General features: G+C 67.4%; 56 protein-coding genes. 30 read left to right on the top strand and 26 right to left on the bottom strand.

Annotated features, from left to right (window positions below):
* Positions 1-209: 209 nt before the first annotated feature.
* Positions 210-1052, bottom strand: coding sequence for a delta-class carbonic anhydrase (locus I8J34_RS04545; protein WP_214360198.1), 843 nt, complete (start codon positions 1050-1052; stop codon positions 210-212).
* Positions 1053-1342: 290 nt separating this feature from the next.
* On the opposite strand from I8J34_RS04545, the gene I8J34_RS04540 reads away from it, so the two are divergent.
* The 6 genes from I8J34_RS04540 to I8J34_RS04515 all read left to right on the top strand — a co-directional run bounded on the left by I8J34_RS04540 (position 1343) and on the right by I8J34_RS04515 (position 7546).
* On the top strand, positions 1343-2785 hold the full coding sequence (locus I8J34_RS04540; protein ID WP_214360197.1) for an efflux transporter outer membrane subunit: 1443 nt from the start codon (positions 1343-1345) through the stop codon (positions 2783-2785).
* Complete coding sequence (locus tag I8J34_RS04535) at positions 2782-4071, top strand: efflux RND transporter periplasmic adaptor subunit (RefSeq protein WP_214360196.1); 1290 nt, start codon at positions 2782-2784, stop codon at positions 4069-4071. Before I8J34_RS04540 ends, I8J34_RS04535 begins: the two co-directional genes overlap by 4 nt.
* Positions 4068-4796, top strand: a complete 729-nt coding sequence (locus I8J34_RS04530; protein WP_214360195.1) for an ABC transporter ATP-binding protein — start codon at positions 4068-4070, stop codon at positions 4794-4796. Before I8J34_RS04535 ends, I8J34_RS04530 begins: the two co-directional genes overlap by 4 nt.
* The gene (locus I8J34_RS04525; RefSeq protein ID WP_214360194.1) at positions 4793-5998 is read left to right on the top strand and encodes an ABC transporter permease; all 1206 of its coding nucleotides are present in this window, start codon (positions 4793-4795) and stop codon (positions 5996-5998) included. The genes I8J34_RS04530 and I8J34_RS04525 overlap by 4 nt, the downstream gene beginning before the upstream one ends.
* A 64-nt stretch (positions 5999-6062) precedes the next feature.
* Complete coding sequence (locus tag I8J34_RS04520; RefSeq protein WP_214360193.1) at positions 6063-6812, top strand: sulfite exporter TauE/SafE family protein; 750 nt, start codon at positions 6063-6065, stop codon at positions 6810-6812.
* Positions 6813-6889: 77 nt separating this feature from the next.
* On the top strand, positions 6890-7546 hold the full coding sequence (locus I8J34_RS04515; protein ID WP_214360192.1) for a CDGSH iron-sulfur domain-containing protein: 657 nt from the start codon (positions 6890-6892) through the stop codon (positions 7544-7546).
* Between the two features lie 57 nt (positions 7547-7603).
* On the opposite strand, the gene I8J34_RS04510 is transcribed toward I8J34_RS04515, so the two are convergent.
* From I8J34_RS04510 to I8J34_RS04500, 3 genes are all read right to left on the bottom strand, one after another.
* Positions 7604-8278 carry an EF-hand domain-containing protein gene (locus tag I8J34_RS04510; RefSeq protein ID WP_214360191.1) on the bottom strand — a complete coding sequence of 225 codons (675 nt, stop codon included), beginning with the start codon at positions 8276-8278 and terminating at the stop codon, positions 7604-7606.
* A 186-nt stretch (positions 8279-8464) separates the two neighbouring features.
* Positions 8465-9802 carry a hypothetical protein gene (locus I8J34_RS04505; RefSeq protein ID WP_214360190.1) on the bottom strand — a complete coding sequence of 446 codons (1338 nt, stop codon included), beginning with the start codon at positions 9800-9802 and terminating at the stop codon, positions 8465-8467.
* A 102-nt stretch (positions 9803-9904) separates the two neighbouring features.
* Positions 9905-10537: a MarC family protein gene (locus tag I8J34_RS04500; RefSeq protein ID WP_214360189.1), complete on the bottom strand. Its 633-nt coding sequence runs from the start codon at positions 10535-10537 to the stop codon at positions 9905-9907.
* 129 nt (positions 10538-10666) lie between these two features.
* Here I8J34_RS04500 and I8J34_RS04495 point away from each other — a divergent pair, with 129 nt between their 5' ends.
* Positions 10667-11578, top strand: a complete 912-nt coding sequence (locus I8J34_RS04495) for a bestrophin family protein (protein ID WP_214360188.1) — start codon at positions 10667-10669, stop codon at positions 11576-11578.
* 44 nt (positions 11579-11622) lie between these two features.
* Positions 11623-12075, top strand: a complete 453-nt coding sequence (locus tag I8J34_RS04490; RefSeq protein ID WP_214360187.1) for a MaoC family dehydratase — start codon at positions 11623-11625, stop codon at positions 12073-12075.
* A 6-nt stretch (positions 12076-12081) separates the two neighbouring features.
* On the opposite strand, the gene I8J34_RS04485 is transcribed toward I8J34_RS04490, so the two are convergent.
* From I8J34_RS04485 to I8J34_RS04465, 5 genes are all read right to left on the bottom strand, one after another.
* Positions 12082-12441 (bottom strand): hypothetical protein, encoded by a 360-nt coding sequence (locus tag I8J34_RS04485; RefSeq protein WP_214360186.1) that lies wholly within the window; start codon positions 12439-12441, stop codon positions 12082-12084.
* Positions 12442-12793: 352 nt separating this feature from the next.
* Complete coding sequence (locus tag I8J34_RS04480) at positions 12794-15745, bottom strand: valine--tRNA ligase (RefSeq protein ID WP_214360185.1); 2952 nt, start codon at positions 15743-15745, stop codon at positions 12794-12796.
* An 87-nt stretch (positions 15746-15832) separates the two neighbouring features.
* Positions 15833-16267, bottom strand: a complete 435-nt coding sequence (locus I8J34_RS04475; protein WP_214360184.1) for a CDK5RAP3 family protein — start codon at positions 16265-16267, stop codon at positions 15833-15835.
* Position 16268: 1 nt separating this feature from the next.
* Entirely contained in the window at positions 16269-16697 is a 429-nt protein-coding gene (locus I8J34_RS04470) for a DNA polymerase III subunit chi (RefSeq protein WP_214360183.1), read from the bottom strand.
* Positions 16698-16704: 7 nt separating this feature from the next.
* Complete coding sequence (locus I8J34_RS04465; RefSeq protein ID WP_214360182.1) at positions 16705-18198, bottom strand: leucyl aminopeptidase; 1494 nt, start codon at positions 18196-18198, stop codon at positions 16705-16707.
* A 103-nt stretch (positions 18199-18301) separates the two neighbouring features.
* On the opposite strand from I8J34_RS04465, the gene lptF reads away from it, so the two are divergent.
* Together lptF and lptG are read left to right on the top strand one after the other, a co-directional pair.
* A complete protein-coding gene (gene lptF / locus I8J34_RS04460; protein WP_214360181.1) occupies positions 18302-19381 on the top strand; it encodes an LPS export ABC transporter permease LptF in 1080 nt (359 codons plus the stop codon).
* Entirely contained in the window at positions 19378-20454 is a 1077-nt protein-coding gene (lptG, locus tag I8J34_RS04455; RefSeq protein ID WP_214360393.1) for an LPS export ABC transporter permease LptG, read from the top strand. The genes lptF and lptG overlap by 4 nt, the downstream gene beginning before the upstream one ends.
* Before the next feature lie 76 nt (positions 20455-20530).
* Here the strand turns inward: lptG and rplS are convergent, their stop codons facing one another.
* The 5 genes from rplS to pyrF all read right to left on the bottom strand — a co-directional run bounded on the left by rplS (position 20531) and on the right by pyrF (position 23366).
* Positions 20531-20902, bottom strand: coding sequence for a 50S ribosomal protein L19 (gene rplS, locus I8J34_RS04450; protein ID WP_214360180.1), 372 nt, complete (start codon positions 20900-20902; stop codon positions 20531-20533).
* A gap of 79 nt (positions 20903-20981) precedes the next feature.
* Positions 20982-21827, bottom strand: a complete 846-nt coding sequence (gene trmD, locus I8J34_RS04445) for a tRNA (guanosine(37)-N1)-methyltransferase TrmD (protein WP_214360179.1) — start codon at positions 21825-21827, stop codon at positions 20982-20984.
* A complete protein-coding gene (rimM, locus tag I8J34_RS04440; RefSeq protein ID WP_214360178.1) occupies positions 21775-22281 on the bottom strand; it encodes a ribosome maturation factor RimM in 507 nt (168 codons plus the stop codon). Before rimM ends, trmD begins: the two co-directional genes overlap by 53 nt.
* A gap of 23 nt (positions 22282-22304) precedes the next feature.
* Complete coding sequence (gene rpsP / locus I8J34_RS04435; RefSeq protein ID WP_214360177.1) at positions 22305-22547, bottom strand: 30S ribosomal protein S16; 243 nt, start codon at positions 22545-22547, stop codon at positions 22305-22307.
* An 81-nt stretch (positions 22548-22628) separates the two neighbouring features.
* A complete protein-coding gene (gene pyrF, locus I8J34_RS04430) occupies positions 22629-23366 on the bottom strand; it encodes an orotidine-5'-phosphate decarboxylase (protein WP_214360176.1) in 738 nt (245 codons plus the stop codon).
* A 145-nt stretch (positions 23367-23511) separates the two neighbouring features.
* Here pyrF and I8J34_RS04425 point away from each other — a divergent pair, with 145 nt between their 5' ends.
* Positions 23512-25023, top strand: a complete 1512-nt coding sequence (locus tag I8J34_RS04425; RefSeq protein WP_214360175.1) for a cyclic-di-GMP receptor FimW-related protein — start codon at positions 23512-23514, stop codon at positions 25021-25023.
* Here the strand turns inward: I8J34_RS04425 and I8J34_RS04420 are convergent.
* Positions 25011-26234 carry a YihY family inner membrane protein gene (locus I8J34_RS04420; RefSeq protein ID WP_230411704.1) on the bottom strand — a complete coding sequence of 408 codons (1224 nt, stop codon included), beginning with the start codon at positions 26232-26234 and terminating at the stop codon, positions 25011-25013. The two genes, I8J34_RS04425 and I8J34_RS04420, sit on opposite strands and share 13 nt — an antisense overlap.
* 61 nt (positions 26235-26295) lie before the next feature.
* On the opposite strand from I8J34_RS04420, the gene wrbA reads away from it, so the two are divergent.
* Positions 26296-26895 (top strand): NAD(P)H:quinone oxidoreductase, encoded by a 600-nt coding sequence (wrbA, locus tag I8J34_RS04415; protein WP_214360174.1) that lies wholly within the window; start codon positions 26296-26298, stop codon positions 26893-26895.
* Complete coding sequence (locus I8J34_RS04410; protein WP_214360173.1) at positions 26892-27248, top strand: DUF2069 domain-containing protein; 357 nt, start codon at positions 26892-26894, stop codon at positions 27246-27248. The genes wrbA and I8J34_RS04410 overlap by 4 nt, the downstream gene beginning before the upstream one ends.
* 36 nt (positions 27249-27284) lie before the next feature.
* Here the strand turns inward: I8J34_RS04410 and I8J34_RS04405 are convergent, their stop codons facing one another.
* From I8J34_RS04405 to I8J34_RS04380, 6 genes are all read right to left on the bottom strand, one after another.
* On the bottom strand, positions 27285-28820 hold the full coding sequence (locus I8J34_RS04405; RefSeq protein ID WP_214360172.1) for a 2-isopropylmalate synthase: 1536 nt from the start codon (positions 28818-28820) through the stop codon (positions 27285-27287).
* A 221-nt stretch (positions 28821-29041) separates the two neighbouring features.
* Entirely contained in the window at positions 29042-29815 is a 774-nt protein-coding gene (gene pssA, locus I8J34_RS04400) for a CDP-diacylglycerol--serine O-phosphatidyltransferase (protein WP_214360171.1), read from the bottom strand.
* 90 nt (positions 29816-29905) lie between these two features.
* Entirely contained in the window at positions 29906-30571 is a 666-nt protein-coding gene (locus tag I8J34_RS04395) for a phosphatidylserine decarboxylase (RefSeq protein ID WP_214360170.1), read from the bottom strand.
* Between the two features lie 74 nt (positions 30572-30645).
* Positions 30646-31662 (bottom strand): ketol-acid reductoisomerase, encoded by a 1017-nt coding sequence (gene ilvC, locus I8J34_RS04390; protein WP_214360169.1) that lies wholly within the window; start codon positions 31660-31662, stop codon positions 30646-30648.
* A gap of 81 nt (positions 31663-31743) precedes the next feature.
* The gene (gene ilvN, locus I8J34_RS04385; RefSeq protein WP_214360168.1) at positions 31744-32235 is read right to left on the bottom strand and encodes an acetolactate synthase small subunit; all 492 of its coding nucleotides are present in this window, start codon (positions 32233-32235) and stop codon (positions 31744-31746) included.
* Positions 32236-32382: 147 nt separating this feature from the next.
* On the bottom strand, positions 32383-34092 hold the full coding sequence (locus I8J34_RS04380) for an acetolactate synthase 3 catalytic subunit (RefSeq protein ID WP_214360167.1): 1710 nt from the start codon (positions 34090-34092) through the stop codon (positions 32383-32385).
* A 77-nt stretch (positions 34093-34169) separates the two neighbouring features.
* Here I8J34_RS04380 and I8J34_RS04375 point away from each other — a divergent pair, with 77 nt between their 5' ends.
* From I8J34_RS04375 to I8J34_RS04330, 10 genes are all read left to right on the top strand, one after another.
* Positions 34170-34787, top strand: coding sequence for an RNA polymerase sigma factor (locus I8J34_RS04375; protein ID WP_230411703.1), 618 nt, complete (start codon positions 34170-34172; stop codon positions 34785-34787).
* Positions 34784-35158: a DUF3619 family protein gene (locus I8J34_RS04370; protein WP_214360166.1), complete on the top strand. Its 375-nt coding sequence runs from the start codon at positions 34784-34786 to the stop codon at positions 35156-35158. Before I8J34_RS04375 ends, I8J34_RS04370 begins: the two co-directional genes overlap by 4 nt.
* Positions 35122-35553, top strand: coding sequence for a DUF3106 domain-containing protein (locus tag I8J34_RS04365; protein WP_214360165.1), 432 nt, complete (start codon positions 35122-35124; stop codon positions 35551-35553). Before I8J34_RS04370 ends, I8J34_RS04365 begins: the two co-directional genes overlap by 37 nt.
* Complete coding sequence (locus tag I8J34_RS04360) at positions 35550-36002, top strand: RDD family protein (RefSeq protein ID WP_230411702.1); 453 nt, start codon at positions 35550-35552, stop codon at positions 36000-36002. Before I8J34_RS04365 ends, I8J34_RS04360 begins: the two co-directional genes overlap by 4 nt.
* Positions 36003-36150: 148 nt before the next feature.
* On the top strand, positions 36151-37026 hold the full coding sequence (locus I8J34_RS04355; RefSeq protein ID WP_214360164.1) for a putative selenate ABC transporter substrate-binding protein: 876 nt from the start codon (positions 36151-36153) through the stop codon (positions 37024-37026).
* Between the two features lie 4 nt (positions 37027-37030).
* Positions 37031-37831: a phosphonate ABC transporter ATP-binding protein gene (locus I8J34_RS04350; protein ID WP_214360163.1), complete on the top strand. Its 801-nt coding sequence runs from the start codon at positions 37031-37033 to the stop codon at positions 37829-37831.
* Positions 37828-38646, top strand: a complete 819-nt coding sequence (locus tag I8J34_RS04345) for a PhnE/PtxC family ABC transporter permease (protein ID WP_214360162.1) — start codon at positions 37828-37830, stop codon at positions 38644-38646. Before I8J34_RS04350 ends, I8J34_RS04345 begins: the two co-directional genes overlap by 4 nt.
* Positions 38646-39425 carry a phosphonate ABC transporter, permease protein PhnE gene (gene phnE / locus I8J34_RS04340; RefSeq protein WP_214360161.1) on the top strand — a complete coding sequence of 260 codons (780 nt, stop codon included), beginning with the start codon at positions 38646-38648 and terminating at the stop codon, positions 39423-39425. Before I8J34_RS04345 ends, phnE begins: the two co-directional genes overlap by 1 nt.
* A gap of 69 nt (positions 39426-39494) precedes the next feature.
* Positions 39495-39917, top strand: coding sequence for a VOC family protein (locus I8J34_RS04335; protein ID WP_214360160.1), 423 nt, complete (start codon positions 39495-39497; stop codon positions 39915-39917).
* A 169-nt stretch (positions 39918-40086) separates the two neighbouring features.
* The gene (locus I8J34_RS04330; protein WP_214360159.1) at positions 40087-40575 is read left to right on the top strand and encodes a YbaK/EbsC family protein; all 489 of its coding nucleotides are present in this window, start codon (positions 40087-40089) and stop codon (positions 40573-40575) included.
* A gap of 12 nt (positions 40576-40587) precedes the next feature.
* Here I8J34_RS04330 and I8J34_RS04325 read toward each other — a convergent pair whose 3' ends face one another.
* From I8J34_RS04325 to I8J34_RS04305, 5 genes are all read right to left on the bottom strand, one after another.
* On the bottom strand, positions 40588-41058 hold the full coding sequence (locus tag I8J34_RS04325; RefSeq protein WP_214360158.1) for a DUF2269 family protein: 471 nt from the start codon (positions 41056-41058) through the stop codon (positions 40588-40590).
* Positions 41055-42317, bottom strand: a complete 1263-nt coding sequence (locus I8J34_RS04320) for an SDR family oxidoreductase (RefSeq protein WP_214360157.1) — start codon at positions 42315-42317, stop codon at positions 41055-41057. The genes I8J34_RS04325 and I8J34_RS04320 overlap by 4 nt, the downstream gene beginning before the upstream one ends.
* A 12-nt stretch (positions 42318-42329) precedes the next feature.
* A complete protein-coding gene (locus I8J34_RS04315; RefSeq protein ID WP_214360156.1) occupies positions 42330-42761 on the bottom strand; it encodes a thiol-disulfide oxidoreductase DCC family protein in 432 nt (143 codons plus the stop codon).
* A 105-nt stretch (positions 42762-42866) separates the two neighbouring features.
* The gene (locus I8J34_RS04310) at positions 42867-43280 is read right to left on the bottom strand and encodes a hypothetical protein (RefSeq protein ID WP_214360155.1); all 414 of its coding nucleotides are present in this window, start codon (positions 43278-43280) and stop codon (positions 42867-42869) included.
* A gap of 1 nt (position 43281) precedes the next feature.
* Positions 43282-43806, bottom strand: coding sequence for a GbsR/MarR family transcriptional regulator (locus I8J34_RS04305; RefSeq protein WP_214360154.1), 525 nt, complete (start codon positions 43804-43806; stop codon positions 43282-43284).
* Positions 43807-43988: 182 nt separating this feature from the next.
* On the opposite strand from I8J34_RS04305, the gene I8J34_RS04300 reads away from it, so the two are divergent.
* From I8J34_RS04300 to I8J34_RS04270, 7 genes are all read left to right on the top strand, one after another.
* Entirely contained in the window at positions 43989-44864 is an 876-nt protein-coding gene (locus I8J34_RS04300) for an alpha/beta hydrolase (protein WP_214360153.1), read from the top strand.
* Between the two features lie 33 nt (positions 44865-44897).
* Positions 44898-45575, top strand: coding sequence for a GNAT family N-acetyltransferase (locus I8J34_RS04295; protein WP_230411701.1), 678 nt, complete (start codon positions 44898-44900; stop codon positions 45573-45575).
* A gap of 175 nt (positions 45576-45750) precedes the next feature.
* A complete protein-coding gene (locus I8J34_RS04290) occupies positions 45751-47184 on the top strand; it encodes an efflux RND transporter periplasmic adaptor subunit (protein ID WP_214360152.1) in 1434 nt (477 codons plus the stop codon).
* Positions 47185-47188: 4 nt separating this feature from the next.
* Entirely contained in the window at positions 47189-49336 is a 2148-nt protein-coding gene (locus I8J34_RS04285; protein WP_214360151.1) for an HlyD family secretion protein, read from the top strand.
* A complete protein-coding gene (locus tag I8J34_RS04280; RefSeq protein ID WP_214360150.1) occupies positions 49336-51231 on the top strand; it encodes a preprotein translocase subunit SecA in 1896 nt (631 codons plus the stop codon). The genes I8J34_RS04285 and I8J34_RS04280 overlap by 1 nt, the downstream gene beginning before the upstream one ends.
* The gene (locus tag I8J34_RS04275) at positions 51231-52166 is read left to right on the top strand and encodes an efflux RND transporter periplasmic adaptor subunit (RefSeq protein ID WP_214360149.1); all 936 of its coding nucleotides are present in this window, start codon (positions 51231-51233) and stop codon (positions 52164-52166) included. Before I8J34_RS04280 ends, I8J34_RS04275 begins: the two co-directional genes overlap by 1 nt.
* Before the next feature lie 4 nt (positions 52167-52170).
* The coding region (locus I8J34_RS04270) for a DUF4347 domain-containing protein (protein ID WP_214360148.1) at positions 52171-55576 on the top strand (3406 nt) is incomplete at its 3' end.

Raw genomic sequence — 55576 nt, 5'->3', positions numbered from 1 at the left:
AGGGAGCGGCCAATGCCGTGGCCCTTCGCGTGGCCCGGATCTGAGTCTGGCCGCCCAGACGGCGCATCTGGTGACTTGCCGGATGCGAGGGCAAATGCACGCATCACCCGACGCACGCCCGCGACCCTCGAGGGGATGTTGCGCCTCCGGGCGGGTTTCAGCGGTCCGCCGTCCGGCGTGTTGCAGGCCGGACGGCCGGAGTGCGGTGCTTACTTCGTGATCGGTGCCAACAGTTTGGGGTTGGTCACCAGCTTGCGCACGCCATGGGCGTGGTCTTCCTTGAAGGCGTTGTTCTTGCACCATTCGCCGACGCTGTTGATGTCGAGCTTGGCGCATTGCGGACGCACGCTCCAGGTGACCTGCAGCGGCGAGCAAGTCTGGTCGGTGTACTTCGGGCCTGTGGTCGAGCCGAGAAACTCGACCGGCTTGCCGGTGTCGGTCGGCAGCCTCTTGGCCTGATGCAGGCCGTTCACCATGTTGCCGTCGTAGTCCATGTCGTTGATGTTGAGGGCTTGCGGGTCGTTGACCAGGGTGAAGACCTGCGATTCGACCCGCAGGTCGGGATTGGCGCACTTCTCGGACAGGCAGGCGCCCAGGCCGGCGCCTGGCTGGACGTCGCATGATGAGTGCACCCAGTGCACCTCGATGGTGTCGCCGGGCTTCAGGTTGCCATGTTCGCTGTCGCAGATGCTCTCCTTGGTCGGCGCCAGCTCGGCGGGTGTCAGCGTCTTGCTGATGGTGCACTGGTAGCCGCTCTGGTAGCCATGGCCATCGCCTTCGCCGGCGTAGATGGAAAAGGCGGCGGCCTTGTGCTCGGCGTTCTTGTGGAAGTGGATGTTGCAGAGGTTCATTTGGCTGGCTGGCGGCGCGAGCGCGATCCTGCGCTTGTTCTCGCCGGCCAGGCTGTTGATGTCACGAGGGGTTTGCGGGCCGAAGCCGACACAGGCCGCGCCGCCGTCGGCGTGGCCGTGGGATTGTTCGGCGGCCAGGGCGGGCGAAGAAAGTAGGCCGACGGTGATGACGAGGCCAAGGGTGCGATAGGCAGGGTGCATATAGTCGCTCCGGTGAGTAGGTTGTGAGGTTGGGCTCCGTGGCGCTCTGGTGGGCCAGGGTGCCCCAACATCATAGCCTCGCTGCGTCGTGAGGGGCATACGACATAAAATTTTTCAAGCCGCATCGCAGCGGTTCCCGCAGGCCGGCAGCAAGCGGTCGGGTGGGGCTTTACCCGTTTTTACATCGCACTAACGGTGGTTAACCCGGCGCGGTAGCACCATCCGACCATCTGCTTGCCCAAGGGGCGATGCGCCTCGTCGGCCGATCCTTCCATGTCTTTGTGAATGCGATGAAAACCTCACTCCGTAGCTGCTCAACCCGCCTCGGCGTCGGGGCGCTGGCCGTGTTCATGGCCGGCTGTGCCACGCTGGGCCCCGACTACCAGGCACCGGTCGCGGCCGTGCCCGAGGCCTGGCATGCCGCACCGGCTTCGGGCAGTGCCACCGGTAGCGCCTCGATCGAGCGCTGGTGGCAGCAATTGGGCGATGCGTCCTTGAGCGAGTTGATCGACCAGGCGCTGCGCGCCAATCCGGATCTGCAGGCCGCCCGTGCGGCGGTGCAGGCCTCGCGTGCGCAGGAGCGCGTGGCGCGGGCCGGGCAGATGCCGAGCGTCGGCGCTTCGGGCAACGCCAGCGCCAGTGGCCGCGGCGATGCCGCGGTGAGCGAGCGCTGGACGGCCGGTTTCGATGCCGGCTGGGAGATCGACATTTTCGGCGGCGTGCGCCGCGGCGTCGAGGCGGCGCGCGCCGACCGCGAGGCGGCCAGTGCGAACCTGGCCAACACGCATGCCTCGCTGGCCGCCGAGGTGGCGCTCAACTATGTGACGCTGCGCACCGGCCAGGCGCGCCTCGCCATTGCCCGGCGCAACCTCGCCGCGCAGCAGGAGACCCTGCAGCTGACCGACTGGCGCGCCCAGGCCGGGCTGGCCAGTTCGGTGGAGGTCGAGCAGGCACGCACCAACACCGAGCAGACGCGCGCCCAGATCCCCAGCCTGCAGACCGGCATCGCCAGCGCCGCCAACCGGCTCGCCGTGCTGACCGGACAGGCACCCGGCGCGCTGCAGACGACGCTCGCCGACGGCGGCCTGCCGGCGGTGCCGACCGCCATCGCCGTCGGCATTCCGGCCGAGGTGCTGCGCCAGCGCCCCGACGTGCAGGCCGCCGAGCGCGCCCTGGCGGCGGAAACGGCGCGCATCGGCGTGGCCGAGGCGGCGCGCTGGCCGGGCTTTACGCTGAGCGGGTCGATCGGGCTGGAGGCGGTCACTTTCGGTGCGCTGGGCAACGGCGCCTCGGTGCTGCGCACGCTGGCCGCGGGCATCGGCGGCGTGCTGTTCGATGGTGGCGCGCTGGCCGCGCGGGTCGAGCAGCAGGGCGCGGTGCGCGAGCAACGCCTGCACAGCTATCGCAGCACGGTGCTGGCCGCGCTGGAAGATGTCGAGAACGCCCTGACGGCACTCGACAACACCGCCCGCCGGCGCGATGCGCTGGCCGCCGCCAGCGCCGCCGCGCGCAACGCCAAGCTGCTGGCCGCCGACCGCTATCGCAGCGGCCTGATCGACTTCCAGACGATGCTCGACACCGAGCGCAGCCTGCTCAGCACCGAAGACAGCCTGGCCAGCGCCGAAGGCGAGCGCCTGAGCGCGCTGATCCAGCTCTACAAGGCGCTGGGCGGCGGCTGGTCGCGCGCCGATCTCACCGAACCCGCAGACAACCCGCAGGACAAGCACTCATGAACTCACCCGAAAAAATCGGCGCGCCGGCCGCCATCGCGCCCGCGGCCATCCTCGATGTGACCACGCGCAAGCCCCGCCGCGGGCGCGGGTGGCTGGCGGCCGGCGTGGTGCTGCTGCTCGGTGCCGGCGCCTATGCGATGTGGGGCGGCAAGGACACGGCGGCCGCCGTGCGCTACCAGACCAGCCCGGCCGAGCGCGGGGCGCTGGTGGTGACCGTGTCGGCCACCGGCACCTTGCAACCGACCAACCAGGTGAATGTCGGCAGTGAATTGTCCGGCACCGTCCAGCAGGTGTTCGTCGATGACAACAGCCGTGTCAGCAAGGGGCTGGTGCTGGCCCGGCTGGATGTGTCCAAGCTCGAGGACCAGGTGGCCAATGCGCGCGCTGCGGTGAAGGTGGCCGAGGCCTCGGTGCAGCAGGCCGAGGCCACGGTGGAGGAGTCGCGCAGCAGCCTCGCGCGGCTCAACGAGGTGTTCAAGCTCTCCGGCGGCAAGGTGCCCTCGAAGACCGAGATCGAAGCGGCCGAAGCCAGCGTGGCCCGGGCGCAGGCCAACCTCGCCAGCGCCCGGGCCGGCGTGCTGCAGGCGCGCGCCACGCTGCGCACCAACGAAACCAATCTGGCCAAGGCCTCGATCCGCTCGCCGATCGACGGCGTGGTGCTGTCGCGCGCGGTCGAGCCGGGGCAGACGGTGGCGGCCTCGCTGCAGGTGGCCACGCTGTTCGTGCTGGCCGAGGATCTGGCCAAGATGGAGTTGCAGGTGAAGGTCGACGAGGCCGATGTCGGCCAGGTGAAGGAGGGGCAACAGGCGAACTTCACCGTCGATGCCTACCCCGACCGGCGCTACCCGGCGCACATCACCCGTGTGAGCTACGGCGCCACCACCACCGACAACGTGGTCACTTACCTGACCACGCTGGAAGTGGCCAACGAAGACCTCAGCCTGCGCCCAGGCATGACGGCCACGGCCGAAATCACCACCCTGGAGAAGGCGGACGTGCTGCTGGTGCCAAACGCCGCGCTGCGCTACACGCCCGCGGCGGCCCGCGGCGAGCGCAAGCAGAGCCTGGTCGCCAGCCTGATGCCGCGCCCGCCGCGCCAGGCCAAGACCGTCAAGCTCCAGGACCCGGCCGCCGGCGAGCGCCAGCTGTGGGTGCTGCGCGACGGCCAGCCGGTGGCGGTGACGGTGAAAACCGGCGCCACCAATGGCCGCATGACCGAGATCGTGGCGGGCGATCTGGCCGCCGGTACGGCGGTGATCACCGATGCCGTGAGCGGCGCACGATGAGCGCCATGCATGACGCCCCCGAGGCGCTGATTCGCCTGGCCGGCATCACCAAAGTGTATGGCAGCGGGCAGGCGGCCTTCCAGGCGCTGCGCGGCGTGGATCTCTCCATTTCGGCCGGCGAGTTCGTGGCGGTGATGGGGCCGAGCGGCTCGGGCAAGTCGACGGTGATGAACATCCTCGGCTGCCTCGATACGCCCACCAGCGGCAGCTATGAATTTCAGGGCGTGCATGTCGAGACCATGGACCGCAACCAGCGCGCCTTGCTGCGGCGGCATTTTCTCGGCTTCGTGTTCCAGGGCTTCAACCTGCTGGGGCGCACCTCGGCGCTGGAGAACGTCGAGCTGCCGCTGCTCTACCGCGGTGAGCCGGCGGCCAAGCGCCATGCCGCGGCGCGCGCCGCGCTGGCTCAGGTCGGCCTCGACGGCTGGGAAGACCACACCCCGGCCGAGCTCTCCGGCGGACAGCAGCAGCGCGTGGCCATCGCCCGCGCCATCGTCACCAACCCGGCGGTGCTGCTGGCCGACGAGCCCACCGGCAACCTCGACAGCCAGCGCAGCGTCGAGATCATGGAGTTGCTCACCGAGCTCAACCGCCAGCGCGGCATCACCATCCTGATGGTGACGCATGAGCCGGACATGGCGGCCTATGCGCACCGGCAGGTGCATTTCGTCGATGGCCGGGTGGATAGCGATGCGCGCACGCCGGCGCTGGAGGCGGGCACATGATCTGGAATACCTTGCTGCTCGCGCTGCGCGAGATCCGCCGCAACCTGCTGCGCTCCTTCCTGACGATTCTCGGCATCGTCATCGGCGTGGCGGCGGTCATCACCATGGTGACGCTCGGCAACGGCGCGACCCAGTCGATCTCCGACCAGGTGTCCAGCCTGGGCAGCAACCTGCTGATGGTGCGCCCGGGCCAGCGCATGGGCCCGGGCGGTAGCGCCGGGGCGCCGATGTTCAAGCTGGCTGACGTGCAGGCCATCGCCACCCAGGTGTCGGGCATCAAGGCCGTGGCGCCGGAGACGCGCAAGGCGGTGTCGGTGGTGGTGGGCGCGCGCAACTGGTCGAGCGTGGCCACCGGCAGCACGCGCGACTATTTCACCGCCGCCGGCTGGACGCTTTCCGCCGGGCGCATCTTCACCGAGGCCGAGGCACGCGGCGGCCAGGCGGTGTGCGTGATCGGCGCCACCTTGCAGCGCGAGCTGTTTGGCGGTGGCGACCCGCTCGGCGAGTCGATGCGGGTGGCGGACTTCTCCTGCCAGGTGATCGGCGTGCTCGCCGCCAAAGGGCAGTCGGCCTTCGGCTCGGATCAGGACGACACGATCGTGATGCCGATCCGCACCGTGCAACGCCGCCTGACCGGCGACCCGGATGTGCGCACGATTCTCGTCTCGGCCAACGACAGCAACGCGACCGAGGCGGTCAAGGTGCGGGTCGAGACGCTGCTGCGCGAGCGGCGCAAGATCGGCGCCAACGAGGACGACAATTTCAACGTGCTCGACACCAAGCAGATCGCCCAGACGCTGTCGACCACCACCCGCATCATGACCACCCTGCTCGGCGCGGTGGCGGCGGTCAGCCTGCTGGTGGGCGGCATCGGCATCATGAACATCATGCTGGTGTCGGTCACCGAGCGCACCCGCGAGATCGGCATCCGCCTGGCCATCGGCGCGCTCGAACACGAGGTGTTGCTGCAGTTCCTGATCGAGGCGGTGGTGCTCTCCAGCCTGGGTGGGCTGATCGGCGTGGCGCTGGCCACCGGCGCGTCGATCGGGCTGTCGTCGTTGATGAGCATCCCCTACCTGTTCGACCCGGGCATCAACCTGCTGTCCTTCGGCATCTCGGCGCTGATCGGTGTGGTGTTCGGCTTCTTCCCGGCGCGCCGGGCCGCGCGGCTCGATCCGATCGACGCCTTGCGCCACGAGTGAGCGCCGCTGGCCGCGGGGGAGGGCGGGCCCGTAGAATGGCCGCTTTCTCCCCCGGGCGATACGCATGACCCTGTCCCTGTTCGGCGATCTGTCGGCCGGCGTGCTGGCCTTGCTGCTGGCCAGCGCCTGCCTGGCCTCGCTGCTCACCGCCAGCCTCGGCGCTGGCGGCGGGGTGATGCTGCTGGCGATCATGGCGCAGGTGCTGCCGCCGCAGATCATCATCCCGGTGCACGGGGTGGTGCAGATGGGCTCCAACGTCGGCCGGGCGGCGATGAGCTGGCGGCATATCGACTGGCGCGCGGTCGGCACCTTCGCGCCTGGCGCGGTGCTCGGCGCGCTGATCGGTAGTGCGGTGCTGGTGAGCCTGCCGCCCAACGTCATCTACCTGACCATCGCCGCCTTCACCCTCTACCTGTGCTGGGGGCCGGCCTTGCCGCGCCTGGCGCTGCGCCCGGCGGGGATCTTCGTCGCCGGCGGGGTGACGACCTTCATTACCCTGTTCGTCGGCGCCACCGGCCCGTTGGTGGCGGCGTTCATCAAGCAGATCCACACCGAGCGCTTCAAGACGATTGCCACCTTCGCCGCCGCCATGTCGGTGCAGCACAGCCTCAAGGCGGTGGTTTTTCAGGGGGCCGGTTTTGATCTCCTGCACTGGCTGCCGCTGATCGGCGCGATGATCCTGGCTGGCGTGGCCGGCACCTGGATCGGCCTGCATCTGCTCAAGCGTATGCAGGACACGCACTTCTCCTTGCTCTTCAATATCGTCCTGACCCTGCTCGCGGCCCGGCTGATCTGGCAGGCCTTGACGACCTGAGGCGGACCCGCCGCGCTGTCGAAGGCGTATCCGCTGGTCTATAGAGGAAGAACAGCGGACCGGACAGGAGGCCTCCCATGAGCGGGAAAAAAGTGCGCTTCACCTACCCGGGCAAGACCGTCGACGTGACCTGGGACAGTCGCCTGTGCATTCACGCCGCCGAGTGCGGACGCGCGACCGGCGAGCTGTTTGTCGATGGGCGCGATCCGTGGTGCCAACCGGATGCGGCGGAAGTGGCGCGGGTGCGCGAGGTGGTCGAGCGCTGCCCGAGCGGCGCGCTCAGCTATGCCGACAAGACCGGGGGGCCGGTGGAGATGGCCGCGGTCGACAACACGATGGTCGTGGCCTGTAATGGGCCGCTGTTCTTTCGCGGCAATCTGCATGTCGAAGGTCTGGCCGAGATGCCGCCGGGGCTGCGCTTTCGCGCCGCGCTGTGCCGTTGCGGGGCGTCGAAGAACAAGCCCTTCTGCGACAACAGCCACGAGGCCATCGGCTTCAAGGACTATGGCGCGGTGGGCGAGTCCGGCAGCTTGCAGGTTGCCGGCGACGGTGAGCTGCGCATCACCCCGACCCTTAACGGCCCGCTGGTGTGCAAGGGCCATCTGCGCATCTACAGCGCCGCCGGGCGGGCGGCCTGGTTCGGCACGACGGTGGCACTGTGCCGCTGCGGCGGCTCGAAGAACAAGCCGTTTTGCGACGGCAGCCATGTGGCGCAAGGCTTCCGGTCGGACTGAGCCGATCGCCCCGGGTGCCCGGCCACCCGCGGGCGGCCGGGCCCGGCGCGCTGCGGCTCATTGCGCCGGGACGGGGCCGCGGCGGCTTTGCTGGTGCGCAGCGAATTCCTCAGGGCTGACGGTGCCGTCGCCATTGGCGTCGAGCTCGCCGAAGGCGGGGGCATTGGCCAGGCCGCGCATCTGGTAGCCCTGCTGAGCCCGCTCGCCGATGCGCGCGTTGCGCGCACGGGTGAATTCGTCGGCATCGATCCGACCGTCGCCGTTCAGGTCGTAGTCCGCGAAGGCCGGCTGATTGCGGCCCATGCCCGTGCCGGCACCGGGGCCCATTCCTGCGCCCGGACCCATTCCAGCACCCGGGCCCATCCCAGCACCCCCGCGTCCGGCACCGGGTCCCATCCCGGCCCCCGGGCGATTCTGGAACTGGATGGCCTGGCCGGCGGCCAGCTCCTCGGGGCTCAGCCGGCCGTCGCCATTGGTGTCGAAGCTGGCGAAGGGCGGCGCATTGACGGCGCCGCGCATCGGCCGTCCGGCGGCCGCGGCCTCTGCCTGGCGCTCGGTGCGGAAGGCGTTGAATTCCGCCTCGGTCACGGCGCCATCGCCGTCCCGGTCATAGGCCGAGAACGGTGCCGGCCCGCGCGGCGGCGCGCTCTGGGCCTGGGCGGGGAGCGCCGCGGCCAGCGTCAGCGCTGCAGCCATCGCGCTCATCGAAAGTATCCGGTTCAGTCGTTTCATGATGCACCTCCATTCAACGCGTTCGGGTCCGCGATAGCGTGCCCGGGTAGACGCCTTCTCCGTCGGCCACCGTGTTGCGCCGCGGCGATCTCTCGGTCATATCTTCGCGCCATGGCGTTGGCGTACGTTGCGCTGGATCAACCGGACGGGTAAAACCGACCGATGGCGGTGGCTGGTGCGGTGCGGTCAGGGTTTGAAGATCCGCCGGCTCGGCCCGATCGAGCGGATGATCAGGGTGTCGCCTTCGGCTTCGAACAACAGGTTGGCCATGTGGAATTGCTGGCGGGGATTGCGCGCCACTGCCTGGGCGAGTTTTTCGCGCTTGTCGGCGATCTGCGCGAGGGCCGGCGCGCGGTAGCGGAAGACCACCTTCCGGTCGGCCAGATAGGCGGCCGCGTCGCCTTCGAGGAACTCGATCTCGCCGCGCAGGCGGATGCGGCGAACGCCCTTGTCGGTGTGGACGGATAGCTCCGCCACCGCGTCGACCGGACCGTCCTTGACCAACTGCTGCAGGGCGACAGCCTCCCAGTGATCGCTCGCGTCGGTGGCGAAGAACTGCCCGCCGACCACCTCGCCGTTGCGGCGCAACTGGTGCTCCACCAGCGCGCTGGCGGCGCTGCGGCGGTAGGCGCCGAGCGGGTCGCGGTGGTAGGTGGTGCGCGCATCGAGCTGGATCAGCTGCACCTCGACCGTGTCGTCGGCGCCGAGCGCCAGTGCGTCGAGGTTTTTCTTCCATGAGGCCAGTTTGTTGCCGTAGTTCATGGCCTCGAGCACGAAGCGCTCGCCGCCATGCGGTGCGGCCAATCCGTCCACAACCTTGACCACGTCCGGCACAGCACCGGCACCATGGGGAGCCAGTTTGCCGGCAGCCGGCCACAGCTCGTCGCCGACCTTGCCGAAGGCGATGGCGGCGACGATCAGCATGGCGATCAGCGGTTTGGCCAGTTTGACGAGGCAGCCGCTGGCAGCCCTGCGGGCGCCTGTCGGGGTGCGACGCGGCCATAGCCACAGGCCGACGCCGATGATCGGCAGGAGTATGACTGCGGCGCCGAGCAGCAGGGTGCCCAGCGGCGCGGGGTGGCGATCGTGCACGATGCAGGGCAGCTTGGCCGTTGCCGCCGGGAAACCGGCCTTGGCCAGATCGTGGCAGCCGGCGGAGCGCTGCCCGGTGATGTCGAGGCTGGGCGCTTCGTCGGCGGAGGCCGGGGGATTGAGCCGGTCGCCGAGCGCGCCGGCGGGGAGGATGGCGATGAAGCGAGGCGTCGCTTCGCTGCCGACCGGCGCCGTGGCGGCGAACACCGGCACGTAGTCGTAGTTGCCGATGCGCTGCGGCAGGTAGGGGCCGTCGGCGGCGATGTTGCCGCCGCGGATCGACAGGTAGTCGATGCGTCGCAGGTCGGCGTCGGCGAGCTGGCCGGCGTTGATCCGGTGCAGCGTGGTGTCCAGGGTCAGGTGATCGATCAGCACGGCGGCGAACAGGCCGAGCGGCAGTACGATCAGCAGGATCGAAACGAACTTTCTCATCGGCATCCTCCGTGCGTCGCCCCATGCGACGCGTGCCATGCGTATCGCCTACGACTGCGTCATGGGCAATGCGCTGTTTGGAGGATAGTCGAGCGAGGCGATTTAGCCGAGCAGGCCGGGGAAGAGCGTGCCGAGGCCGTCGGCCATGACTTCGACGGCGATCGCCGCCAGGATCAGGCCCATCAGGCGCGTCATGACGTTGATGCCGGTCTGGCCGAGGAAGCGGCCGATGCGCTCGGCGGCCGACAGCACCAGCCAGGCGGCGAGGCCGATCACCACGCCGTAGAGCACCAGCACGCCGAGCTCCCACAGGTGGGTGGTTTTTTCGGCATAGATGACCATGGTCGAGATGGTCGCCGGGCCGGTGAGCAGGGGGATGGTGAGCGGCACCACGGCGATGCTGGCGCCGGTGTCGGCGCGTTGGGCGCCTTCGTCGATGTCCTGCGCCTTCGACTCGGCCGGCTCGGCCTGCAGCATCTGGATGGCGCTCATCAGCAGCAACAGGCCGCCGCCGACCTGGAAGGAAGCCAGCGAGATGCCGAAGAATTCGATGATGCGGATGCCGATCAGCGCGCTCAGCGAGATCACCAGAAATGCCGAGAACGCCGCGACTCGTGCCGTGCGGGCACGATCCACGGCCGAAAACGTGCGCGTGAAGTGGATGAAGAAGGGCACCACGCCGATCGGATTGACGATGGCCAGCAGCGTGATGAAGGGTTTGATGAGCGATTCCATGTGGGGGCGGATGGTGGCATTGAACCGGTGCGGGGGCAAGCGGCCCGTGCGGCGGTGGTGGTGGGTTTTTTGCGAGCAGTTGTGACAGTATCTGCTTCTCTGACGGTTGCCCCGGATCGAGTTCTCGTCATGATCGTTCGAAAGCGGCTGAACGCGCTGGCCTTGCTGTTTGCCCTGCAAGGCTCGGTGTTGCCGCGCATTTTTCCGCAGGTGTTGTGTGCCGGGCTGTTCGGCCTGGTGGTCGCCGCCGTGCACAGCAGCCATTTCGCCAATGTTGCGCAGTACACCACCAGCCCCTTCACCCTGCTCGGCATTGCGTTGTCGCTGTTCCTCGGCTTTCGCAACAACGCGGCCTACGACCGCTGGTGGGAGGCGCGCAAGCAATGGGGCCGCATGGTCTTTGAAGTGCGCAGCCTGGCGCGGGCGAGCGAGGCGCTGCTGGGCGCGACGCATCCCGAGCGGCGCCAACTGCTGGCCTGGGTGTCGGCCTTTGCGCATGCGCTCAAAGGCAATCTGCGTGAGCAGGATGTCCGCGACGCGTTGACCGCGGTGCTGGGCGCAGCGCGTGCGGCCCGGGCGCTGGCGGCGCAGAACCCCGCGGACCGCTGCCTGCGCGAGGCCGGCCGGTCGCTGGGCCGATGCCTGGCGGCGGGGCGGATCGACAGCCAGGGGCTGCGGATCCTCGATGAACGGCTGACCGGCCTGGCCGAGGTGCAGGCGGCGTCGGAGCGGATTCGCCGCACGCCGTTGCCCTTCGCCTACACCTTGCTGGTCCATCGCACGGCCTATCTGTACTGCTACCTGTTGCCCTTTGGCCTGGTGGGGTCGATGGGCTGGTTTACGCCGGTGTTCACCGCCATCGTGGCCTACACGTTTTTCGGTCTCGACGCCCTGGCCGAGGAGCTCGAGCAGCCGTTCGGCGAGACGGCCAATGCCCTGTCGCTCGATGCGATCTGCCGCAGTGTCGATATTTCGATCGCCGAGGCGCTCGACGAGCCGGTGCCGGCGCCGCTGGCACCGGTCGATCACGTTCTGTTGTAGCGCCCTGCCACCGGAGGGCGGTGGCGCTCGTTGGAGCTTGCCTGATGACAACTGCACGCTATCTGGATGACTTTGCGCTCGGCGAGCGCTTCGTCTCGCCCGGTTTCACGCTGACCGAGGCGGCGATCATCGACTTTGCCAGCCAGTACGATCCGCAGGCCTTTCACCTGGACGTGAATGCGGCGGCCGAATCGCTCTACGGCGGGTTGATCGCCAGCGGCTTCCAGACGCTGTCGCTGTCCTTCCGCCTGTTCATCCAGAGCGGTGTGCTGGCCGCCTGCAGCATGGGCTCGCCGGGCATCGACGAGTTGCGCTGGCTGGCGCCGGTGCGCCCGGGCGACACACTGCATACCGAGGTGGAGGTGGTCGAGGTGACGCCCTCGCGCTCCAAACCCGATCGCGGCATCCTCAAGCTGAAGTATCTGGCGGTGAACCAGCACGGCGATACCGTGCTGAGCTACGTGGTGAATCACCTCGTCAAGCGACGGGCCGAATAGCGGGCTTCAGGTGGTCAGCAGCACGATCGCCAGGCCGATCACGGCGGCGATGGCCAGCCCGAGCGCCCAGCGGGTGCTGCGCTGCTGGCGGTCGAGTGCGGCGATGAGGCGTTCGTTCTGTTCGGCGAGCTGGGCGATCAGCTCCGAGCGCTGCGCCGCTTCCTGGTTGAGATCGGCCACGCTGCGCTCCAGCACCGCCAGCCGGGCGACCGGATCGTCGACCACGGTGTCGGGCGCAGCCTGCGCGTCGTCCCGGGCCTGGACCCGCTTCCACAATTCGCGCGCGCCACGGGCAATGCCCGGGGCGGCAGCGATGACGTCGGTCCAGGGGATCATCTTGGCGGCGGTGAGCCAGGGGATCGGCATGCGGTGTGCTCGGTGGCGTCGATGCCTGTGCGACCGTCGAACGCGTCCCCGGGTTCCGTCGCAGGGCGGGCGCCGGGGACTAGGGCGTGTTCACAGTAGATCCGTCAGTCCCGTTGGGCCCGAATGCGTCCGACACAAGGCGCGCGACGCCGCTCAGTGGGCCCCCTGAGCAAGGAGCGCAACGCGGTAGCGGGCGCATTCGGGCCCAACCCGAAGGGCTCGCCTGCCTTGGCACCCATTGCTGCGTTGCGCCTCCTCGCCTGGGGGCCACCCAGGCCGCGTCGGCGCGCCTTGCACTGGGTGCCAAGGCAGGCGAGCGGGACTGACGGATCTACTGTGAACACGCCCAAATTCAGGCGGCGTTGAGCTTGTCGAGCTGCGGCTTGAGCTTGGCCACGGTGTCGCGGAAGCCGGCGAGGCGGGTGCGTTCCTGCTCGACCACGGCGGCCGGCGCGCGGGCCACGAAGCTCTCGTTGGCCAGCTTGCCCTCGGCCTTGGCGATCTCGCCTTCGAGGCGGGCGATTTCCTTGCCCAGGCGCTCGCGCTCGGCGGCGATGTCGATCTCGACCTTGAGCATCAGCTTGAACTCGCCGGCCACGGCGATCGGTGCCAGGGCATCGGCGCCGATGTCGTCGACCACGCTCACTTCCGACAGCTTGGCCAGCCCGGCGAGGTAGGGCGCGTAGGCGTCCAGCGTTGCCTGGTCGCCGGCGGCGACCAGCGGCAGGCGCTGCGCCGGGGAGATGTTCATTTCGCCGCGCAGGTTGCGGCAGGCGTAGATCATGCCCTTGAGCTCGGCCACTTTCGCTTCGGCAGCTTCGTCGATGCGGCTGGTGTCGGCCTGCGGGTAGCGGGCGAGCATCAGCGACGCGGTGTCCTGGCGCTTGGCCATCGGCGCCACGGTCTGCCACAGCGCTTCGGTGATGAAGGGCATGACCGGGTGCGCCAGGCGCAGCACGGTTTCGAGCACGCGCAGCAGGGTGCGGCGGGTGGCGCGCTGTTGGGCCTCCGTGCCACCCTGGATCTGCACCTTGGCCAGCTCCAGGTACCAGTCGCAGTACTCGTCCCAGACGAATTCGTAGATGGCCTTGGAGAGCAGGTCGAAGCGGTAGTCGGCAAAATGCTGCGCCACCTCGGCTTCGGTGCGCTGCAGCTTGGAGACGATCCAGCGGTCGGCGAAGGAGAAGTCGAGATAGCTGCCTTCGCAGGCGGCGGCGTCATGGTCTTCCAGTCCGCAGTCCTGATCCTGGGTGTTCATCAGCACGAAGCGGGTGGCGTTCCACAGCTTGTTGCAGAAGTTGCGGTAGCCCTCGCAGCGGGCCAGGTCGAACTTGATGTCGCGACCCGGGCTGGCGAGCGAGGCGAAGGTGAAGCGCAGGGCGTCGGTGCCGAAGGCGGGGATGCCTTCGGGGAATTCCTTGCGGGTCTTCTTTTCGATGCTCGCAGCCTGCTTGGGGTTCATCAGGCCGAAGGTGCGCTTCTCGACCAGCTTGTCGAGCGAGATGCCGTCGATCAGGTCGATCGGGTCGAGCACGTTGCCCTTCGACTTGCTCATCTTCTGGCCTTCCGCGTCGCGGATCAGGCCGTGCACATACACATGCTTGAAGGGGATCTTGCCGGTGATCTGTTTCGTCATCATCACCATCCGGGCGACCCAGAAGAAGATGATGTCGAAGCCGGTGACCAGCACCGTCGAGGGCAGGTAGAGGTCGAGCGCGTCGTTGGATTTGGCCGGCCACTCGGCGGTCCAGTCCAGCGTGGAGAATGGCCACAGGGCGGAGGAGTACCAGGTGTCGAGCACGTCTTCGTCACGCGTGAGCGTGCCGGTGTAGCCGTCGGCCGCAGCCAGCGCGACAGCGTCGGCTTCGTTGCGCGCCACCCATACGCGGCCATCGTCGCTGTACCAGGCAGGGATCTGATGGCCCCACCACAGCTGGCGCGAGATGCACCAGTCCTGGATGTTGTTGAGCCACTGGTTGTAGGTGTTGACCCAGTTCTCGGGGTAAAAGGTGATCTCGCCCGAGGCGACGCACTCGAGCGCCTTCTCGGTGATGCTTTTGCCGTCCTTGCCCGGCTTGCTCATGGCGACGAACCACTGGTCGGTGAGCATCGGCTCGATGACCACATTGGTGCGATCGCCGCGCGGCACCTTGAGTTTGTGTGCTTCCACCGCCACCAGCGCGCCAGCGGCTTCAAGGTCGACGACGATTCTCTCACGTGCGTCGAAGCGATCAAGGCCGACATATCTATCGGGAATCGCTTCAAGCACTTCGCGAATGCCGAACCCGTCGAGTTGCCGAGCAACTCGTGCTTCGCCTGCTCTGATCGGAGCGGGGCCGAAAGCGTCGCCGACTTGGCGCGCGCGATTCCAAAAGTTGGTTTCGATCTTTGCTTCAAGTGTGAGAATCGAAACGATTGGCAAGTTGTGACGTTGCGCGACCGCATAGTCGTTGAAGTCGTGCGCTGGCGTGACCTTGACGCAGCCGGTACCGAACTCGCGGTCGACATAGTCGTCGGCAATGATCGGGATGTCGCGCTCGGTGAGCGGCAGGCGCACCGTCTTGCCGATCAGGTGGGCGTAGCGCTCATCGTCCGGGTGCACCATCACGGCGACGTCGCCGAGCATGGTCTCGGGGCGGGTGGTGGCGACCGTGAGGCCGGCCAGATCGCCGATCGGGCCGTCGGTGAAGGGGTAGCGGATGTGCCACAGCTTGCCGTCTTCTTCTTCCTGCACCACTTCGAGGTCGGACACCGCGGTGCCGAGCTTCGGGTCCCAGTTCACCAGCCGCTTGCCGCGGTAGATCAGGCCTTCGTCGAACAGGCGCACGAAGGTTTCGGTGACGGTGGCGGACAGGCCGGCGTCCATGGTGAAGCGCTCGCGCTTCCAGTCGGGGCTGGTGCCGAGGCGGCGCATCTGGCCGGTGATGGTGCCGCCGGAGTATTCCTTCCACTCCCACACTTTTTCGAGGAACTTCTCGCGGCCGAGGTCGTGGCGGCTCACGCCCTGCGCGTCGAGCTGGCGTTCGACGACGATCTGCGTCGCGATGCCGGCATGGTCGGTGCCCGGCTGCCACAACGTGTTGTCGCCGCGCATGCGGTGGTAGCGGGTGAGCGCATCCATGATGGTCTGGTTGAAACCATGCCCCATGTGCAGCGTGCCGGTGACGTTCGGCGGCGGCAGCAGGATGCAGAAGGCGTTTTTATTGGAGGTGTCGAGGCCGGCGTCGAAGTAGCCGCGCGACTCCCATTCGGGGTACCAGCGGCGTTCGATGTCCGCCGGCTCAAAACTCTTGGCCAGTTCCATGGGGTTCCGTAAGCATGGCTGTGGGGGCGAATCCGCGATTATAACGGATGGCAGCCGTGCTGACCGGTGCCGGCACCACAACGATCGCTAGCGATTGCGCGGATCGTTGGCGTCGAGCAGCTGCGAGATTTCCTGCGAGATGTCGGCGAGCAGGGTGGCGCGGGCGCGGGCGCGCACCTGTTGCAGGATGCGCATGCGCGCCTGCTCGATTTCTTCGGCCAGCACCTGGGGCAGCTCCTGGCTCATCCATTCGTCGATGCGCCGGTTGAGGATGGCGTCGAGCTCGATCAACTGTTCGACGAAGCTGGCGGGCGCCGGCGTGGGGGGCGAGGGTGCGACCTCGGGGACGGCGCCGGTGAGCACCGGGATGTCGTCGTCCTCGACCTGCTCGGTGAGCAGCGGCACGTCGGTGTCCGGCCCGGGCGCGCGATGGCGCTGGAGCAGCGCGTCGGCCTTGTCGAGCAGGCGGTCGGCCGCCTCGGTTTCGGGCAGGATGATGAAGGGCTCGTGCGGCTCGGCCATGTCAGCGGCTCGCCGTGTTGTGCGCGGTCGGGCTCAGGCCCTGGCCGGCATAGTGGCGCCAGCGGTCGCGCGCCGGCATCTTGTGCGCTTCGTCGGTGCCGACCACTTCGACCAGCATCTTGAAGCGCTCGAACCCGGGCGGCACGTCGGCGGCCAGGTTGATCAGCACGTCGTCATGCGGCCAGCCGCCGTCGGGCGGCATGTCGCCGAGCGTGATCGGCGACTCGGCCGCCAGCGGCGAGCCGAACAGGGCATGCGGCAGAAAGTCCATCGGCGGACGGGTCCACAACAACTGATCGAGCTGCCGCACCACGGCCGCGTCCGGCAGCAGCACCGCCACCTTGCGGCCCGAGCGGAAGGCGCGGACGGCGAGGTGGCAGGTGACGCCGAGCAGGTCGTCGGCGTTGTGGTAGAAGTGGATGTCCGTCACGCGGGTCTCAGGCCAGCCCGGCCCGGGCGATCAGGAACTCGGTGAGCAGCGGCACCGGGCGGCCGGTGGCGCCCTTGGCCTCGCCCGAGATCCAGGCGGTGCCGGCGATGTCCAGGTGCGCCCACGGATAGGCCTTGGTGAAGCGCGCCAGGAAGGCCGCGGCGGTGATGGTGCCGCCGTAGCGCCCGCCGATGTTGGCCATGTCGGCGAAGTTGCTCTTGAGCAGCTCCTGGTAGTCGTCCCACAGCGGCAGTTGCCACACGCGGTCGCCGCTGCTCTGACCAAGCTCGGTCAGCTCGCGGGCGAGGGCGTCGTCGGTCGTCAGCAGACCGCTGGGGATCTTGCCCAGGGCCACCACGCAAGCGCCGGTGAGGGTGGCGATGTCGATCACGCAGGCGGGTTTGAAGCGCTCGGCGTAGGTCAGCGCATCGCACAGGATCAGGCGGCCTTCGGCGTCGGTGTTGAGGATTTCGATGGTCTGGCCGGACATGGAGGTGACCACGTCACCCGGCCGCGTGGCGTTGCCGCCGGGCATGTTCTCGGTGCTCGGGACGATGCCGACCACGTTGATCGGCAGGTTGAGCTGCGCGGCGGCCTTGAGCGTGCCGAACACGCTGGCGGCACCGCACATGTCGTACTTCATCTCGTCCATTTCGGCGGCCGGCTTGAGCGAAATGCCGCCGGTGTCGAAGGTGATGCCCTTGCCGACCAGCACGATCGGCGCATCGCCTGCCTTGCCGCCGGCGTGTTCCATGATGATGAACTTGGGTGGCTGCTCGGCACCCTGGGCCACGGCGAGCAGGGCGCCCATGCCCAGCTTGCTCATCTCGGCCTTTTCGAGCACCGTGACCTTGAGCTTGTATTCCTTGCCCAGCTTCTTGGCGGTGTCGGCCAGGTAGGTCGGCGAGCAGACGTTGGGCGGCAGGTTGCCCAGGTTGCGGGCCAGTGCCATGCCCTCGGCAATCGCCAGGCCTTGGTCGACGGCGGTGGTGAGGGTTTTGGTGCTCTTGCCCGGGATCAGGAACTGGATCTTCTTGATGCCGCGCTTGCCGTTGTCGTCGGCCGACTTCTTCGGGGCATCGAAACGGTAGCCGGCCGCCGCCACCAGCCGGGCCGCCTGCCGCAGGCGCCATGCCAGGTCGCGATTGGGCACCTCGACTTCGGCCAGGCTCACGCTGGCGTCCTTGCCGCGCAGGCCGGCCAGCGCCTTGCCGGCGGCGCTCAAGGCGTCGCGGTAGGCCTTGTCGTTGAGTTCGTCCACCGCGCCGAGGCTGACCACCACGACCCGATCGGCCTCGACCCCCGGCAGCAGGGGGAGGGTCAGGGTGGCGCCGGCCTTGTCGTCCAGATCGCCGCGCTTGAGCAGCGCGCCGAGCGCGCCGCCGCTGGCGTGATCGACGGCCTCGGCCGACGGCGTCAGACGCCCCTCGGCATAGGCGCCGACTACGATGCAGGCGCGTTTGAGTTTCTCAGGGGATCCGGTCTTTATGGTAAATTCCACGGCTATTCCTTTAAGACGACGTCTCGGTCAGGGTGGCAACGATTATGGCCCGTCCGCAATACGCCGTCAAAATGCCCCCGATCATTCAACTGTCATTAGCGCGATGATCTTTCTGCGCGCCGCCCAGCGTGAATTCGCCAACACCGCCATGGCGGTGTTCGTTGCCTTGTTCGCCATTTTGGTGACCACGGTGCTGATCCGCCTGCTCGGTCAGGCGGCCGGCGGCCGTGTGCCCTCGGATGCCGTGCTGGCGCTGATCGGCTTCGGCGCGCTGGCGCAACTGCCGATCGTGCTGTCGCTGACGGTGTTCATCGCCATCCTGATGAGCCTGTCGCGCAGCTACCGCGATTCCGAAATGGTGGTGTGGTTCGCCGCCGGCGTGCCGCTGACGCGCTGGATCAGTCCGGTGCTGCGCTTCGCCGTGCCGGTGTCGCTGGTGATCGCTGGGGTGACGCTGGTGCTGGCGCCGTGGGCGCAGTTCAAGAGCGTGGAATACAAGGAACGCTTGAACAACCAGGACGATGCCGCGCGTGTGGCGCCCGGGGTGTTCCGCGAGTCGGCCGGGGCGCGACGGGTGTTCTTCGTCGAGGTCGGGGCCGGTGAGGACGGGCGGGTGCGCAATGTGTTCGTCAGTTCGGTGCAGGACGGCAAGCTCGGCGTGATGGTGGCCGAGGAGGGCTACCTGCGTACCGGCCAGAACGGCGAGCGCTTCGTGGTGCTCGAGCGCGGGCGGCGCTACGACGGCACGCCCGGCACGCCCGACTACCGCATCATGCACTTCGAACGCTACACCTTGCAGATGGCCGCGCAGGCGGCGGCCGACCTGCCGGTCAAGACGCGCATGTTGCCGCTCAAGACCCTGATCGACGAGCCGAACCGCGCCAACCTGGGCGAACTGGCCTCACGCATCGGCCTGCCGGTGGCGGCGCTGATCCTGGCTTTGTTGGCGATTCCGCTGTCTTTCGTCAATCCGCGTGCCGGGCGCACCAATAACCTCATCATCGCCATCCTCACCTATCTGATCTACAGCAACGCGATCAGCGTGAGTCAGGCCTGGATCTCGCAAGGCAAGGTCGGCTTCGTGGTCGGCGCGCTGGCGCCGCATGTGGTCATGGTGACGGTGCTGGCGGCCTTGTTCTACCGGCGCCTGTCGGTGTACTCGATCTGGCGGAGGCGGGCCTGATGCGCATTCTGCGACGCTATCTGGCACGTGAAATCATCGGTGCCACCTTCATGGTGCTGCTGGCCTTTCTCGGGCTGTTCGCCTTCTTCGACTTCATCAACGAACTCGACGAGATCGGCAAGGACGGCTATCAGGTCCACCATGCGTTGATCTATGTCGCGCTGATCCTGCCGGGGCGGGTGTATGAGCTGATGCCGATCGCGGTGTTGATCGGCTCCCTCTACGCGTTGACCACCCTGGCGCGGCATTCCGAAATCACCGTGATGCGCGCCTCCGGCCTGTCCACCCGCCGGCTGCTGCGCGAGTTGACCTTGATCGGCGGTTTGTTCGTGGTGCTGACCTTCGTCTTCGGCGAGTATGTGGCGCCGCCGGCCGAGAAGGCGGCGCAGCAGTGGCGCCTGACGGCGACCGGGTCGACGGTCGCCAACGAGCTGCGCTCCGGCCTGTGGGTGCGCGACGGGCGGCGTTTCATCAATGTGCAGGTGCTGACGCCGGAGCGTACGCTGGAGGGCGTGCGCATCTATGAGTTCGACGATCAGCTCGTGCTGCGGACCATCAGCGATGCCAGATCCGGCGTGTATGACGAGAACGGCGGCTGGCACCTGACCGATATCGCCCAGACGATTTTCGAAGAAGATCGCACCCGCGTGGCCCGTTTCGATGCGATGGAGTGGCAGTCGGAACTGACTCCCGACGTGCTCAGCGTGTTGATGGTGACGCCGGAGCGCATGTCGGTGTCCACGCTGGTGACCTATCTGCGCCACCTGACCGAGAACAACCAGAAGACCGACCGCTACGCCATCGCCTTGTGGAAAAAGATCGTCTACCCCTTTGCGGTGCTGGTGATGATGGCGCTTGCGCTGCCTTTCGCCTACACCCATGACCGCATGGGCGGGGTCAGCGTCAAGGTGTTCGCCGGCATCATGCTGGGGGTGGCCTTCCACCTGCTCAACGGCCTGTTCTCCAACCTCGGCGTGATCAACGCCTGGCCCGCGCCGGTGGCCGCGTTGGCGCCCAGCGTGATGTTCCTGATCGCCGCGGCCGGCATGCTGTATGCGGTGGAGCGGCGCTGACGCGGTTGCGCTGCGAGGAGCCTGGCATAAAAAAACGGGACCGCGAAGGTCCCGTTTTCTTTCCAGCCTGCCAGGATCAGCCTTGCTTGCGCGTGAGCTTTTCCTTGATCCGTGCCGACTTGCCGGTACGGCCGCGCAGGTAGTACAGCTTGGCGCGGCGCACGTCACCACGGCGCTTCACCTCGATGCTGGCCACCAGCGGGGAGTAGGTCTGGAAGGTGCGCTCAACGCCTTCACCGGACGAGATCTTGCGCACGATGAAGTTGGAGTTGAGACCACGGTTGCGTTTGGCGATAACCACGCCTTCGTATGCCTGAAGACGCTCACGGTTACCTTCCTTGACCTTCACCTGGACCACCACGGTGTCGCCCGGGGCGAACTCGGGGATGGTCTTGTTTTCGGTCAGACGAGCAATTTCTTCCTGCTCGAGTTGTTCAATCAGATTCATGTGCGTGACTCCTTGGTCAGTTCGCGATGGCCGTTGGCCTTGCAGGCAGAGCAGGTCGCCACCTGATGCATGCGTTTCTTCATTCGGCTCCGTCCGACGGTGTCGGCGAGGCCGCCTCATGATCCTGCCTGAACGCGTCAAGCAGTTTCATCTCTTCACGGCTCAGCCTGCGCTGAGCCAGCAATTCCGGGCGCCGCTGCCAGGTGCGCCCCAGCGCCATCTTCAGGCGCCAGCGCCGGATCTCGGCATGGTTGCCGGAGAGCAGCACGGGCGGCACGGCCTGGCCGTGGGCGTCCACCTCGGGGCGGGTGTAGTGCGGGCAGTCGAGCAAGCCGTCGACAAAGGAGTCTTCGACCGCCGAGTCCGCATCGTTCAGCGCCCCGGGCAACTGGCGGATGATGGCATCGAGCAGCACCATCGCCGGCAGTTCGCCGCCAGACAACACGAAGTCGCCCAGCGAAATTTCTTCATCCACACAACGGTCGATCAGCCGTTGATCGACCCCTTCGTAGCGCCCGCACAACAGCGTCATCGCCGGTGCCTGCGCCAGTGACATCACCATGTCGTGGTCCAGCGGCCGCCCCTGGGGCGACAGGTAGATCACGCGTCCGGCCACGCCAAGCGCCTCGCGCTGCGCCTCGCCGGCGGCGGCAATGGCCGCTTCCAGCGGCGGTGCCTGCATCACCATGCCGGGTCCGCCGCCATAGGGCCGGTCGTCCACCGTGCGATGCACATCATGCGCGAAATCGCGCGGGTTCCAGCACTGCAGCCGATACAGGCCGCGTTCCTGGGCGCGTCGGCTGATGCCACTGCCGGTCAGCGCGGAAAACATCTCCGGGAACAGCGTGACGACATCGTAGCGACGCACCCGTCTACCAATCCTTCTGCCACACGACGCGGATGCATCCTGCGGCGACGTCGACATCCAGCACATAGGCGGCGACGAAGGGAATCAGATGCTCGTCGTCACCATCGGTGACCTGAAGGACGTCATGGGCGCCGGCGGAGAGCAGGGAAGTGACCGTGCCCAGCGCCTCGCCTGCTTCGTTCTCCACCCTGAGGCCGATCAGATCGCCCCAGTAGTACTCGTCGGCCCCGGTGTCGGGCATCGCCTCGCGCGGCGCGGCGATGAACTGCCGGGTGAGCGCTTCGGCGGCGGTCCGGTCCGTCACGCCGTCGAAGGCGGCGATCCAGCCCTTGCCGTGGGCCCGGCAACCGGTCAGCTTGAAGGCTTTCCAGGCCGCGGGCTCTGCCGTGTCGTCAGGCGAGAGCCACCATTGCGGCATCGACTTCCATGACAGCGGATCGTCCCCGAAAGGATGGATCTTGACCCAGCCCTGGACGCCAAAAGGGGCGACAATGCGCCCCATGACGATCACCGGACGGCTCCCGATGCAGCCGTTCAGGCGGCTTTGGCGGCCTGCTTGACCAGACGGGCGACCGTCGGGGACAGCTGGGCGCCGTGCTGCTGCCAGTGGGCCAGGCGCTCGGTGTTGATCACCAGACCGGCTTCCGGCGCCATCGGGTTGTAGAAACCGACGCGCTCGATGAAGCGGCCGTCACGACGATTGCGCGAGTCGGCGGCAACGATGTTGTAAAACGGGCGCTTCTTGGCGCCGCTACGGGCAAGGCGAATAACCACCATGTTGTGTTCGTCCTGACTAATGATTCGAGAAAAGGGCGAGATTTTAAGCGATTTCCTCAGGGAAAACAATCTCTTTGGGATTCAGCCGGGAAACACTTCGGCGATGGTCTGCTGAATGCTGCGCGCTGCGGCCAAGGGATCGGCAGCTTGGCGGATCGGCCGACCGACGACGATGTAGTCGGCGCCGTTGCGGAAGGCCTGCGCCACGTCGACGGTGCGTTTCTGATCGTCGACCGGGCGGTTCTCGACCGGGCGGATGCCCGGCGTGACCACCAGCAGGCGATCGCCCAGCTCGCGGCGGATCATCGGCGCTTCGAGGCCGGAGGAGACGATGCCGTCGATGCCGGTCTCGAGCGCGCGGCGGGCGCGCGACAGCACCAGTTCTTCGACCTTGCACTGGAAGCCGAGGTCGTCCAGGTCGCCCTGGTCGAGGCTGGTCAGCGCGGTGACGGCGAGCACCTTGAGTTCGCCCTTGTCCTTGACCGCGGCTTCCATGATCGATTGGTTGCCGTGGATGGTGGCCAGCGTGGCGCCGCTGCCCGACAGCGCACGCACCGCCGCGCGCACGGTTTCCGGCACGTCGAAGAATTTCAGATCGACAAAGACCTTCTTGTTGCGCGCCACCAGCCAGTCGAGCAGGTCGAAGTAGCCGTGTGTCATGAACAGCTCGAGGCCGATCTTGTAGAAGCTGACACTGTCTTCCAGCCGTTCGACGAGATCGCGGGCGGTGGCGGCATCGGCGACATCGAGCGCCATGATCAGGCGATCGGCGGGCGCGATGGCCTTGGCGGAGCGGAAATCCGGAGTTGATGTTTGCATTTTGGGGGCAGTCGATGGGAAAGTAGTGACCATTATCCCGCCTCTTTGGCGATCGGGTCGAGCCGGGCGGCTGGCATTGTGCCAGAATTGCCCGATTCTTCATTAGAATGGCTGTTGGACCGGATCAATGGCGAGCCCGCACCCCATGTCAGACCCTCTTATGCAGGATGCCGGACCGGCAGCATCAGTCCTTGCCTGGTTGGCCGGCGAACCGGCGGACGACCCCGTCGACAGCCTGCCCGAGCTGTCCGAAAAGCTCGACGAGCTGATGCGCTCGGCGCTGACGCCGGTGCAGCTGCACCGCGGCGTCGAGCTGTTTTTCGTGCGCATACGCGATGTGCGCGAGGTGCTGGTGCCGCGCCTGGTCGAACGCGCCTTGCCGCTGCCGTCCAATCTCTTCAATGCCATCAGCCGCCTCGAAGCCATCTGCCTGACCCTGGCCCGGGGCTACGTGAAGGTGCTCAACGATCCGGGGACCGGCGTGGTCACGCAGCGGCGGCGGCCCGAAGTGCTCGCCACCCAGGCATTGATGCTGCTGGGCGACGTGCTGTGGTTGGCCGGCATGAAGGGCGCCACGCCGCGGGCCGGCCTGTGGCAGGAGGCGCATCGCATTTTTGGTGGCGCGACGGTGGATGCCGGCTCGCCCGCCTTGCCCGCCGAACTTCCCCGAGGCACGGTGCAGGCCGCCTACAAGCGGCTGCTGGCGCTGGCTGCGGCGCAGCCCGAAGCATTGACGGCGCGCGAGCTGGACTGGACCGTGCGCTATCTCGAACAGTGTGCGTGGCGCTCGGAGCTGTCGCCCGACCCGCGCACCGACATCGAAACCTGGGACTACTGGATCGATCCGGCACAGGATGTCGGGCCGATCGCCATGGTGCGGCGGGCGCCTCCGCCGGTCGATGGCATGCTGTATTTCTCGGCGGCCGAATTGGCGCGCAGCGCCACCACGCATCTGGAGCGGCTGGAAGCGGCGCTGGATGCCGGTGGCGAAGTGATTCCCGGCGCCGACCTGCCCGAGCTGCCGGCCGGGCTGCCGCCGGGCGAGATTTCGAAGTTGCTGCGATGCCTGCGCGAGCGTTGGGCGATGCCGCCGCGGCGCGAGCAGTTGCGCCGGCGCTGCCAGTACGACGTCGAAGTGTGCGTCGGCCTGCGCAGTATCTGGCGGCTCAAGCATGCGGGCGAGGCGGCGGCCGAGATCGTCCGCTGGCGCGTGCTCAATGAAAGCCCCGGCGGCTACGCGATCATGAGCGTGGCGGCAAATACCGGCTCGTTGTCGGCCGGCATGGCGATGGCCGTGCGGCGCGCCGCCGACAGCGCCTGGTCGATCTGCGTGGTGCGCTGGGTGCGCTCGGATTCGCCGACGCAGGTGGAGCTGGGGCTGCAGACCATCAGTTCTGCGGCGACCCCGGTGCGCATCGGTTTTCGCGGCGGCGACGGCCCGGGCGAAATGGTGCCGGCACTGGTGCTGCCGCCGGTGGCTGCGGTGCGCCGGCATCAGGCGATTCTGGCGCCGGCCGGGGCCTATCGTTCGCGCCGCTTCGTGCTGGTGCACGAGGCTGAGCGCCTGTATGTCGCCCAGGGGCGGCTGCTCAGCCTCGACATGCAAACCTCCAGCGTCGAGCTGTTCCAGTTCGAATACGATCCCTATCCGCTGTGAGCGGATGCCTCGTCGTCCAGCAGTGCGGTGATCGGCACGTCGCCGGTGGCCAGCAGATGGGCGATGCGTGCGTCGATGCGCCGGGCCAGTTCGCTGTCGGCGAGCGGGCGGGCGTCGCATGGGCATAGCGCGAAGCGGCGGACTACGTCGGAGAGGGTGATGTCTTCGGCGCGCCGCACGAGCAGCCAGGCGTCTTCGTTCGAGCGGGTGATCCAGCCGAATTCCTGCATCAGTTCGAGCAGATTCTCGCCCACGGCGCTCGGTTGGCGTGCGGCGCGAAACAAGGTGTCGGCATCGACCGTTTGCCCGCGCCTCTGGGCGTCGGCGAGGCGGTCGAGCATCAACAGGGCGCTGTAGGCGGTTGCGCCGGGAAAGTCGGGCAGGGTGCGCACGCTCGAGGCGTAGGCGGGAAAGGTCGCGGCGAGAATCGCGCCGAGCAGGATGACCACCCAGGAGGCATACATCCACAGCAGAAAGATCGGCAAGGTGGCGAAGGTGCCGTAGATCAGGGTGTAGCTCGGAAAGCGGGCGAGGTACAGACCGAGCGCGCGCTGCATCAGCACGAAGGCAATCGCCGCCGCGAAACCGCCGATCAGGGCGTGCCAGGCGTTGACCCGGGTGTTGGGAATGCTGAAGTAGAGAAAGCCGAACAACAGCCCGAGCAGCAGCACCGGCAGGGTGCGAAAGACGATGATGCGCAGCCAGGGCGGGTCGTTCACGAAGCCGAGCGAGGTGCTGATCAGATAGCTGGTGGCCGCCAGGCTGGCCCCGAGAAAGATCGGCCCCAGCGTGAGCACCACCCAATAGATGGAGATGCGCGCCAGGAGCGGGCGGGCCTTGCGCACGCCCCAGATGGTGTTGAGCACGCCGTCGATGGTGAGCATCAGCATCAGGGCCGTGACGATCAGCAGGGCGGTGCCGATCAGGGTCAGGTTGGCGGCTTTCTGCGAGAACTGCAGCGCGTAGGTGGCGACGATCTGGCCGGCCTTTTCGGGCAACAGGTTCTGCAGCAGAAACTCGCGCAGGATCTCGCCGAAATGCGCGAAACCGGGGAAGTTGCTGAACACGGCGATGGTCACAGTAAGCAGTGGCACCAGCGCCAGCAGGGTGGTGAACGTGAGGCTGCCGGCGACCTGGGGGCAACGCGTATCGACAAAGCGCTGGGCGAGCAGGCGGGCGAAATCCCGCAAGTGGATGAACAGTTTGGGCAATGCGACCGGGGCCGGCGTGGCGGTTGGCTATAATCGCGCCATTCTAGCGAATGAGTCGAACATGAAAGAAGTGCTGGTTCTGTATTACAGCCGCAAGGGCTCGGTGCGCGCACTGGCCGAGGCGATCGCCGAGGGCATCGAGCGGGTGCCCGGCGTCGGCGCCCGGGTGCGCACGGTGCCGGCGGTGAGCACCGTCTGCGAAGCGACGGCCGACGCCATCCCGGCGTCCGGGCCGGCCTATGTCGAGACCGCCGATCTGGCCGAGTGCATCGGCCTGGCGCTGGGCAGCCCGACCCGTTTCGGCAACATGGCGGCGCCGATGAAGTATTTTCTCGACGGCACCATCGCGCCGTGGGTCAATGGCGATCTGGTCGGCAAGCCGGCCTGCGTGTTCACCTCGACCGGCAGCCAGCATGGCGGCCAGGAAAGCACCCTGCTGAGCATGATGCTGCCGTTGATGCATCACGGCATGCTGATGATGGGGCTGCCCTACACCGAACACCTGCTGTCCTCGACCCGCAGCGGCGGCACGCCTTACGGGGCCTCGCATGTGGCCGGCTCGGACGGGCATCCGGTGCTGACGGTCGAGGAGCGCAAGCTGGCGCAGGTGCAGGGCGAGCGCCTGGCGCGCACGGCCCTGGCCCTGGAGGCGGCACGATGAAGGCGCGGACCGTGGCGTGGATCGCTTCGCTGTTGTGGATCGCCCTGATCGTGCTGTGCGTGGTCTGGGAGGTCTGGCTGGCGCCCTTGCGGCCCGAAGGCTCGTGGCTGATGCTCAAGGCGGCGCCCTTGCTGGTGCCGCTGTTCGGCCTTCTGCACGGTCGGCGCTACACCTACCAGTGGGGCTGCATGTTCGTGTTGCTGTACTTCATGGAAGGGGTGGTGCGGATGAACGATCCTGGCGGCGTGGCGCTGCTGGCGCGGATCGAAATCGTGCTGACGGTGGCCGCCTTCGTCGTGATGATGTGGTATGCGCGGATGACCGCACCCTCGCGCCAGGCCAAGGCGGAGTGATCGCCGCCGCGGAATGCGGCGGCGATCGGTGTGGCGTCAGATCTGCGGGTTGAGCTTTTCGAACTTGCCGTGCAGCTTGTTCAGCGCATTGAGGTAGGCCTTGGCCGAGGCGACGATGATGTCGGTGTCTGCCCCCTGGCCATTGACCACCTTGCCATCGCGTGACAGGCGCACGGTCACTTCGCCCTGCGCATCGGTGCCGGTGGTGATGGCGTTGACCGAGTACAGCAGCAATTCGGTGCCGCTCTTGGCGACGGTCTCGATGGCCTTGAAGGCGGCATCCACCGGCCCGGAGCCGTTGGCCTCGGCCTGGACCTCGGCTTCGCCCACGTTCAGCGTCAGGCGGGCGGCCGGGGTTTCGCCGGTCTCGGAATGGAAGCATGAGGCCACCAGGCGGTAATGCTCCAGTTCCGGCGTGACGGCTTCGTCGGAGATCAGCGCCTGCAGGTCTTCGTCGAAGATCTCGTGTTTCTTGTCGGCCAGTTCCTTGAAGCGCGCAAAGGCGTGGTTGAGATGCGCTTCGGACTCGATTGCCGCGCCCAGTTCGATCAGGCGGCTGCGGAAGGCGTTGCGGCCGCTGTGCTTGCCCAGCACCAGCTTGTTGGCGCCCCAGCCCACGTCCTCGGCACGCATGATCTCGTAGGTTTCGCGGTGCTTGAGCACGCCATCCTGGTGGATGCCCGATTCGTGCGAGAAGGCGTTGGCGCCGACGATGGCCTTGTTCGGCTGCACCGGGAAGCCGGTGATGCCCGACACCAGCTTGGAGGCGGGCACGATCTGGGTGGTGTCGATATGCGTGTCGCACTGGTAGATGTCGCGGCGGGTGCGCACGGCCATCACCACCTCTTCGAGCGAGGCGTTGCCGGCCCGCTCGCCGAGGCCGTTGACGGTGCATTCGATCTGGCGTGCACCAGCGCGTACCGCCGCCAGCGAGTTGGCCACGGCGAGGCCGAGGTCGTTGTGGCAATGCACCGACCAAACCACCTTGTCGGAATTGGGCACGCGCTCGATCAGGGTGCGGATGGTCGCCGCGAACTGCTCGGGCACGTTGTAGCCGACGGTGTCGGGCACGTTGATGGTGGTGGCGCCGGCATTGATGACCGCTTCGAAGATCCGGCACAGGTAGTCGATTTCCGAGCGCCCGGCGTCTTCGGCGGAGAACTCGATGTCGTCGGTGTACTCGCGCGCCCAGCCGATGGCCTTGACCGCCTGTTCGAGCACCTGGTCGGCGCTCATGCGCAGCTTCTTCTCCATGTGGATCGGGCTGGTGGCGATGAAGGTGTGGATGCGCCCCCTGGCCGCCGGCGCGATGGCCTCGCCGGAACGGCGAATGTCGCTCTCGTTGGCGCGCGCCAGCGAACAGACGGTCGATTCCTTGATGACCTCGGCGACGGCACGAACGGCTTCGAAGTCGCCGTTGGAGGCGGCGGCGAAGCCGGCTTCGATCACGTCGACCCGCATGCGCTCGAGCTGCCGGGCGATGCGCAGCTTTTCATCGCGTGTCATCGAGGCGCCGGGGCTTTGCTCACCATCGCGCATGGTGGTGTCGAAAATGATCAGTTGGTCACTCATGGTCGGCTCCTGTCGGGTTCCGAAGTCTGGGGGTCAGGACGTCGCCCGCCGCGAAGGGCGGGACGCGAGATCGTCGTGTTGGGTTATCGCGTGCGCCGCAGTCGCGGGCCGAGCGGCCGCCGCGCGCCCAGGGCGGTGTCGCGCGGGAGGGGGCTGTGAGGCGGCTCGATGGCAGGCATGTCGTTGAATATAGGCCAATCGTCGAGCGCCTGACAACCGGCTCATGAGGCCGGCGGTTCGTGGCCCGGGATCTTCTTGCCGAGGCGGTGCATGACCAGCAGGACATAGCCCGAGGCGGCGTAGAGCAGGAACAGCAGGAACAGCACCGAGGCCGGGTCGAGCGAGACCAGCGCGAAGCCGAGCATGATCGCCAGCACGGCGAAGAAGGGCACGCGGCGGCGCAGGTTGAACTCCTTGCCGCTGAAGTAGAGCACGTTGCTGACCATGGTCAGGCCGGCGAAGACGGTGATGAAGCAGACCGCCCAGCGCAGGTCGGGACCGCTGAAGCCGTTGTCGATACCCACCCACACCAGGCCGGCGATCAGTGCGGCGGCGGCCGGGCTGGGCAGGCCCTGGAAGTAGCGCTTGTCGACCACGTCGATGTTGGTGTTGAAGCGCGCCAGGCGCAGGGCGGCGCCGGCGCAGTAGATGAAGGCGGCGATCCAGCCCAGCTTGCCCATCCCCCGTAGCGCCCATTCGTAGGCGACGAGGGCCGGCGCGGCACCGAAGGACACCATGTCGGAGAGCGAATCGTACTCGGCGCCGAAGGCGCTCTGGGTGTGCGTGAGCCGGGCGATGCGGCCATCGAGCCCGTCCAGGATCATGGCGATGAAGATGGCCACGGCGGCATGTTCGAAGCGCTGGTTCATGGCCTGCACGATGGCGTAGAAGCCGGCGAACAGGGCCGCGGTGGTGAACAGGTTGGGCAGGATGTAGATGCCGCGCCGACGCTTGTCAGGGTCGAAGAGGGGTTTGCGCGGAGGCACGTCGGCCATGAGGAAGACCTTTGAAAACGCCCGCCGAGCGGGACAATGGGCCCAATTTTACCCCAGCTGGCGGCCCCGTGCGGGGCGCAGCCGGGGGCGTCAGGGAAGTTCGGCAATGATGCTGGCCGAGGCCAACACCTTGTCTCCAAGGGTGATGCGGGCTTTGCTGCCGACCGGCAGATACAGGTCCACCCGGGCGTCGAAGCGGATGAAACCGTAGCGCTCGCCGCGTTGCAAGGAGGCCCCTGCCCGGGGATCGCACAGGATGCGTCGTGCCGAGAGGCCGGCGATCTGCACGCAGGTGATGTCGGTGCCATCGGTAGTGCGCAGCCACATCGCGTTGCGCTCGTTCTCGCTCGAGGCCTTGTCGAGCGCCGCTTTGAGACCGCGCCCGGGGTGGTGCCACAGCTGCTTGACCTCGCCGTCGGCCGGGCTGCGGATGGAATGCGCGTTGAAGAGGTTCAGCGAGATGCTGATTTTCAGGCTGTCGCGGTCCAGGTAGGGGTCGTGTGCGCGCTCGATGGCGATGACACGGCCGTCGGCGGGCGAGAGTATCGAGCGCTCGTCGCTCGGGATGGCGCGCGGCGGGTCGCGGAAGAACGACAGCAACAGCAGGAACACAAGCCAGAACGGCAGGGCCAGGAACCAGCCGGCTGCGCTGTTGACCAGCAGTGCCAGCGCCAGGGCGATGCCGATGAACGGCCAGCCTTCGCGGGCGATGATCGGATGCGGATAGGACGGCAGAGGGGACGACGGTGAGGACATCGGCGGCGCTCCAATGAAAACGGGCCGGAATCCACCATGGGGAGGACTCCGGCCCGGTCAAGCGACGGTCAGGCTCAGTTCTTGGACTGGTCGACCAGCTTGTTCTTCATGATCCACGGCATCATCTCGCGCAGCTGGCCGCCGACCTGCTCGATCGGGTGGGCAGCGTTGAGACGACGGCGGGCCGTCATGGACGGGTAGCCGGTCTTGCCTTCCTGGATGAACATCTTGGCGTACTCGCCGGTCTGGATGCGCTTGAGCGCCTCGCGCATGGCGTAGCGCGACTCCTCGTTGATCACCTCCTGGCCGGTCACGTACTCACCGTACTCGGCGTTGTTGGAGATCGAGTAGTTCATGTTGGCGATGCCGCCTTCGTACATCAGGTCGACGATCAGCTTGAGCTCGTGCAGGCACTCGAAGTAGGCCATCTCGGGCGCGTAGCCGGCTTCGACCAGGGTTTCGAAGCCCATCTTGACCAGCTCGACGGCGCCGCCGCACAGCACGGCCTGCTCGCCGAACAGGTCGGTTTCGGTCTCTTCGCGGAAGTTGGTCTCGATCACGCCGCCCTTGGTGCCGCCGTTGGCAGCCGCGTAGGACAGGGCGATGTCACGGGCCTTGCCGGAGACGTCCTGGTGGACCGCGATCAGCGAGGGCACGCCGCCGCCCTTGAGGTACTCGGAGCGCACGGTGTGGCCGGGGCCTTTCGGGGCGACCATGATCACGTCCAGGTCGGCACGCGGCACCACCTGGTTGTAATGCACGTTGAAGCCGTGGGCGAAGGCCAGAGCCGCGCCTTTCTTGATGTTCGGCTCGACGTCGGCCTTGTAGACCTCGGGGATGGTCTCGTCCGGCAGCAGGATCATGACCACATCGGCGGTCTTGACGGCCTTGGCGATTTCTTCGACCTTGAGGCCGGCATTCTTGGCCTTGTCCCACGAGGCGCCGCCCTTGCGCAGGGCGACGGTGACCTTGACGCCGGAGTCGTTCAGGTTCTGGGCGTGGGCATGGCCCTGGGAGCCGTAGCCGACGATGGTGACCTTCTTGCCCTTGATCAGGGAGAGGTCGGCGTCCTTGTCGTAATAAACTTTCATGATGGTCCTTTCAGATGCGGAATCGCGTTGGCGGCGGCCATGATAACCGGCCGGCCGCGGGGTCGCAAAAACTGCGTGGGGTCAGAGCTTCAGGATGCGGTCGCCGCGGCCGATGCCGACGATACCGGAGCGCACCGTTTCGAGAATCAGGGCGTTGTCGATGGCGCCGATGAACGAATCGAGCTTGCTCTGAGCGCCGGTCAGCTCGATGACATAGCTCGAATCGGTGGCGTCGATGATGCGCCCGCGGAAGATGTCCGCCATGCGCTTCATCTCTTCGCGGTCCTTGCCGGTGGCACGGACCTTGATCAGCATGAGTTCGCGCTCGATGTGCGCGGACTCGGAAATATCCACCACCTTGACCACGTCCACCAGCTTGTTCAGCTGCTTGGTGATCTGCTCGATGATGTCGTCCGAGCCGGTGGTGACGATGGTCATGCGCGACAGCGAGGCATCCTCGGTGGGCGCAACGGTGAGCGACTCGATGTTGTAGCCGCGTGCGGAGAACAGGCCGGAGACCCGTGACAGGGCGCCCGATTCGTTCTCGATCAACAGTGCGATGACGTGACGCATGGTGTTCCCTCGGTGGGAGAGTGTTGAAGAGCCGCTTGCGTTGCCGTACGGACTGCCGGTGGCCGGCATCCGCTGTCGCCCGCCCCGGTGAGGGCTGGCGACGACCCGGCATCGGTGGACGCCGGGCCCCGCATCGGTCAAGCCGCGTTACAGATCCTCGGCGGAGAGGATCATTTCAGTCAGACCCTTGCCGCCCTGGACCATCGGATAGACGTTTTCCGTCTGGTCGATCTGGAAATCCAGGAACACGAGATCGTTCTTGCGGGAGAAGGCCTCGCGCAGCGCGCCTTCCACGTCGGCCGGCCGGTCTACCCGGATGCCGATATGGCCGTAGGACTCGGCCAGCTTGGCGAAGTCGGGCAGCGAATCCATGTAGGACTCGGAGTAGCGGCCGCCGTGGAACAGCTCCTGCCACTGGCGCACCATGCCCAGGTAGCGGTTGTTCAGGTTGCAGATCTTGATCGGCAGGCGGAACTGCTTGCAGGTCGACAGCTCCTGGATGTTCATCTGGATCGACGCCTCGCCGGTCACGCAGGCGACCTGCGCCTCGGGATGGGCCAGCTGCGCGCCCATGGCATAGGGCATGCCCACGCCCATGGTGCCCAGGCCGCCGGAGTTGAGCCAGCGGCGCGGCTTGTCGAACTTGTAGTACTGGGCGGCCCACATCTGGTGCTGGCCGACGTCGGAGGTCACAAAGGCGTCGCCGCCGGTGACTTCCCACAGCTTTTCGATGACGAACTGCGGCTTGATGATCTCGTCCGAGTTCTTGTATTTCATGCAGTCGCGGCTGCGCCACTCGTCGATCTGGCGCCACCAGGTGGCGAGCGAATCGGTGTCCTGCTTCTGCGTGCTCTCGTCGAGCAGGCGGATCAGGTCTTCGAGCACTTCCTTGACGTCGCCGACGATGGGCACGTCCACCTTCACCCGCTTGGAGATGGAGGAGGGGTCGATGTCGATGTGGATGATCTTGCGCGGCTCGGCGGCGAAGTGGTTCGGATCGCCGATCACACGGTCGTCGAAGCGCGCACCGATGGCCAGCAGCACGTCGGAGAAATGCATCGACATGTTGGCTTCATAGGTGCCGTGCATGCCCGGCATGCCCAGGTATTGCTTGTCGGTGGCCGGATAGCCGCCCAGACCCATCAGGGTGTTGGTGACCGGCATGCCCAGCTTGCGCACCAGGCGGGTCAGCGGATCGGCCGCGTTGGAGAGGATCACGCCGCCGCCGGTGTAGATCATCGGCCGTTTGGCTTCGAGCAGCAGCTTGAGCGCTTTCTTGATCTGCCCCTGATGACCCTTGACCACCGGGTTGTAGGAGCGCATGTCGATGGTTTTCGGATAGCTGTACTCGGCGCTCTGAGCGGTCACATCCTTGGGGATGTCGACCAGCACGGGGCCCGGGCGACCGGTCTTGGCCAGGAAGAAGGCCTTCTTGATGGTCGCGGCGATGTCCTTGACATCCTTGACCAGGAAGTTGTGCTTCACACAGGGGCGGGTGATGCCCACCGTGTCCACTTCCTGGAAGGCATCCTGGCCGATCGCTGCGGTCGGCACCTGGCCGCTGATGATGACCATCGGGATCGAGTCGCAGAAGGCGGTGGCGATGCCGGTGACGGCATTGGTGGCGCCGGGGCCGGAGGTCACCAGCGCGACGCCGACGGACTCGGTCGAGCGGGCGTAGGCGTCGGCGGCATGGACGGCGGCCTGCTCATGACGCACCAGCACATGGCGGACCTTTTCTTGCTGGAACAGCGCGTCGTAAATGAACAGCACCGCGCCGCCAGGATAGCCGAATACATAATCGACCTTTTCTTCCTGCAGGCACCTGATTACAATTTCCGCCCCAGTCAAGACCATTACTGCCCCTAATTCTCTGTATTTGCGTGGGAAACCCGTAACAGTACGCATCGGGTCAAGGCAGGTCAAGACCTATCTTGTGCGCAGCACAAAGCGCTGAACAGCCCCTGCGCCGCGAGGATTCCCCCCTGGATTCAGCCACCCAACTGAACGTTTTTCTGGCCGGTGCGGAGCGTCATGCCTTCCGGCACGCGATGCTCGCATTGCGCAACGAAGCGGCGGCGCTCGATGCGGTGCAGGAGGCGATGATGCGTCTGGCGACCAAGTACGGCGATCGCGGCGCGGACGAATGGCCGCCCCTGTTCCAGCGCATCCTGCAAAATGTGATCCGCGACATGTTGCGCCGGCAGAAGGTGCGTCATTTGTGGGTGTCGATGTGGTCCGGCTTCGGCAACAAGGACGGCGACGAGGCCGACGACCCGCTCGACACGCTCGAGGCCGCCGACGGCAGCAATTTCGACCTGTCGCCCGAAAAGCTGGTCGGACGCGAGCAGGTGCTGGCCGCCATCGAGGCCGAGCTGGCGCGCTTGCCGGCACGTCAACGCGAGGCCTTCCTGCTGCGTTACTGGGAAGACATGAGTACGGCAGAGACCGCTGCCGCCATGGGATGCTCCGAGGGCAGCGTGAAAACGCATTGCTCGCGCGCCACCCACACCCTGGCGGCCGCCCTCAGTGCAAAAGGAATCACGTTATGAAAGACGAGGCCCGCTTCGGCCGACGCCTGGCCGGCTTGCTCAGCGAGCGCAACAGGCAGCTCGACCCGGCGCTGCGCGACGCCCTGGCGGCTGCGCGCCGGCAGGCGGTGACGGCTGCCCGCGAGCGGCATGCCGGCGTGTTTCGCCCGCATCTCGGCCGCTCGTGGTGGCCGGCGCTCAAGCCGGCCATGGCGGCCGCGCTGGTGCTGGTGGTGCTGTTTGGCGGAGACTATGTCAATACGCTGCGGACACAGGCCATGCAGGGCGAGGTCGAAACCGCGCTGCTGGCCGATGACCTGCCCATCGACGCCTACCTCGATCAAGGATTCCGTGCATGGCTGCTCGCCGACTCGTCTGCCTCGCGCTCCTGAGCCTGTTCGCCGCGCAAGCCTGGGCCGACACCGAATGGCGCGCCTTGAGCCGTGAGCAGCAGCGCGCCTTGTCGCCGCTGGCCGAGCGCTGGAATGAACTCGACGCCGCCTCGCGCGAGCGTTGGCTACGCATGACCGAGCGTTTCGACCAGCTCACCCCCGAAGAGCAATCGCGCGTGCAGGGGCGCATGCGCAACTGGTCGAACCTCTCGCCGCGGGAACGGGCACAGGCGGTCGACCAGTACCGGGCGCTGCGGCGCATCCCGCCCGAGCAGCGCGAGGCCCTGCAGCAACGCTGGCAGGAATACCAGCAACTGTCGCCCGAAGAGCGCGACCGCGCCCGCAACGACGAGCGCAAGTCCGGCAAATCGAAGAGAAACAAGGACCGCAAGTGACCGATCGCCCCCAAGTCGAACTCGCCGGCCTGCGCCGCCGCCTGGCCGCGCTGGTGTACGAAGCCCTGCTGCTGCTCGGCGTGCTGGCCTTGCTCTACCTCATCCCGCACCTGGTCTACGGCATCGTGGCCGAACGTGCGGCACCGGGCTGGTTCAGCTGGTTGCATATCGCCGTGGTGCTCGGTGCCTACTTTTTGTACTACTGGTGCCGCAGCGGGCAGACCCTGGCCATGCAGACCTGGCGCCTGCGTGTCGTGACGGCCGACGAGGGCAAGCCGGTGCCGTGGCGCCAGGGCCTGCTGCGTTATGTGCTGGCCTGGCCGTCGGTGTGGCTGTTCGGCGCCGGCCTGTGGTGGGCGCTGATCGACCGCGACCGCCAGTTCGCCCACGACCGCTTGGCCGGCACGGCGATCATCCTCCTGCCAGCCGGGCAGAAAATGGCGGCTTGACGCAGCGCCTTCCTTGTTTTGACACGCAGCGGCAGCTATAGTCCGGCCGCGGTCTGAGATACCGCTTTTGCTGCCCGGGCACTACGGTGCCGATGTAAGTCGAGGTGTGACGGATCGCGCCCCGACGGTTGAAAACAAGGAATCCACCATGATGCAGTTGTCGATGCGTCGCGCCCTGCTGCGCGCGCTCACCGCTGCCGGCGTCGCCTTTGCGCTGCCGGCAAGCTCCGCCTTCGCCGCCGACACCCTGCGCGTGTCCGCCATCCCCGACGAATCGCCCACCGAGTTGCAGCGCAAGTTCGAGCCGCTCGGCAAATACCTCGAGCAGCAGCTCGGCATGCCGGTCAAGTTCGTGCCGGTCACAGACTATGCCGCTGTGGTCGAAGCCCTTGGCGCCGGCAAGGTCGACCTGGCCTGGCTCGGCGGCTTCACCTATGTGCAAGCCAAGTTGCGCACCAACGGCACGGCCGTGCCGCTGGTGCAGCGCGAGGAGGATGCCCGCTTCACCTCCAAGTTCATCACGGCCCGCGACGACATCAAAAGCTTTGCCGACCTCAAAGGCAAGCGCTTCGCCTTCGGTTCGCCGTCGTCCACCTCCGGCCACCTGATGCCGCGCTTCTTCCTCGGCAAGGAAGGCATCGCGCCCGATACCGACTTCGCCAACATCGCCTTCTCCGGCGCGCATGACGCCACCGCCGCCTTCGTCGCCGCCGGCAAGGTCGACGCCGGCGCGCTCAATGCCTCGGTGTGGGACAAGCTGGTGGCCAGCGGCAAGGTCGATACCGCCAAGGTGCGCGTGTTCGCCACCACGCCGCCGTACTTCGACTACAACTGGACGGTGCGCGGCGATCTCGACGTCGGCCTGCAGGCCAAGATCCGGGCGGCCTTCCTGGCGCTCGACCCGGCCAAGCCCGAGCACAAGGCGATTCTCGAGCTGCAACGCGCGGCACGCTTCATCCCGACCGAGCCGGCCAACTACGACGGTATCGAATCGGCTGCTCGCGCCGCCGGCCTGCTCAAGTAAGCGGATGATCTCGCTCGCCGCACTTGGCGTGGCCTATGCCGACGGCCGGCGCGCGCTCGACGGGGTGGACCTGTCGATCGCGCCCGGCGAGCGGGTGGCGCTGATCGGCCCCTCCGGCGCCGGCAAGACCACCTTGCTGCGCGTGATCGGCGCCAGCCTGCGGCCGACGGCGGGGCACGTGCGGGTCGACGGCGTCGATCCCTGGGCCTTGAGCGGCCGTGCGCTGCAAAGCCTGCGCGCGCGCATCGGCAAGATGCACCAGGCCCCGCCAATCCCGCCGCGCCAGCGTGTCGTCACCGCCGTGCTGGCCGGGCGGCTGGGGCAATGGCCGCTGTGGCGCGCCATGGCCTCGTTGGTCTACCCGCTGGATATCGCCGGTGCCCGCGCCGCGCTCGAACCGCTGGGTCTGACCGAGCGCCTGTTCGACCGCTGCGACCAGCTCTCCGGCGGCCAGTTGCAGCGCATCGCCCTGGCCCGCTTGCTGTATCAGCAACCGAAGCTCGTGCTGGCCGACGAGCCGGTGTCCGCCCTCGACCCGGCGCTGGCCCGCTCGGTGGCGGTGGCGCTCAACGATGACGCCCGGCGCCGCGGCGTGACGCTCATCGCCAGCCTGCATGCGGTCGATCTGGCGCTGTCGGAGTTTGCCCGAGTGATCGGCCTGCGCGACGGCCGCGTGGCCTTCGATCGGCCCGCGGCACAGGTCGGCCAGGCGGAGGTCGACGCCTTGTATGCCGGCGCCCCCGTCGGCGACGCGGCCGAGGCCGCCGAGCCCGCCCCCCGCACACGGCTGACGCGCTGCGCATGAATGCCGTGGTGCGCGATCCGGCCGCGCGCGGTCGGGCCACGGCGCTGGTGCTCGGCCTGTGTGTGCTGTGGCCCTTGCTGCAGATCGCCGAATTCAATCCGGCCGTGCTGTTCGCGCCGGGCAACCTCGCCACGCTCGGCGGCTTTCTCGCCACCTTTCTGCCGCCGGCCACCGACGCCGATTTCCTCGGCCTGCTGGCCGCCGCCACGCTCGACACCCTGGCCATCGCCACCGTCGGCATCGCTCTGGCGCTGCTGATCGCCGTGCCGCTGGCGCTGCTGGCCACGCGCAGCCTGTCGATCGGTCGGCTCGACGGCCGATTGCGGCCCCTCTCCGAAGCTCTCCGCCTGTGCGCCCGCGGCCTCACGCTGGTGCTGCGCGGCGTGCCGGAGCTGGTGTGGGCGCTGGTGTTCGTGCGCATTTTCGGGCTTGGCCCAGCCGCCGGCGTGGCCGCGCTGGCCATCACCTACGGCGGCATGCTCGCCAAGGTGTATGCCGAAATTCTCGAATCCACCGATCTGACCCCCGCCCGCGCCTTGCTCGCCGCCGGCAGCGGCCGGCTCGGCGCGCTGGGCTACGGCCTGCTGCCAGTGGCCTCGGACGAGCTGATGTCCTACACCGTCTATCGTTGGGAATGCGCGGTGCGTGCCTCGGTGGTGATGGGCTTCGTCGGCGCCGGCGGGCTCGGGCAGCTGATGGACCAGTCGATGAAGATGCTCAACGGCGGCGAAGCCTGCAGCATCCTGATCACCTTTTTGCTGCTGGTGATGGCGGCCGATGCCCTGAGCGCCTGGCTGCGCCGGCAGGTGCGCTGATGGCCAGCGAGCGCATGCCGCGCCGCGGTTTGCTCATCTCGGCCGGCGTGCTGGTGGCGGTGCTCGCCAGCGTGTCGCGGCTCGATCTGGTGACCGCCTTTGCCGAAGGCTCGGACAGCCTCGGCGAGTTGCTCGGTTTTCTACGCCGCTTCGCCGCCCCCGATACCTCGCCGGCCTTTCTCGCCAAGGTGGGGCAGGGCGCCATCGAGACCCTGGCCATCTCGCTCATCGGCACCTTGCTGGCCGTGATCGGCGGCGTGCTGCTCGCGTTGCCGGCCAGCGGCCGCCTCGGGCGGCCCGGCCAGGCGGCGGCGCGCTTCTGCCTCAACCTGCTGCGTTCGGTGCCCGAACTGGTGTGGGCCACGCTCACCGTCCTCGCCGCCGGCCTCGGCCCGTTTGCCGGCACGCTGGCGCTGGCCCTGCACACCACCGGCGTGCTCGGCCGGCTTTATGCCGAAGCGCTGGAGAACGCCCCGGCCGCGCCCGAGGCGGCCCTGCGTGGCGCGGGCAGCGGCGCGGTGGCCGCCTTCCTCTACGGCACCTTGCCGGCGGTGTCGCCGCAGTGGGTGGCCTACGGGCTGTATCGCTGGGAGATGAACATCCGTATGGCCGCCATTCTCGGCTTCGTTGGCGCCGGCGGCCTCGGCGCGCAGCTCTACTACGCGCTGTCGCTGTTCCAGGAGGCCCAGGCCGCCACCCTGATCGTCGCCATGCTGGGGCTGTCGCTGGTGGTGGATGCCATCAGCGGTTGGTTGCGGCGGCATCTGGTCGTCGCTTAGGGATTCCGCCGGCGCTTCAAATTGCCGCCGCCACAGGCGCACAATGAAGCCCCCACGCGGAGATTCCTCATGGCCATCCAACCCTTTCACCTTGCCTTTCCCGTCGACGATCTCGACGCCTCGCGCCATTTCTATGGCGAGGTGCTCGGCTGCCCCGAGGGGCGCAGCTCCGATCACTGGATCGATTTTGACCTCTACGGTCACCAGATCGTTGCCCATCTCGCCCCTGGCCGAAGTGGCCGGCAGGCGAGCAACGCGGTCGACGGTGACGACGTGCCGGTGCCGCATTTCGGTGTGGTGCTCGACATGGCCGATTTCAACGCCCTGGCCGCGCGGCTCAAGGCGGCCGGCGTGTGCTTCATCATCGAGCCGCACATCCGCTTCGCCGGCCTGCCCGGCGAGCAGGCCACCATGTTCTTTCTCGATCCGTCGGGCAATGCGCTGGAGTTCAAGGCGTTTGCCGATATCGGCCGCTTGTTTGCCAAGCAGTGATTGCGAGGGGCGGGGCGGTTTCGACACCGCGACACGACAGAGGGGGATGGGGTGCCTGCCGGCAACGGCGGCACTCATTCTCGTCATCGGTCCGCCATCGGTGTTGCGCGACCTTGCAGCAAAGCGATGCAATACCGTCCGGCAAAGGCTCCCACCCAGAGATGCATCCATGAAACCCGCCCAACACCCCACCGCGCTGCGCACCGCGCAACGGCTTAGCGATGCCGGCATCGACACCCAGGTTGTCGAGTTCGAGCAACCGACTCGTACCAGCGCCGAAGCGGCGGCGGCCATCGGGTGCTCGGTGGCCGAGATCGCCAAGTCCATCGTGTTCCGCGGCAAGACCAGCGGTCAGGCGGTGGTCGTGGTGGCCAGCGGCGACAACCGGGTTTGCGAAGCCAAGGTGGCCGCGGCGGTGGGCGAGGCGTTGGCGCGGGCGGATGCCGATTTCGTGCGCGCGGCCACGGGCTACGCCATCGGCGGGGTGGCGCCGATCGGTCATGCGCAGCCGGTCAAGCTGCTGCTCGACGAAGATCTGCAGCGCTTCGACACCGTCTGGGCTGCGGCCGGGACGCCGTTTTCGGTGTTTGCCCTCAGCCCCGAGCAGCTCCGGCGCCTGACCGGCGTCGCGTGGAGCGATGTCCGGCAGGCGGGGTGAGGGGGTGGCGCCTCAGAGCGCGGGCTTGAGCACCATCAGCGCGAACACGCCGGCCATGGCGGCGAAGGCCGGGTAGCCCAGCCCCTCCCACCAGCGCGCCATCGCGCGGTATTGCGCGGGCAGCGGCCGGCCGGCATCGAGCGCGGCCTCGGCGAGTCGGTGCATGCGGATCTGCAGCCACACCACGGGGAGCCAGCACAGGCCGGCAAACAGGTACAGACCGATACTGAGTGCGATCCACGGGGTGCTCAGCGGCCAGCCCGCGAGGTGGGCCAGCCAGAGGCCGGTGGCGGGCTGGAGGATCACCGCCGGGGTGGTGAACAGCCAGTCGGCCAGCACCACGTTGCGCGCCACCACCACGCGCGCCTCAAGGCTCGTGCTGCGATTGGCGCGGTACAGGTAGAAGGCTGTGCCGAAGCCGGTGCCGACCAGGGCCACCGACGACAGGATGTGCACGAGCTTGATCAGCAAGTAGGTGTTCATGCGCGTTCTCCTTGTTCGCCCGGCCGGTTGAGCAGGGCCAGCAGCAGCAACACGACAGGCAGGTTCTTGAGCAGCGGACCGAAGGGGTGCAGCCACAGGGCCGGCCACTGCACGCTGAGGAAGGCGCTGTAGCCGAGCACGACGATCAGTTGGGTGCGCCACAGGCCTTGGGTGGGGCGCCACAGGGTGAGCACACCGAGCACGGCGTCGAGCGCGGCGCCGCCATACAGCGCCGGTGCCAGCAACGCGGCCGGGATGCCGGCGCGGGCGGCGAGGGCGAAGCCGTCGGGCGGCCCGACCAGTGCCACGGAGGCCAGGGCACTGCCCAGCCAGACGGCTGCGAGAACCACGCGGATCGCCCATGTCTCCAGTCGCTGGCGAATGCGGCGCGCGTCCGGATCGTCGGTAGTCACGAACTGATCGATGTCGCGCGGTGGGCGTCCGAGCAGCGCGGTGAGCGGCGCGGCGCTGGCGGTGCTGCCTTGTTGGAGCATATGCACCGTGTCGGGGCTGAACACGGCGCCGGGCAGATGGCGGCCGAGCGGGGCCAGTGCGCGGATCAGCGGCATCGGTACCGGGAGCGATATCGCCGGCGGCAGCCCGAGGCCGCGTCGGTAGTGGCGCAGCATGTCGGCGTAGCTGACCGGGCGAGGCCCGACCACGTCCAGCGTTGCGGGCGGGGCCGGGTCGGCGAGCAGGCGCACCACGGCTTCGGCCAGATCCGTCACATGCACCGGCTGCACCCGCTGCTGGCCGCGCCCGGGCAGCGCCACGACCGGCAGGCTGGCCAGGGCGAGAAAGAAGCGGCTGCTGGTGCCGCCCGGCCCGAAGACCAGCGATGGGCGCACGACCGTGGCGCGCACAGGCAAGCTGGCCAGGACCGCGTCGGCGCTGCCCTTGCTGGCGAGATACGCCGTGGCTGCGCCCGGCGCGGCGCCCAGGGCGGAGATCTGGATCACCCGTGTCACGCCGGCGTCGGCACAGGCCGCGAACAAGGCCGCCGGTGCGGCATGATGCACGGCCTCGAAGGTGGCGTCGTGTCGTGGATTGAGGATGCCGACGGCGTTGATGACCGCGTCGATGCCGGCCAGGCGGGGGTGCCAGCGGTCGGCCGTGATGTCATGCTGAAAATCCACCGCCACATCGTCCGGCCGGGCCGCCCGGCGCACGCCGCGGCGCACGGTATGCCCCGCGGCGCGCAAGGCTTGTTCGAGAGCGCGACCGATGAAGCCGTCCGCGCCACATAGCAGAATGTGCATCTTGCGTTCTCCTCAGGGGCGCGGGCAGGTGCCGCGGCAGTGGCGGCGAGCACGTTCGAGTGCCCGGCCAAACAGGCAGCGGACCAGCCAGTTCGGCAGGCGCTGACGATGCCGGGCAAACACCGGATAGAGGCCTTCGAGCACGGGCGCGATGAGTGGCAGGCGGGTGATCGTGGCGACCCAGGGCACGCCGACGAGGGCATAGCTTCGGCGGAACACCTCGACGCCGCGGATGATGCGGCCGTCGGCATGGACCCCGGTCATGGCTTGCATGGCCGCTTCGCGGGTGACGCCGAGCACGGACGCGCCGGCAGGCAGCGCCGAGACATCGATGCCGGCCAGGCGGCCGTGCGTGTCGCGCTGGCGCAGGGCTTCCATTTCGCCCAGGCAGATCGGGCAGGAGCCGTCATAGAGGAGGGTGAGTTCGGGGTGTGGCTGAGGCATGATCGGGACTCCTTGTTGTGGCTTGTGTTGCAGTAATTTCTGTATAAACAGAAATTACTGCCTTAAAAAAATGAGGGCATGACCCTCCGCGTAGCGCTTCGATGCTCAATGCGCCGGTGCGTTGGCCGGCAGCAAGGCCTGCACCTGCGCTTTCTCCGATTCGTTCAAGGCCTGGTAGCCGCGGCCGAACGGCCAGCCATAGCCCCAGCGGAACGGCGTTGGCGCGAACGGCGTGCCGCCCACGCGCACGCCAGCGAGCATCAGCGCCGCCACCGCGGGTTCGCCGACATCGGCCACGCACTGGCGCAGCGCCTCGTCTGCGGCGCCTCGCTGCTCGGCCGTGCCACCTTGCCAATAGGCCAGATCGTGCGCCCGGCAGCAGCCCAGCCATCGCTCGCGTTGCGCCGGGGTGCCGTCGGGGAAGGCACTGCAGCCGTCGCTGGCAAAGGGGCGAAGCTGGCCGGCCATGGCCGGTGCCATCGCCACTGCGAGCAGGAGCATGAAGGCGCGCTTGCGCATGTCAGCCCTTGCGCACCAGGTTCTGGATCTTGGCGCCGAGTTTCATGATCTTCATCAGCGTGTCGGGTTTGAGGCGCAGCATCTCCTCGCTCCAGCCGGTCAGCGTCTGCATCAGCACCAGGGTGTCTTCGATGCGTTTGCGGGCGGCGGCATCTTCCAGGGCCAGATCCGGGCTGGCCAAGCAGTCGCGCAGCACTTCGAGCGTCGGGTCGATCTCGCGGCGCTTGCGGCCGAGCACGATGGTGCGGAACAGCTCCCACACATCGGCCGAGGTGTCGAAATGATCGCGCCGGTCGCCCAGCACATGACACAGCCGCACCAGCTCCCAGCTCTGCAACTCCTTGAGGCTGTTGCTGACATTGGAGCGGGCGATGCCCAGGGTTTCCTGGATCTCCTCGGCATGCATGGGGCGTCCGACGAGGTAGAGCAGGGCGTGGATCTGCGCGACGGAGCGATTGACCCCCCAGCGGGAGCCCATCTCGCCCCAGTGCAGGACGAAGCGTTGAGCGACGGGTTTGAGTTCCATGGGCGTGATGCTGCGCGGTTCCGTAATTTCTGTCAAGACAGAAATTACGGAACCCATGCGCCCGCCCGGCCATGCGCAAAACGCCCGCATCCACTAGACTCGACGGCATTCGAGATCGCGCGCCCCCGTCGACGGCAGCGATTCCCCTGGCGCTGTGTTCAACGTCCGTCTGGCTTGCTTTCATGTCCGACCACAAACTGCTCTATTTCCTGGCCGGGCTGGCGCTCGGGCTGTCGCTCGCCCTCGGGCCGGCCGTGGTGAAGCGGCTGGCCGCCTGGCTGAACGGGCCGGACCGGGTGATGGTCTACCGTTCCATCGACGGCCATGATCTGCATCTGCATGTGTTCGAGGCCAAGGGGCCAAGGCCGGCGGCGGGGCATCCGGCGCTCTTGCTGTTTCATGGCGGGGCGTGGCAGTACGGAAGCCCGGACGCGTTTTTTCCGCAGTGCCGCCATTTCGCCCAACACGGGCTCACCTGCGTGAGTGCGGAGTACCGCATCGCCGCGCGCCACGGCACCGATCCGCGGGCCGCGGTGCAGGACGCCCGGGCGGCGCTGGCCTATCTGCGCGCTCAGGCCGATGACCTGGACATCGATCCGTCGCGGATCGCCGCGGGCGGCGGATCGTCGGGTGGGCATCTGGCCGCGGCGCTGGGTGTGCCCTTGCCCTTGGCCGAGGAAACGGGCGGCGATGCGGCGGCACGGGGCCGGCCGGCGGCGCTGGTGCTGTACAACCCCATGCTCGACCTGTCGCCATGTACGCCGGACCACCATCTGGTGGCGGCGTTCTGGCAGGCGGTGTCGCCCTTGCAACAGGTGGATGCGGCGCTGCCGCCGAGCCTGATCCTGCTCGGCACCGAGGATCGCGAGGTGCCGGTGGCGACGGCGCAGGCGTTTTGCGAGGCGGCCAGTGCGCAGGGCGGACACTGCGAGCTGGCCTTGTATGAAGGCGCGCGCCATGGTTTTTTCAACCTGCGCGGGGATGACCGGCAGTATTTCGACGTGACCAACGCGCGTGTGCTGGCCTTCCTCGGAGCGCTGGGCTGGTTGCGCGACTGACCGTTTCGACGGCGCAGTCGCTTTGGAATCGCGATGAACGAACTTCTCGACAACATCACCTGGCACACCCTGTCAGGCCCGCACGCCGATTTCTCCATCGGCACCGCGACCATCCGTCGCTACGCCCCCGGCTTTTCGCCGATCTTGGCGTCGGCCGACACCGAGGCACCGGATCTGGCGGCCCTGGCGCCGTTTTGCCAGTCGGGTGAGCACTTGTACTGCGCGGATTGGTCGGGCGTGGTATCGGCCGGCTGGCAGCTGGAAGCGGAATCGCGCATGTTCCGCATGGTGTGGGCCGGCGAGCTGCCGGAGGACGCGCATGCGGCCGGGATGGCGCCACTCACGGCCGAGCATGGGGAGCAGGCCCTGGCGCTGGCCAAGCTGACGCAACCCGGCCCCTTCGGCCCGCGCACCATCGAACTGGGCGATTACCTGGGGTGCTTCGCCGACGGCCGGCTGGTGGCGATGGCCGGCGAGCGCATGCAGGCCGGGCGGTATCGCGAGATCAGCGGGGTGTGCACCCACCCGGACTACCAGGCCCGGGGCATGGCGCGGCGGCTGATGCTGGCCTTGATCCGCCGCCAGATGCAGCGCGGCGAGACGCCTTTTTTGCATGTGATGTGCGACAACACGACCGCGCACGGGCTGTATCAGCGCATGGGCTTCGAAGATTACAGCGAGGTGCCGGTGCGGGTGATTTCGCGCTTGTAGGCCGTAGCCCGGACGCCACTTCGCTGCATCCGGCCAAGTCGTGCCGCTGGGCTGGCGGGTGGGGTGAAGTTGCGCAGTTCATCACGCTTGGCGTGCGTGTTCTCCTCAACTCCCATGGAGTCCAACCGTTGATGCTGGTAACGCCGCGTCGTATTGGCGCTCAATCGGATCCCGGATGCCAGCAAAAATTCACCCCTTCTCGACCGCGCAGGAGGAAACGGCCGCGCCGACGATGGACGAGGTGCCGCAGTTCGCTGAAATTGCGCTGCGTTCGCTCGCGGCAGCGTTGAGTCAGCGTCGCTTCGACGGCGCTGCGGTGGCCTTTCTTTCCGAGATCGCCTCCGGCCTGGGGTGCGCGCGGGTGAGCTTCGGGATCGTGGAGTCCGGCACGCTCCGTGTGAAGGCCATGTCGCACGATGTCGACAATCATTTTCGCGGCGAGCTCTATCGAGATATTGGCGACGCGATGGAGGAGGCGTTGGATCAGCGGCGCAGCCTGCAGGTGCCCGAAAACGATCAGGAGCGTCCGGCCATCGTGATGGCGAACCAGCGGTTGCGCTCGCGCCTCGGCGGGCAGGTTCAGACCGTACCGCTCAAGGTCCTGGGCGCATGGGTGGGTGCCATTTGCTTCGAGTGGCGCGGTGCGTCCTCGATTTCGCCCATGGCGCCAGAACCACTGGGCCACATCGTCGACCTGGCCGGGCCGGTGCTCTACCTGATGTACCGGGACACCCGACCGATGTCGGTGCGCGTGCGCGAGTGGTTCGGCGAAACGATACGCACCCTGAGGAGCGAGGAAGGGCGCTGGTACCGCCGTGCGCTGGTCGCCGCGACGCTGGTGTCGATGGCGGGGCTGTTCGTGCCGGTCGGGCAGGCGCTGAGTGCGCGCGCGTCGCTCGAAGGCGCGGTCGAGCGCGCAGTGGTTGCGCCCGTGGATGGGTTCATCGACACCGTGATGGTGCGCCCGGGCGATGCGGTCAAGACCGGGCAGGTGCTCATCGAACTGGCCGCGCAGGATCTCGAACTCGAAGCGCGTCGCTGGGAATCCGAACTGTCGCAGCACGAAAGCGCCTACATGGCGGCCTTGGCGCGCGCGCAGCGCAGCGACATGATGGTGAGCCTCTCGCGTGCGGAAGAGGCGCGTGCGCGTCTCGATCTGGCGCGGCGCAGCCTGGCGCGCACGAAGATCGCCGCGGGCATCGACGGGGTGGTGATCGCAGGCGACATGGGTCGGCTCCAAGGTGCGCCCGTGGCCCGAGGCGACGTACTGCTGACGCTTGCGCCCGCCCAGGGATACCGCGTGGCGCTGAGTGTCCACGAACGCGATGTGGGCCGCATCCAGGCGGGGCAGCACGGCGTGCTGCTGCTGGGCGCGATGGCCAGCCGTACCTTGCCTTTCGAGGTGACGCGGGTGACGCCCGTGGCTCATGTGGAGGACGGCGAGAACGTCTATCGGGTCGAGGCACGCTTGCTCGGCGATGAAACCTCGCTGCGCCCCGGCTTGCGAGGCGTCGGCAAAATCGACATCGGCAGTGCGCCGCTGTTCGGCGTCCTCTGGCGCTGGATTGCGGACAACGCGCGCATGGCCTGGTGGCGCTGGGGCGGATAGGCCGGTGAGCGAGTCACTCTTCAGTGATCAGTGGTTCCGGGTGGCCCAGCGCACCCCGTGCTTGCGTGCGAGCGTGCGTGTGCGTCGTCAGACGGTGCGCGGACAGGTCTGGTATGTGCTGACGGATGAGGCCAAGGCCGATCGCGTGTTTCGGCTCGATGCGGCCGCCTATGCCTTCGTGGGGCGGTGTACCGGGGCGCATACGGTACAGGCCATATGGGACGTGGTGTGCGCCGAACTCGGGGATGGCGTGCCGTCGCAAGGCGCGTTGCTGAGGCTCATGGTCCGTCTGCAGGCGGCGGGGTTGTTGTATTTCGACCACCATGCCGATATCGGCAGCCTGTTTTCGCGTCGTGTGTCTCGACAGGGTCTCAAGACCCAGAAGCTCAACCCGCTGGCCTTTCGCGTCAGGCTGGGCAACCCCACGCGTGTGCTCGAGGCCCTGGCGCCGTTGGGGAAGCTGCTGATCACGCCCATTGCCATGGGGGTGTGGTGGGTGATCGTGGTGCTGGCGGTCTTGGTTGCCCTGACCCAGTCCGATGCCCTCAGCGCGCATGCCTCGCAATTGCTGCACGGCAACGGCCGCTTGTGGTTGCTATGGGGGGTCTATCCGGTCGTGAAGCTGGTGCATGAACTGGCGCACGGTCTGGCGGTGCGGCGCTGGGATGGCGAAGTGAGCGAGTGGGGTGTGGCCTTGCTCGTGTTCATGCCCATGCCCTATGTCGATGCCTCGGCGGCGAGCGCGTTCAGGTCGGCCCGTCAACGGGCCGTGGTTTCCGCCGCGGGCATCATGGCCGAACTGATGATGGCCTCCATCGCCCTGGGCATCTGGCTGCTCGTCCAGCCGGGCTTGGTGCGCGATGTGGCCCTGACCGTGGTGGTGATCTGCTCGGTGTCGACCCTGCTTGCCAACGGCAACCCCTTGCTGCGTTTCGATGGCTACTTCGTGCTCACGGATCTGCTCGATCTGCCCAATCTGGCCGATCGCTCGCGTCGCTGGTGGCTCGATCACCTGCAGCGATGGATCCAGGGGTACGAATCGGGAGATCCGCTGATTCCCTTGCGGGGAGAGACCCCCTGGTTGTGGCTCTATCAGCCCTTGTCATGGCTGTACCGGCTCGGGCTCAGTCTGGCAATTACGCTCTGGCTCGGCCATCTGGCCGCGGTGCTCGGCTATCTGGCTGGCTTCTGGTTCGTCTGGTCGTTGTTCCTCTCGCCCATCGTGTCTGCCGTTCGTGCGCTGCTCGATGGGCGGGTGGCCGAATCCAATCGACTGCGTTCCCGCATGGCCGCCATCCTGCTCGCCGGGCTCGTCCCGGTCGGCCTTTTCGCCGTTCCGGTTCCCGATGTCACGCTGGCGCACGGCGTGGCCTGGTGGCCCGACACGGCACGGATCCGGAACGAAACGGCCGGTTTTGTCGCGGCGGTGGTGCGGCAGCATGGCGAGCATGTCGAACCCGGTGACGTCATCTTGCAGCTGGCAGACGACGAGCTGGTGGCCGAGCGCGAGCAACTCGTGCGTGAGCGCGATGGTCTTCAGACGGCCTTGTTCAATGCCCTCAGAGACGATCCGGTGACCGCTGGCCAGTTCGCGCAGCGCGTCGAAAGCGTCCAGCGTGCGCTGAGACGCACCGAGGAGCAGATCGACGGCCTGTCGGTACGTGCCGCGATCGCCGGACGCCTCGTGCTGCCGGCGCAAGGCGATCTGCCCGGACGCTTTGTGCCTCGTGGCAAGGAGATCGGCATCATCCGCGACGGCAGTGCCACGCGGGTGCGCCTCGCGGTACCCGACGATGATGCGGCCGGCCTGGTCGATCTGAGCAGCGTGAGCGTGCGCTTGTCGGAGTCGCCCGGCGTTTTCCATCCGGCGCAGCTGATCGGGCAACTGCCCGAAGCCCGCCGGCAGTTGCCCGCGGCCGCGTTGGGGATGCCCGCAGGGGGGCCTTTCGCGGTCGACCCGAAGGACGAGGAAGGGCTGCGCACGACGACGCCCGTGGTATGGGTCGATCTGATCGTGCCGGACGTGCCCCAGGCCTTCAGCGGCGGTCGTGTCCAGGCGCGGTTCGAGCACGGACGAAGTTCGCTGGCGACGCTGCTGTGGCGTCGCGGGTGGCAATTGCTGTTGGGACGATTCGATCCGGAGGGGGTGTGATGGACATGAGCCCGGCGCGCGCGCTCGATCGTCCGCACGATCCGACCGGCGCTGGGCCGCTCGGATGGCCGCCGCTTTCCGGCGGTGCCCTGGCGCGGTATCGCCGCCAGTATGCCCGCCTGCGCGACATGCCCGACGCGGGCGGTATGCCGAGCATGTCCTGGCGGGCATCCCTGATGCATGCCGGGGCCGGCAGCACGCCGTGGCTGGCGGCCTGTGCGCGGGTCGATCGCGCGTGTCGCGAACACTTGGGAATCACCCCGTACGAGGTGCAGTGGCTGGCCGCCTTGGCGATGATGGACGGGCGTCTGGTGGAAATGGCGACCGGCGAGGGCAAGACGCTCGCGACGGCGCTGGCGGCGGCGGTGTCGGCGCTCGCCGGGCATCGGGTGCATGTGCTGACCGCCAACCCCTACCTCGTCGAGCGGGATGCGGCCTGGCTCGCCGCGTTCTACGACGCGCTGGGCTTGCGAGTCGCGACCGTGGCGGAAACGGATGCGCTGGCGGGGCGGCGCGTCGCCTATCGCGCCGAGGTGGTGTATGCCACCGCGAAGGCCGTGGTATTCGACGCCCTGCGCGACGAGGCCTGCGCGCACGGCGCGACCGGGGCGCTGATGGTGGGCGCGCGCGTGCTCGTCGAAGGGACGGACGCCGCACCGGTGTTGCCGCGCCTCGATACCGTATTCATCGACGAAGCGGACAGCATTCTCGTCGACGAGGCTTCCGTGCCCCTGGTGGTGTCGGCGCTGCGGCCAGATCCGGCCGAACGCGTGCGTTGCTGGCAGGCATGGCGATTGGCCAGCGCGCTGGTGGCGGGGCGAGACTACCACCTCGACGAACGGCACCGGACGGTCCGATTGCAGTCGCCGTCGCTGCCCGACCTGGGCGGCGCATGGATCAACGCGCGGCACCGCGACGAGTGGCTCGTGATGGCCTTGAAGGCGCGACACTGCTACCTCGCCGGCAGGGACTACGTGGTACGCGACGCTCAGGTGTGCGTGGTCGATGCGGTCACCGGACGGATTGCCGAGGGGCGGATCTGGGGGCAGGGTTTGCACGGTCTTCTCGCGTTGAAGGAGGGGCTGGAACCGCCGCCGGCCTTGGCGACGGTGGCGCAGACGAGCTATCAACGCTTTTTTCCGCGGTATGCGCGCATCGGCGGGATGAGCGGCAGTCTGCGTGAAGTTCGCCGAGAACTGTCCCGCGTGTACGGGCTGTCGGTGTTGCGGATGCCGCTGCGGCGCGAATGCCTTCGGCGCGAATTGCCGCATCGCGTGTTCGCCGATGAAGCCGCCTGCGTCGAGGCGCTCGTCGCTCGGGTCCGTGTGCTGATCGCCGCCGGACGGCCCGTGTTGATCGGCACCGACACCGTCACGCAGTCGACCCGGGTCGCGCAGGCGCTCGAAGGCGCGGGCATTGTCCATCAGGTGCTCAACGCGGACCAGAGCGCCACCGAAGCCCGCGTGGTGGCTGCCGCCGGCGCGGCCGGCGTGGTGACGGTGGCGACCAATATGGCCGGCCGAGGTACCGACATTCGACTCAGTCCCCGTGCGGTGGCGGCCGGTGGGCTGCATGTCCTGAGCCTGCAGTTGAACGATTGCAGACGGCAGGATCGCCAATTGGCCGGGCGATGTGCCCGCCAGGGCGATCCGGGCAGTGTCGAGCACTGGCTGACGCTACCCCTAATGGAAACGGCCCCAATGCCGTTAACCAAGATGATCCGTTGGCTGCTCAAGTGCAGCTGCCGGGATTTGGCCGACAAGCTCGTTCCGCTGAGCCTGCGGCACCACCAGCACCGGCGCGCGGGCCGGGCCCGGCGCCAGCGTGCGCGGCTGCTGGCCAGCGCGCGCCACTGGGACGCTTGTATGGCCGTACGCAACGAAGAAGTGGATTGATGACACAACGACGCATTCACTGCTTGTTCGGCATGATCTTGACCAGCGCGGCATTCGGCGTATCGGCGATACCGCTCGGCTGTCTGATCACGCCCGCACGAGAGGCCGACATCGGCACGCCGGTGGTCGGCGTCGTCGAATCGGTGGCGGTGGATCGGGGCGACCGCGTCAAACAGGGCCAGGTTCTGGTGGTGCTGCAATCGGCTGTCGAGGCGGCCAACGTCGACGTCGCCACCTTGCGTGCGCGGGTGGCGGCCGAACTACGGGCCGCCCGGGCCAACATGACGCTCGCCGATCAACGCTACGCGCGCGCCGTGGACCTGCATGGGCGTGCCTTCATTTCCCGCCAGGCGCTCGACCAGGCGGCGGCGGAGCGGGAGGTGGCGCGCCAGCGCGTGGCCCAGAGTCGCGAACAACTGCGGGTGTCGGGCAGCGAGGCGCGCTTGGCGCAGGCACAGTTGAGCCAGCGTTTTCTGAGGGCGCCGTTCGACGGTGTGGTCGTCGACCGGATGACGCAACCGGGCGAGCGGGTCGAGGATCGCCCCTTGCTGCACCTGGCCGCGCTCGATGCACTGCAGGTCGAAGTGGTCGTGCCGGCGGCCCAGTTCGGCACCATTGCCGCGGGTGACCTAGCCTCCGTACAGCCCGATGTGCCAGGCGTGTCGGCCGTGCAGGCCAAGGTGAGCCTGGTCGACCCGATGGTCGACGCGGCCAGCAACACCTTCCGCGTGCGTCTGGCGCTCGACAATGCCGATGGTGCGGTGCCCGCCGGCGTGCGGTGCCATGTCGATTTCGCGGTGCTGCGCCCTGCGGCTGACGCTTCCGTCGGCGCGCCGATGCCGAGCGCGTCGGGCGAGGCGCAGCCGCCCGCAGCGCGACCGGCACGCCCACTCTTGCTGGACGTACGATTGTCGCGCCTACCGGCCGCGAGATAGCCTCATGAGCAGGGCGACGCCGACTGCGACGGTCGAACAGCTCGAGGCCCGGATTCTGTATTCGGCGGATCTGGTGCCGGTTGGCGACGCTACGCTCAGCCATGGCCTCGATACGCAGCAGGATCAGTCCGCGCACGAAATCGTTTTTGTCGATGCCTCGCTCAACGATGTCGATGTATTGCTCGAAGACCTGAATCGACAGATCGAGGCCGGACGGCCGCTCGAGATCGTGCGGCTCGATCCGGCCGAGGACGGCATCACGCAGATATCGCGCACGCTGCAGGCTTCGGGCCCGGTCAGCGCGATTCACGTGCTGACGCACGGCGAGGCCGGCGCCATCCAGTTCGGCAGCTTCCTGCTCGACGAGGCCTGTGTGCTGGCGCGCAGCGACGAGATCGCCCAGTGGTCGAAGGCGCTGACCGCCGATGCCGACCTGCTGTTCTACGGCTGCGATGTGGCTGGCAACGACGCCGGCAAGGCGCTGGTGCGCGATCTGGCGGTGCTCACCGGGGCTGATGTGGCGGCCAGTGACGATCTGACCGGCGCAGCCGTGCTGGGTGGCGATTGGACGCTGGAATATGCAGTCGGGCAGATCGGTAGCGTGTCGGCCATGAGCGATTGGGGGGCGCTGTCGTGGCAGGGGACCCTCGGGAGTCTCACTGCCGATACGACGAACGACGTTGCCGATGGCGATACCTCGTCCATCGCCAACCTCGTCGCCAACAAGGGCGCGGACGGCAAGATCTCGCTGCGCGAAGCGATCATCGCCGCCAACAACACTGCAGGGGCCGACACCATTTCCCTTTCGTCGGGGACGTATACGCTGTCGATCACCGGGCTCTACGAGGATGCTGCCGCTACCGGCGATCTCGATATCACCAGCGACATCGCCATCCAGGGGGCCGGTGCGGGGCAGACGACCATCAGCGCGAGCGGGCTGGGCGATCGCGTTTTCGACGTCCACAGCGGCGCGGCACTGACTTTGAACGACCTGACAGTCTCCGATGCCAACACCACCAACCAGTTTGGTGGAGCGGTCAATAACGCCGGTACGTTCTCGGCGACCGACGTGGTGCTCAGCAACAACACGGTGGTCAACAACGCTGGTGGCGGCCTCTACAACAGCGGTTCGGCAACCCTGGAGCGTGTCTCGGTCTACGGCAACTCGGACGTTGGGATTTACCTGGCCAGCGGCAGCTTGTCGATGATCAACGTGACGGTCAGTGGCAACACGACACCGTACAATGGCGCCGGTCTCACGGTTGCGGGGGGCAGCGCGACGCTCGACTTCGTGACCATCGCAGGCAATGCGACGACCAGCACTGGCAGCGGCGGCGGGATTTACCTGTCCGGTGGCTCGGCCACGCTGAGCAACTCGATCGTGGCGGACAATACTTCGCAGTTCAATGGCGGTGATATCACCGGTGCCGTCACCAGTGGCGGGCACAACATCGTTGAGAGCTACTCGGGTTTCACGCTCGATGGTACAGATCAGACAAGCGATCCGGGTTTGGCGGCCGTGTCCGTGGATAGCGGTAGCGGTCAGTATGTGCATGCGATTGCCTCGTCGAGCATCGCCTACAACGCCGCCGACGCAATCGCGCCCGCGACCGATCAACGCGGTGTCACCCGCGACGCCAGCGCTGATATCGGCGCATATGAGTACGGGCTTGCCGCGCCTGTGAATACCGTGCCCGGTGCGCAGAGCACCAACGAAGACACGGCGCTTGTGTTTTCCGTGGGCAATGGCAACGCCATTTCGGTGAGCGACCCCGACGCGGGCGGCAATCCGGTGGAGGTCTCGCTGTCGGTCACCCACGGTGCGTTGACGCTCGCCGGCACCACCGGCCTGAGTTTCATCAGTGGCGACGGTACGGCGGACGCGACCATGACGTTCCGTGGAACGGTCACGGATATCAACAACGCCTTGAACGGGCTGAGCTATACGCCAACCGCCGACTACAACGGTGGCGCGACGCTCACGCTCACCACGCTCGGCAGCTCGCTGCTCAGTCTTGATATCGATACCGCCCTGATCGGGCGCTATGCTTTCGACAACACCGGCGCTCTGGGCGACGATACCAGTCCCGCCGCGGGCAATGTGGGCACGCCGGTCAATGTCAGCGCGGTCGACGACGCCACGCGGGGCGATGTCCTGGGTCTGTCCGGTACCGGCTACGTGCAGGTCAGCGGTCTGTACGGCATGCCGGCCAGCATTACCGTGTCGGCGTGGGTCGACCTGACGAGCGCGGACACGAACGGTGCGGAGGTGATCTCGCTGGGCGACATTGTCGGCTTGCGTCTCGACCAGGGGGGCAAGCTCAAGGGTTTCTACAACGACGGTTTCACTTACAACTTCACCGTGTATGCGACGACGCTCGCCGGCAGCGGATGGCATCACGTCGCGTTCTCGATCGATTCGGGGAGCCACACGCAGGTGCTGTATCTCGACGGCATCGCAGTGGCGACAAGCAACAGCATCACCGCCATCGACTGGGGCGGCGTGGGTGGCGGGCCCGATAGCTTCATCGGCACGCATGGCGCAGGGGGGGCCGGCTACGACTTCACTGGGCGGATCGACGAAGCGCGCGTCTACAACCGTGCATTGGGTACCAGTGAAATCGAGGTACTGGCCTCGGATCTGAGCCAGCGGGATACCGACAACGTCGCGATCACCGTCAATGCGCTCAATGATGCGCCGACCGCCACCATCGTCCCCACAAGCTACAACGCCACCGAGCAGACCACGCTCACGCTGCACGGCACCGGTCTGAGCATTGCCGATGTCGACGACGGCGGCGTCGGTGTGCAGGCAACGGTGTCCGTTGTTTCGGGCACGTTGAGCGCGACGGCCGGCAGCACCGGGGTGAGCGTGTCCGGTTCGGGCAGCAACAGCATCACGCTCACCGGTACCGTCACGCAGATCAACACGCTGCTTGCCGGCACCTCGGGCGGTACGCTGAGCTATGTCATCAACAGCGATACGCCGCCGTCCAGCGACACCCTGACACTGCAGGCCAACGATCTGGGCAACAGCGGTTCGGGGGGCGCGCTGACCGATTCGGATACCGCGACGATCAACATCACTGCGGTCAACGACGCCCCGACCATCACCAGCGACGGCGGCGGCGCCAGCGCCAACCTCAACGCGGCCGAGAACCAGACGGCCGTGACCACCGTCACCGCCACCGACGCCGATGTGGGCGACACGCTGAGCTACAGCATCGCAGGCGGCGCCGATGCGGCCCGGTTCAGCATCGACAGCAGCACCGGCGTGCTCAGCTTCAACGCCGCGCCCAACTTCGAAGCCCCCACCGATGTCGGCGGTGACAACATCTACGACGTCACCGTGCAGGTGAGCGACGGCACCACCACCGACACCCAGGCCATCGCGGTGACGGTCACCAATG

It is taken from the genome of Denitromonas iodatirespirans (assembly GCF_018524365.1).
Taxonomy (GTDB): Bacteria; Pseudomonadota; Gammaproteobacteria; order Burkholderiales; family Rhodocyclaceae; genus Nitrogeniibacter; species Nitrogeniibacter iodatirespirans.
Note: the sequence above shows the minus strand (reverse complement) of the source record. Positions and strands in the feature narration are given on the sequence as shown.

Bases quoted from the DNA above. Each gene is read 5' to 3' on its own strand.
- I8J34_RS04530 (WP_214360195.1), top strand. From the start codon at position 4,068: ATGAGCGCCATGCATGACGCCCCCGAGGCGCTGATTCGCCTGGCCGGC.
- pyrF (WP_214360176.1), bottom strand. From the start codon at position 23,366: ATGCAAACATCAACTCCGGATTTCCGCTCCGCCAAGGCCATCGCGCCC.
- I8J34_RS04515 (WP_214360192.1), top strand. From the start codon at position 6,890: ATGAGCGGGAAAAAAGTGCGCTTCACCTACCCGGGCAAGACCGTCGAC.
- I8J34_RS04355 (WP_214360164.1), top strand. From the start codon at position 36,151: ATGATGCAGTTGTCGATGCGTCGCGCCCTGCTGCGCGCGCTCACCGCT.
- I8J34_RS04345 (WP_214360162.1), top strand. From the start codon at position 37,828: ATGAATGCCGTGGTGCGCGATCCGGCCGCGCGCGGTCGGGCCACGGCG.
- I8J34_RS04305 (WP_214360154.1), bottom strand. From the start codon at position 43,806: ATGGAACTCAAACCCGTCGCTCAACGCTTCGTCCTGCACTGGGGCGAG.
- I8J34_RS04280 (WP_214360150.1), top strand. From the start codon at position 49,336: ATGGACATGAGCCCGGCGCGCGCGCTCGATCGTCCGCACGATCCGACC.
- I8J34_RS04475 (WP_214360184.1), bottom strand. From the start codon at position 16,267: ATGGCCGAGCCGCACGAGCCCTTCATCATCCTGCCCGAAACCGAGGCG.
- I8J34_RS04290 (WP_214360152.1), top strand. From the start codon at position 45,751: ATGCCAGCAAAAATTCACCCCTTCTCGACCGCGCAGGAGGAAACGGCC.
- I8J34_RS04295 (WP_230411701.1), top strand. From the start codon at position 44,898: ATGAACGAACTTCTCGACAACATCACCTGGCACACCCTGTCAGGCCCG.
- I8J34_RS04275 (WP_214360149.1), top strand. From the start codon at position 51,231: ATGACACAACGACGCATTCACTGCTTGTTCGGCATGATCTTGACCAGC.
- I8J34_RS04510 (WP_214360191.1), bottom strand. From the start codon at position 8,278: ATGAAACGACTGAACCGGATACTTTCGATGAGCGCGATGGCTGCAGCG.
- phnE (WP_214360161.1), top strand. From the start codon at position 38,646: ATGGCCAGCGAGCGCATGCCGCGCCGCGGTTTGCTCATCTCGGCCGGC.
- rplS (WP_214360180.1), bottom strand. From the start codon at position 20,902: ATGAATCTGATTGAACAACTCGAGCAGGAAGAAATTGCTCGTCTGACC.
- I8J34_RS04485 (WP_214360186.1), bottom strand. From the start codon at position 12,441: ATGCCGATCCCCTGGCTCACCGCCGCCAAGATGATCCCCTGGACCGAC.
- I8J34_RS04350 (WP_214360163.1), top strand. From the start codon at position 37,031: ATGATCTCGCTCGCCGCACTTGGCGTGGCCTATGCCGACGGCCGGCGC.
- I8J34_RS04320 (WP_214360157.1), bottom strand. From the start codon at position 42,317: ATGCACATTCTGCTATGTGGCGCGGACGGCTTCATCGGTCGCGCTCTC.
- I8J34_RS04545 (WP_214360198.1), bottom strand. From the start codon at position 1,052: ATGCACCCTGCCTATCGCACCCTTGGCCTCGTCATCACCGTCGGCCTA.
- pssA (WP_214360171.1), bottom strand. From the start codon at position 29,815: ATGGCCGACGTGCCTCCGCGCAAACCCCTCTTCGACCCTGACAAGCGT.
- I8J34_RS04490 (WP_214360187.1), top strand. From the start codon at position 11,623: ATGACAACTGCACGCTATCTGGATGACTTTGCGCTCGGCGAGCGCTTC.
- I8J34_RS04380 (WP_214360167.1), bottom strand. From the start codon at position 34,092: ATGGTCTTGACTGGGGCGGAAATTGTAATCAGGTGCCTGCAGGAAGAA.
- I8J34_RS04495 (WP_214360188.1), top strand. From the start codon at position 10,667: ATGATCGTTCGAAAGCGGCTGAACGCGCTGGCCTTGCTGTTTGCCCTG.
- I8J34_RS04300 (WP_214360153.1), top strand. From the start codon at position 43,989: ATGTCCGACCACAAACTGCTCTATTTCCTGGCCGGGCTGGCGCTCGGG.
- I8J34_RS04310 (WP_214360155.1), bottom strand. From the start codon at position 43,280: ATGCGCAAGCGCGCCTTCATGCTCCTGCTCGCAGTGGCGATGGCACCG.
- I8J34_RS04315 (WP_214360156.1), bottom strand. From the start codon at position 42,761: ATGCCTCAGCCACACCCCGAACTCACCCTCCTCTATGACGGCTCCTGC.
- I8J34_RS04535 (WP_214360196.1), top strand. From the start codon at position 2,782: ATGAACTCACCCGAAAAAATCGGCGCGCCGGCCGCCATCGCGCCCGCG.
- I8J34_RS04500 (WP_214360189.1), bottom strand. From the start codon at position 10,537: ATGGAATCGCTCATCAAACCCTTCATCACGCTGCTGGCCATCGTCAAT.
- I8J34_RS04520 (WP_214360193.1), top strand. From the start codon at position 6,063: ATGACCCTGTCCCTGTTCGGCGATCTGTCGGCCGGCGTGCTGGCCTTG.
- rpsP (WP_214360177.1), bottom strand. From the start codon at position 22,547: ATGGTGGTTATTCGCCTTGCCCGTAGCGGCGCCAAGAAGCGCCCGTTT.
- I8J34_RS04370 (WP_214360166.1), top strand. From the start codon at position 34,784: ATGAAAGACGAGGCCCGCTTCGGCCGACGCCTGGCCGGCTTGCTCAGC.
- lptF (WP_214360181.1), top strand. From the start codon at position 18,302: ATGATCTTTCTGCGCGCCGCCCAGCGTGAATTCGCCAACACCGCCATG.
- I8J34_RS04540 (WP_214360197.1), top strand. From the start codon at position 1,343: ATGAAAACCTCACTCCGTAGCTGCTCAACCCGCCTCGGCGTCGGGGCG.
- I8J34_RS04425 (WP_214360175.1), top strand. From the start codon at position 23,512: ATGTCAGACCCTCTTATGCAGGATGCCGGACCGGCAGCATCAGTCCTT.
- ilvN (WP_214360168.1), bottom strand. From the start codon at position 32,235: ATGCGTCACGTCATCGCACTGTTGATCGAGAACGAATCGGGCGCCCTG.
- I8J34_RS04480 (WP_214360185.1), bottom strand. From the start codon at position 15,745: ATGGAACTGGCCAAGAGTTTTGAGCCGGCGGACATCGAACGCCGCTGG.
- ilvC (WP_214360169.1), bottom strand. From the start codon at position 31,662: ATGAAAGTTTATTACGACAAGGACGCCGACCTCTCCCTGATCAAGGGC.
- I8J34_RS04405 (WP_214360172.1), bottom strand. From the start codon at position 28,820: ATGAGTGACCAACTGATCATTTTCGACACCACCATGCGCGATGGTGAG.
- I8J34_RS04395 (WP_214360170.1), bottom strand. From the start codon at position 30,571: ATGTCCTCACCGTCGTCCCCTCTGCCGTCCTATCCGCATCCGATCATC.
- trmD (WP_214360179.1), bottom strand. From the start codon at position 21,827: ATGTCGACGTCGCCGCAGGATGCATCCGCGTCGTGTGGCAGAAGGATT.
- I8J34_RS04410 (WP_214360173.1), top strand. From the start codon at position 26,892: ATGAAGGCGCGGACCGTGGCGTGGATCGCTTCGCTGTTGTGGATCGCC.
- I8J34_RS04505 (WP_214360190.1), bottom strand. From the start codon at position 9,802: ATGAGAAAGTTCGTTTCGATCCTGCTGATCGTACTGCCGCTCGGCCTG.
- I8J34_RS04525 (WP_214360194.1), top strand. From the start codon at position 4,793: ATGATCTGGAATACCTTGCTGCTCGCGCTGCGCGAGATCCGCCGCAAC.
- wrbA (WP_214360174.1), top strand. From the start codon at position 26,296: ATGAAAGAAGTGCTGGTTCTGTATTACAGCCGCAAGGGCTCGGTGCGC.
- I8J34_RS04335 (WP_214360160.1), top strand. From the start codon at position 39,495: ATGGCCATCCAACCCTTTCACCTTGCCTTTCCCGTCGACGATCTCGAC.
- I8J34_RS04330 (WP_214360159.1), top strand. From the start codon at position 40,087: ATGAAACCCGCCCAACACCCCACCGCGCTGCGCACCGCGCAACGGCTT.
- I8J34_RS04325 (WP_214360158.1), bottom strand. From the start codon at position 41,058: ATGAACACCTACTTGCTGATCAAGCTCGTGCACATCCTGTCGTCGGTG.
- I8J34_RS04365 (WP_214360165.1), top strand. From the start codon at position 35,122: ATGGCTGCTCGCCGACTCGTCTGCCTCGCGCTCCTGAGCCTGTTCGCC.